General features: G+C 66.0%; 54 protein-coding genes, 1 tRNA gene and 1 pseudogene (2 of these 56 only partly in view). 15 read left to right on the forward strand and 41 right to left on the reverse strand.

Annotated features, from left to right (window positions below):
• From DB459_RS05315 to DB459_RS05345, 7 genes are all read right to left on the reverse strand, one after another.
• Window positions 1–3,043, reverse strand: partial view of a hydantoinase B/oxoprolinase family protein gene (locus tag DB459_RS05315; protein ID WP_253711883.1) — the 5' portion only. Its footprint begins 593 nt before the window's first position; only the first 3,043 of its 3,636 coding nucleotides appear in the window; its start codon is at window positions 3,041–3,043; its stop codon lies beyond the left edge, outside the window.
• A gap of 113 nt (window positions 3,044–3,156) precedes the next feature.
• Window positions 3,157–3,864 carry an ABC transporter ATP-binding protein gene (locus tag DB459_RS05320; protein WP_371926868.1) on the reverse strand — a complete coding sequence of 236 codons (708 nt, stop codon included), beginning with the start codon at window positions 3,862–3,864 and terminating at the stop codon, window positions 3,157–3,159.
• Window positions 3,854–4,585, reverse strand: coding sequence for an ABC transporter ATP-binding protein (locus DB459_RS05325; RefSeq protein ID WP_253711884.1), 732 nt, complete (start codon window positions 4,583–4,585; stop codon window positions 3,854–3,856). The genes DB459_RS05320 and DB459_RS05325 overlap by 11 nt, the downstream gene beginning before the upstream one ends.
• Complete coding sequence (locus tag DB459_RS05330; protein ID WP_253711885.1) at window positions 4,585–5,571, reverse strand: branched-chain amino acid ABC transporter permease; 987 nt, start codon at window positions 5,569–5,571, stop codon at window positions 4,585–4,587. The genes DB459_RS05325 and DB459_RS05330 overlap by 1 nt, the downstream gene beginning before the upstream one ends.
• Window positions 5,571–6,452: a branched-chain amino acid ABC transporter permease gene (locus DB459_RS05335; RefSeq protein WP_253711886.1), complete on the reverse strand. Its 882-nt coding sequence runs from the start codon at window positions 6,450–6,452 to the stop codon at window positions 5,571–5,573. The genes DB459_RS05330 and DB459_RS05335 overlap by 1 nt, the downstream gene beginning before the upstream one ends.
• Before the next feature lie 164 nt (window positions 6,453–6,616).
• Complete coding sequence (locus tag DB459_RS05340; RefSeq protein WP_253711887.1) at window positions 6,617–7,858, reverse strand: ABC transporter substrate-binding protein; 1,242 nt, start codon at window positions 7,856–7,858, stop codon at window positions 6,617–6,619.
• Between the two features lie 53 nt (window positions 7,859–7,911).
• On the reverse strand, window positions 7,912–8,718 hold the full coding sequence (locus DB459_RS05345; RefSeq protein WP_253711888.1) for a putative hydro-lyase: 807 nt from the start codon (window positions 8,716–8,718) through the stop codon (window positions 7,912–7,914).
• A 135-nt stretch (window positions 8,719–8,853) separates the two neighbouring features.
• Here DB459_RS05345 and DB459_RS05350 point away from each other — a divergent pair, with 135 nt between their 5' ends.
• Window positions 8,854–9,753, forward strand: coding sequence for a LysR family transcriptional regulator (locus DB459_RS05350; RefSeq protein ID WP_253711889.1), 900 nt, complete (start codon window positions 8,854–8,856; stop codon window positions 9,751–9,753).
• A 17-nt stretch (window positions 9,754–9,770) separates the two neighbouring features.
• Here the strand turns inward: DB459_RS05350 and DB459_RS05355 are convergent, their stop codons facing one another.
• Window positions 9,771–10,244 carry a MarR family winged helix-turn-helix transcriptional regulator gene (locus DB459_RS05355; RefSeq protein ID WP_253711890.1) on the reverse strand — a complete coding sequence of 158 codons (474 nt, stop codon included), beginning with the start codon at window positions 10,242–10,244 and terminating at the stop codon, window positions 9,771–9,773.
• A gap of 114 nt (window positions 10,245–10,358) precedes the next feature.
• Between DB459_RS05355 and DB459_RS05360 the strand changes: the two genes are divergently transcribed.
• From DB459_RS05360 to DB459_RS05380, 5 genes are all read left to right on the forward strand, one after another.
• Entirely contained in the window at window positions 10,359–10,784 is a 426-nt protein-coding gene (locus DB459_RS05360) for an organic hydroperoxide resistance protein (RefSeq protein WP_253711891.1), read from the forward strand.
• 125 nt (window positions 10,785–10,909) lie between these two features.
• Window positions 10,910–11,911: an NADP-dependent oxidoreductase gene (locus DB459_RS05365; RefSeq protein ID WP_253711892.1), complete on the forward strand. Its 1,002-nt coding sequence runs from the start codon at window positions 10,910–10,912 to the stop codon at window positions 11,909–11,911.
• 199 nt (window positions 11,912–12,110) lie between these two features.
• The gene (locus DB459_RS05370) at window positions 12,111–13,301 is read left to right on the forward strand and encodes a GGDEF domain-containing protein (protein ID WP_253711893.1); all 1,191 of its coding nucleotides are present in this window, start codon (window positions 12,111–12,113) and stop codon (window positions 13,299–13,301) included.
• A 61-nt stretch (window positions 13,302–13,362) separates the two neighbouring features.
• Entirely contained in the window at window positions 13,363–13,638 is a 276-nt protein-coding gene (locus tag DB459_RS05375; protein ID WP_253711894.1) for a metal/formaldehyde-sensitive transcriptional repressor, read from the forward strand.
• 5 nt (window positions 13,639–13,643) lie between these two features.
• Window positions 13,644–14,759, forward strand: a complete 1,116-nt coding sequence (locus DB459_RS05380) for a nickel/cobalt efflux transporter (protein WP_253711895.1) — start codon at window positions 13,644–13,646, stop codon at window positions 14,757–14,759.
• Between the two features lie 6 nt (window positions 14,760–14,765).
• Here the strand turns inward: DB459_RS05380 and DB459_RS05385 are convergent, their stop codons facing one another.
• From DB459_RS05385 to phnG, 9 genes are all read right to left on the reverse strand, one after another.
• Window positions 14,766–15,377, reverse strand: a complete 612-nt coding sequence (locus tag DB459_RS05385) for a pyridoxamine 5'-phosphate oxidase family protein (RefSeq protein WP_253711896.1) — start codon at window positions 15,375–15,377, stop codon at window positions 14,766–14,768.
• Between the two features lie 89 nt (window positions 15,378–15,466).
• On the reverse strand, window positions 15,467–16,042 hold the full coding sequence (gene phnN, locus DB459_RS05390; protein WP_253711897.1) for a phosphonate metabolism protein/1,5-bisphosphokinase (PRPP-forming) PhnN: 576 nt from the start codon (window positions 16,040–16,042) through the stop codon (window positions 15,467–15,469).
• A complete protein-coding gene (locus DB459_RS05395) occupies window positions 16,039–17,202 on the reverse strand; it encodes an alpha-D-ribose 1-methylphosphonate 5-triphosphate diphosphatase (protein ID WP_253711898.1) in 1,164 nt (387 codons plus the stop codon). The genes phnN and DB459_RS05395 overlap by 4 nt, the downstream gene beginning before the upstream one ends.
• Window positions 17,203–17,216: 14 nt before the next feature.
• The gene (phnL, locus tag DB459_RS05400; RefSeq protein ID WP_253711899.1) at window positions 17,217–17,918 is read right to left on the reverse strand and encodes a phosphonate C-P lyase system protein PhnL; all 702 of its coding nucleotides are present in this window, start codon (window positions 17,916–17,918) and stop codon (window positions 17,217–17,219) included.
• Window positions 17,919–17,925: 7 nt separating this feature from the next.
• Window positions 17,926–18,714, reverse strand: a complete 789-nt coding sequence (gene phnK / locus DB459_RS05405) for a phosphonate C-P lyase system protein PhnK (RefSeq protein ID WP_253711900.1) — start codon at window positions 18,712–18,714, stop codon at window positions 17,926–17,928.
• The gene (locus DB459_RS05410; protein WP_253711901.1) at window positions 18,707–19,585 is read right to left on the reverse strand and encodes an alpha-D-ribose 1-methylphosphonate 5-phosphate C-P-lyase PhnJ; all 879 of its coding nucleotides are present in this window, start codon (window positions 19,583–19,585) and stop codon (window positions 18,707–18,709) included. The genes phnK and DB459_RS05410 overlap by 8 nt, the downstream gene beginning before the upstream one ends.
• Window positions 19,582–20,682: a carbon-phosphorus lyase complex subunit PhnI gene (locus DB459_RS05415; RefSeq protein WP_253711902.1), complete on the reverse strand. Its 1,101-nt coding sequence runs from the start codon at window positions 20,680–20,682 to the stop codon at window positions 19,582–19,584. Before DB459_RS05415 ends, DB459_RS05410 begins: the two co-directional genes overlap by 4 nt.
• 2 nt (window positions 20,683–20,684) lie before the next feature.
• Entirely contained in the window at window positions 20,685–21,302 is a 618-nt protein-coding gene (phnH, locus tag DB459_RS05420) for a phosphonate C-P lyase system protein PhnH (protein WP_253711903.1), read from the reverse strand.
• 2 nt (window positions 21,303–21,304) lie between these two features.
• On the reverse strand, window positions 21,305–21,715 hold the full coding sequence (phnG, locus tag DB459_RS05425; RefSeq protein WP_253713431.1) for a phosphonate C-P lyase system protein PhnG: 411 nt from the start codon (window positions 21,713–21,715) through the stop codon (window positions 21,305–21,307).
• Between the two features lie 214 nt (window positions 21,716–21,929).
• On the opposite strand from phnG, the gene phnF reads away from it, so the two are divergent.
• Window positions 21,930–22,658, forward strand: a complete 729-nt coding sequence (gene phnF / locus DB459_RS05430) for a phosphonate metabolism transcriptional regulator PhnF (RefSeq protein WP_253711904.1) — start codon at window positions 21,930–21,932, stop codon at window positions 22,656–22,658.
• Between the two features lie 107 nt (window positions 22,659–22,765).
• Here phnF and phnE (DB459_RS05435) read toward each other — a convergent pair whose 3' ends face one another.
• The 4 genes from phnE (DB459_RS05435) to phnC form a co-directional block, all read right to left on the reverse strand.
• Window positions 22,766–23,632: a phosphonate ABC transporter, permease protein PhnE gene (gene phnE / locus DB459_RS05435; protein WP_253711905.1), complete on the reverse strand. Its 867-nt coding sequence runs from the start codon at window positions 23,630–23,632 to the stop codon at window positions 22,766–22,768.
• A complete protein-coding gene (phnE, locus tag DB459_RS05440) occupies window positions 23,632–24,513 on the reverse strand; it encodes a phosphonate ABC transporter, permease protein PhnE (protein ID WP_253711906.1) in 882 nt (293 codons plus the stop codon). Before phnE (DB459_RS05440) ends, phnE (DB459_RS05435) begins: the two co-directional genes overlap by 1 nt.
• A 61-nt stretch (window positions 24,514–24,574) precedes the next feature.
• Entirely contained in the window at window positions 24,575–25,513 is a 939-nt protein-coding gene (gene phnD, locus DB459_RS05445; protein WP_253711907.1) for a phosphonate ABC transporter substrate-binding protein, read from the reverse strand.
• A 71-nt stretch (window positions 25,514–25,584) separates the two neighbouring features.
• Window positions 25,585–26,388 (reverse strand): phosphonate ABC transporter ATP-binding protein, encoded by an 804-nt coding sequence (gene phnC / locus DB459_RS05450; RefSeq protein WP_253711908.1) that lies wholly within the window; start codon window positions 26,386–26,388, stop codon window positions 25,585–25,587.
• 197 nt (window positions 26,389–26,585) lie between these two features.
• On the opposite strand from phnC, the gene DB459_RS05455 reads away from it, so the two are divergent.
• From DB459_RS05455 to DB459_RS05465, 3 genes are all read left to right on the forward strand, one after another.
• Window positions 26,586–27,218 carry a chloramphenicol acetyltransferase gene (locus tag DB459_RS05455; protein ID WP_253711909.1) on the forward strand — a complete coding sequence of 211 codons (633 nt, stop codon included), beginning with the start codon at window positions 26,586–26,588 and terminating at the stop codon, window positions 27,216–27,218.
• 67 nt (window positions 27,219–27,285) lie between these two features.
• Complete coding sequence (locus DB459_RS05460) at window positions 27,286–28,470, forward strand: alpha-D-ribose 1-methylphosphonate 5-triphosphate diphosphatase (RefSeq protein WP_253711910.1); 1,185 nt, start codon at window positions 27,286–27,288, stop codon at window positions 28,468–28,470.
• Window positions 28,471–28,479: 9 nt separating this feature from the next.
• Window positions 28,480–29,187: a DUF1045 domain-containing protein gene (locus tag DB459_RS05465; RefSeq protein ID WP_253711911.1), complete on the forward strand. Its 708-nt coding sequence runs from the start codon at window positions 28,480–28,482 to the stop codon at window positions 29,185–29,187.
• A gap of 21 nt (window positions 29,188–29,208) precedes the next feature.
• Here DB459_RS05465 and DB459_RS05470 read toward each other — a convergent pair whose 3' ends face one another.
• The 7 genes from DB459_RS05470 to DB459_RS05500 form a co-directional block, all read right to left on the reverse strand.
• Window positions 29,209–29,553, reverse strand: a complete 345-nt coding sequence (locus DB459_RS05470) for a cytochrome c (RefSeq protein WP_253711912.1) — start codon at window positions 29,551–29,553, stop codon at window positions 29,209–29,211.
• A 143-nt stretch (window positions 29,554–29,696) separates the two neighbouring features.
• Complete coding sequence (locus DB459_RS05475; protein WP_253711913.1) at window positions 29,697–31,133, reverse strand: bifunctional serine/threonine-protein kinase/universal stress protein; 1,437 nt, start codon at window positions 31,131–31,133, stop codon at window positions 29,697–29,699.
• A gap of 36 nt (window positions 31,134–31,169) precedes the next feature.
• Window positions 31,170–31,910: a metallophosphoesterase gene (locus DB459_RS05480; protein WP_253711914.1), complete on the reverse strand. Its 741-nt coding sequence runs from the start codon at window positions 31,908–31,910 to the stop codon at window positions 31,170–31,172.
• Window positions 31,911–32,170: 260 nt separating this feature from the next.
• Window positions 32,171–33,115, reverse strand: a complete 945-nt coding sequence (locus DB459_RS05485; protein WP_253711915.1) for an arginase — start codon at window positions 33,113–33,115, stop codon at window positions 32,171–32,173.
• A 16-nt stretch (window positions 33,116–33,131) separates the two neighbouring features.
• Window positions 33,132–34,682, reverse strand: coding sequence for a SpoVR family protein (locus tag DB459_RS05490; protein WP_253711916.1), 1,551 nt, complete (start codon window positions 34,680–34,682; stop codon window positions 33,132–33,134).
• A complete protein-coding gene (locus DB459_RS05495) occupies window positions 34,679–35,947 on the reverse strand; it encodes a YeaH/YhbH family protein (RefSeq protein ID WP_253711917.1) in 1,269 nt (422 codons plus the stop codon). The genes DB459_RS05490 and DB459_RS05495 overlap by 4 nt, the downstream gene beginning before the upstream one ends.
• Window positions 35,948–35,967: 20 nt before the next feature.
• Complete coding sequence (locus tag DB459_RS05500) at window positions 35,968–37,911, reverse strand: PrkA family serine protein kinase (RefSeq protein ID WP_253711918.1); 1,944 nt, start codon at window positions 37,909–37,911, stop codon at window positions 35,968–35,970.
• A gap of 539 nt (window positions 37,912–38,450) precedes the next feature.
• Between DB459_RS05500 and DB459_RS05505 the strand changes: the two genes are divergently transcribed.
• The gene (locus DB459_RS05505) at window positions 38,451–39,332 is read left to right on the forward strand and encodes an MBL fold metallo-hydrolase (RefSeq protein WP_253711919.1); all 882 of its coding nucleotides are present in this window, start codon (window positions 38,451–38,453) and stop codon (window positions 39,330–39,332) included.
• A gap of 36 nt (window positions 39,333–39,368) precedes the next feature.
• Here DB459_RS05505 and DB459_RS05510 read toward each other — a convergent pair whose 3' ends face one another.
• The 7 genes from DB459_RS05510 to DB459_RS05540 all read right to left on the reverse strand — a co-directional run bounded on the left by DB459_RS05510 (window position 39,369) and on the right by DB459_RS05540 (window position 46,937).
• Complete coding sequence (locus DB459_RS05510) at window positions 39,369–40,679, reverse strand: AAA-associated domain-containing protein (RefSeq protein WP_253711920.1); 1,311 nt, start codon at window positions 40,677–40,679, stop codon at window positions 39,369–39,371.
• Between the two features lie 14 nt (window positions 40,680–40,693).
• Window positions 40,694–42,427, reverse strand: coding sequence for an ABC transporter permease subunit (locus tag DB459_RS05515; protein WP_253711921.1), 1,734 nt, complete (start codon window positions 42,425–42,427; stop codon window positions 40,694–40,696).
• Window positions 42,428–42,602: 175 nt separating this feature from the next.
• Window positions 42,603–43,184 carry a TetR/AcrR family transcriptional regulator gene (locus DB459_RS05520; RefSeq protein ID WP_256519387.1) on the reverse strand — a complete coding sequence of 194 codons (582 nt, stop codon included), beginning with the start codon at window positions 43,182–43,184 and terminating at the stop codon, window positions 42,603–42,605.
• Window positions 43,185–43,355: 171 nt separating this feature from the next.
• Entirely contained in the window at window positions 43,356–43,685 is a 330-nt protein-coding gene (locus DB459_RS05525) for a hypothetical protein (RefSeq protein WP_253711923.1), read from the reverse strand.
• A 103-nt stretch (window positions 43,686–43,788) separates the two neighbouring features.
• On the reverse strand, window positions 43,789–44,097 hold the full coding sequence (locus DB459_RS05530; RefSeq protein WP_253711924.1) for a hypothetical protein: 309 nt from the start codon (window positions 44,095–44,097) through the stop codon (window positions 43,789–43,791).
• Window positions 44,098–44,286: 189 nt separating this feature from the next.
• Window positions 44,287–46,113 carry a long-chain fatty acid--CoA ligase gene (locus tag DB459_RS05535; RefSeq protein WP_253713432.1) on the reverse strand — a complete coding sequence of 609 codons (1,827 nt, stop codon included), beginning with the start codon at window positions 46,111–46,113 and terminating at the stop codon, window positions 44,287–44,289.
• Window positions 46,114–46,334: 221 nt separating this feature from the next.
• Window positions 46,335–46,937 carry a hypothetical protein gene (locus DB459_RS05540; protein ID WP_253711925.1) on the reverse strand — a complete coding sequence of 201 codons (603 nt, stop codon included), beginning with the start codon at window positions 46,935–46,937 and terminating at the stop codon, window positions 46,335–46,337.
• Here DB459_RS05540 and DB459_RS05545 point away from each other — a divergent pair.
• The 3 genes and pseudogenes from DB459_RS05545 to DB459_RS05555 all read left to right on the forward strand — a co-directional run.
• Window positions 46,924–47,214 carry a hypothetical protein gene (locus DB459_RS05545; protein ID WP_253711926.1) on the forward strand — a complete coding sequence of 97 codons (291 nt, stop codon included), beginning with the start codon at window positions 46,924–46,926 and terminating at the stop codon, window positions 47,212–47,214. The genes DB459_RS05540 and DB459_RS05545 overlap by 14 nt on opposite strands.
• 15 nt (window positions 47,215–47,229) lie before the next feature.
• Window positions 47,230–47,394, forward strand: coding sequence for an antitoxin MazE family protein (locus DB459_RS05550; protein WP_253713433.1), 165 nt, complete (start codon window positions 47,230–47,232; stop codon window positions 47,392–47,394).
• A pseudogene (locus DB459_RS05555) lies at window positions 47,391–47,653 on the forward strand (type II toxin-antitoxin system PemK/MazF family toxin); the annotation flags it as partial. The gene DB459_RS05550 and the pseudogene DB459_RS05555, both read left to right, overlap by 4 nt.
• A 645-nt stretch (window positions 47,654–48,298) precedes the next feature.
• Here the strand turns inward: DB459_RS05555 and DB459_RS05560 are convergent.
• Window positions 48,299–48,388, reverse strand: a tRNA-Ser gene (locus DB459_RS05560).
• Window positions 48,389–48,606: 218 nt separating this feature from the next.
• Between DB459_RS05560 and DB459_RS05565 the strand changes: the two genes are divergently transcribed.
• Window positions 48,607–48,846, forward strand: a complete 240-nt coding sequence (locus DB459_RS05565; RefSeq protein ID WP_253711927.1) for a sulfurtransferase TusA family protein — start codon at window positions 48,607–48,609, stop codon at window positions 48,844–48,846.
• A 132-nt stretch (window positions 48,847–48,978) separates the two neighbouring features.
• On the opposite strand, the gene DB459_RS05570 is transcribed toward DB459_RS05565, so the two are convergent.
• The 5 genes from DB459_RS05570 to DB459_RS05590 form a co-directional block, all read right to left on the reverse strand.
• Window positions 48,979–50,430 (reverse strand): trehalose-6-phosphate synthase, encoded by a 1,452-nt coding sequence (locus tag DB459_RS05570; RefSeq protein ID WP_253713434.1) that lies wholly within the window; start codon window positions 50,428–50,430, stop codon window positions 48,979–48,981.
• 364 nt (window positions 50,431–50,794) lie between these two features.
• A complete protein-coding gene (gene otsB / locus DB459_RS05575; protein ID WP_371926957.1) occupies window positions 50,795–51,601 on the reverse strand; it encodes a trehalose-phosphatase in 807 nt (268 codons plus the stop codon).
• 27 nt (window positions 51,602–51,628) lie between these two features.
• Entirely contained in the window at window positions 51,629–53,104 is a 1,476-nt protein-coding gene (locus DB459_RS05580; RefSeq protein ID WP_253711928.1) for an MFS transporter, read from the reverse strand.
• Window positions 53,105–53,595: 491 nt separating this feature from the next.
• Window positions 53,596–55,650 carry a methyl-accepting chemotaxis protein gene (locus DB459_RS05585; RefSeq protein WP_253711929.1) on the reverse strand — a complete coding sequence of 685 codons (2,055 nt, stop codon included), beginning with the start codon at window positions 55,648–55,650 and terminating at the stop codon, window positions 53,596–53,598.
• Window positions 55,651–55,847: 197 nt separating this feature from the next.
• Window positions 55,848–56,307: the 3' portion of a 3-oxoacid CoA-transferase subunit B gene (locus DB459_RS05590; RefSeq protein ID WP_253711930.1), read on the reverse strand. Its footprint extends 245 nt past the window's final position; the window shows 460 of its 705 coding nt (coding positions 246–705); the start codon falls outside the window, past its right edge; the stop codon is at window positions 55,848–55,850.

The raw sequence follows: 56,307 nt of genomic DNA on the forward strand, positions 1-56,307 counted from the left end.
TCGATCCGTCCGGCACCACGAGCCGGATCGGCCGCAAGCAGCCGGCATTCATCGGAATGTCGTCGTCGACCATGACACGGAAGACGTAGAGCACGGCCGCGCGCGTCACCGGGGCCGGAGCGTTGAAGTTGTCCGGCTGCTGAGCACTGGTGCCGGTGAAGTCCACCGTCGCCTCGCGCCTCGCCTTGTCCACCGTGATCCGCACCACGATCTTCGAGCCCTGGTCGAACTCGTAGGTAAAGCTGCCGTCGGCGAGGCGATCGAGCACCCGCCGCACGCTCTCCTCGGCATTGTCCTGGACGTGGCCCATATAGGCCTTGACGACGCCGAGACCGAAATGGCCAATCATCTTTCTCAGCTCGGCGGCGCCCTTCTCGTTGGCGGCGATCTGCGCTTTCAGGTCGTTGACGTTCTGCACCGGATTGCGCACCGGAAAGCGGCCGCCGGTGAGCAGCGCGTTCAACTCCGCCTCGCGGAACGCGCCGCGGTCGACCAGCTTGAAATTGTCGATATAGACGCCTTCCTCCTCGATGGTGGTCGCGAGCGGCGACATCGAGCCCGGCGCAACGCCACCGACATCGGCGTGATGGCCACGACTCGCAATCCAGAACAGGATGGCTTCGCCGTCGTCGTCGAACACCGGGGTGCAGACCGTGATATCGGGCAGGTGCGTACCGCCGCTGTAAGGCGCGTTGATGGCATAGACGTCGCCCGGCCGGATGTTGGCATTGCGCGTCAGGATCGATTCCACCGACTTGTCCATGGAGCCGAGATGCACCGGCATGTGCGGCGCATTGGCGACCAGCGCCCCGGTCGCGTCGAAAATGGCGCAGGAGAAGTCGAGCCGCTCCTTGATGTTCACCGAATAGGCGGTGTTCTGCAGCGTCACACCCATCTGCTCGGCGATGGACATGAAGAGATTGTTGAAGATCTCGAGCATCACCGGATCGGCTTTGGTGCCGACCGCGGCGCGTGGCGCCAAGGCCTTCACCCGGAGCAGGACCAGGTGATCGTGACGGGTCAGCCGCGCCTCCCAGCCGTCCTCGACCACGATGGTCTGGTTCGGCTCGATGATGACCGCGGGCCCGGGCACCACGTGCCCCGGCGCGAGATTGTCGCGACGATGGATCGCGGCGTCATGCCATGTGCCGCCGCTGAAGAAGCGGCCGCGGGCCGCGGCGTTCGGCACGCCGCGGGCGGTCGCATCGAGTTCCGGCTCGCGGAACGGCGCGGCGCCGCCGACGGCCTCGACGCTGACCGCCTCCACCACCAGCGGCTTTTCGTTGTCGACGAAGCCGAAGCGGCTGCGATGGGCGCGCAGGAAATTCTCGCGCAGCTCGGCGCGACGATCCTCGACGATCTCGCCGCGCTTGAGGCTGAAGGCCGGAATTTCCAGCGCCGTATCGGTGCCGGCGTAACGGATATGAGCGCGGACATTGACGGTGATGTCGCTGCGCGCCACGCCCTGGCCGGTGAGCTCGCCGATGCACACGTCGCCGAGTTCGCGCCCTTCGATGCCGAGCGGCCCGGCGGCGGCTTCCTGCGCCACATCGAGCGCCCGCACGCGGGTGGCGCGGACGTCGGCCAGCCCCATGCCGTAGGCCGAGAGCAGGCCGGACAGCGGATGGATCAGCACCGTGGTCATGCCGAGTGCGTCGGCGACGAGACAGGCATGCTGGCCGCCGGCGCCGCCGAAGCAGTTCAGCGCGTAGCCGGTGACATCATAGCCGCGCTGCACCGAGATTTTCTTGATCGCCTCCGCCATGTTGGCGACGGCGATCCGGATGAAGCCGTCGGCAACCTGTTCGGGGCTCTGGCCAGTGCCGACCTCGGCCGCCAGCGCCGTGAATTTCTCGCGCACCACCGCGACGTCGAGCGGCTGGTCCTGCCCGGGCCCGAAAATGGCCGGGAAGAATTCCGGCATCAGCTTGCCCGTCATGACATTGGCGTCGGTGACGGCGAGCGGCCCGCCGCGACGATAGCAGGCCGGGCCGGGATTGGCGCCGGCGGACCGCGGCCCGACCCGGAAACGGGAGCCGTCGAACTGCAGCAGCGAACCGCCGCCGGCCGCGACCGTATGGATCAGCATCATCGGCGCGCGCAGGCGTACCCCCGCGACCTCGGTCTCGAAAGCGCGCTCGTATTCACCATCGAAATGCGCGACGTCGGTCGACGTCCCTCCCATGTCGAAACCGATCACGCGGTCGAAACCCGCCGCATCGCCGGTGCGCGCCAGGCCGACGACACCGCCCGCAGGACCGGAGAGAATGGCGTCGCGGCCCTGGAACAGGTCCGCGGCGGTGAGCCCGCCCGAGGACATCATGAACATCAGCCGGATGCCGGTCCGCCCGACATCGAGCTCCTCGGAAACCTGCGCCACGTACCGCCGCAGGATCGGCGACAGATAGGCGTCGACCACGGTGGTGTCGCCGCGCCCCACCAGCTTGATCAGCGGCGACACCTCGTGGCTCGCCGACACCTGCGTGAAGCCGATGCGCGTGGCCGCAACCGCGAGGGCGTGCTCATGGGCTGGATAGCGGTAACCATGGATCAAGGCGATGGCGACGGCGCGGATGCCGGTTTCATACGCCGCCTTCATCGCCTCGATGGCCGCCGGCAAGTCGATCGGCCGCTCGATGCGGCCGTCCGCCAGCACCCGCTCATCGACCTCGACGACGCGCTCATAGAGCTGATCCGGTTTGACGATCTGGCGCGCGAAGATGTTGCGGCGGTCCTGATAGCCGAGCTCGAGCACGTCGCGGAAACCGCGGGTGGTGACGAACAGCGTACGGTCGCCCTTGCGCTCCAGCAGCGCGTTGGTGGCGACCGTGGTGCCCATCCGCACCTCATCGATCACCCCGGCGGGAATCGGTGCGCCCGGCGTAAGCCCGAGCAGCGCGCGGATACCGGCGACGGCCGCATCGCGATAGGCGCCGGGGTTTTCCGACAGCATCTTGCGGGCATGCAGCGCGCCGTTCGGGTCGCGTCCGATCACGTCGGTAAAGGTGCCGCCGCGGTCGATCCAGAAGTTCCAGCGTGACATTTTCGGCTCTCCGTCAGAAAGGACAATAGCTGGCCACGGGCGTGCGGGGCAGCCGCACGCCATGCTGGCCGAACGCGAAAGTTTCGTGTGTTTCGTCGCGACGGTCCGCCCGGCTACATGCCGAGATAGATCCGCCTCACCTCCGGGTTGTCGCGAATCTCGGCCGCCTTGCCGCTCATGACGATGCTGCCGGTCTGCAGCACATAGGCACGGTCGGAAATCTCCAGGCTCTCGGACAGGCGCTGCTCGACCAGCAGCACGGTGACGCCGGTATCGCGGATCTTCTGCACGGCAATGAAGATCTCGTCGACCAGCTTGGGCATGATGCCCTGGGAGGGTTCGTCGAGCATCAACAGCCGCGGCCGGGTCATCAGCGCCCGCGCGATCGCCAGCATCTGCTGTTCGCCGCCCGACAGCGTGCCGGCGCGCTGGGCGAGGCGCTCCTTCAGCCGAGGGAACAGGTTGAAGACGAAGTCGAGCGGCGCGTCGCGGTCGCTCTGGCCGCGGAACAGGTAGCTGCCGAGGCGCAGGTTGTCGGCGACCGAAAGGCGCGGAAACAGCCGCTTGTTCTCCGGCACGTAAGCGAGGCCGCGAGCCGTGATCTGATGGGCGGCAACCGCTTCGATACGCTGGCCGGAGAAGGTCACGGTGCCAGCGCGCGGCTTCTCCATCCCCGCGATGGATTTGAGCAGCGTCGATTTGCCGGCGCCGTTGGCGCCGGCGACGGTGACGATCTCGTTGGCGGCGACACCGAGCGAGACGTCGGAAATGGCGACCAGGCCGCGATAGGCAGTGGTGAGACCAAAAACCTCAAGCAGCACGGTGGCGGTCTCCGAGATAGGCGGCGATGACGTCCTCGTTGCGCACCACCTCGCGCGGATGGCCTTCGGCCAGCACCTTGCCGAGATTGAGCACGACGGCGCGGTCGACCAGCGGCATCACCACCTCCATCACATGCTCGACCATCACCACCGTAATGCCGCTGTCGCGGATGCGGCGGACGAGCTCGGCGCCGGCGCGGGATTCGCTCGGCGTCAGGCCAGTGAGAACTTCGTCGAGGAGCAGAAGCTTCGGCCCGGTGGCGAGGGCTCGGGCAACCTCGAGCCGGCGCTTTTGCGGCGGCGTCAGGTCGCCGGCGGAAACATTGGCGACGTCGATCAGGCCGACGTAGTCGAGCACCTCGATGGCGCGGGCGCGGGCCTCGGCGGCGCGGGGGAAACGCACGAAGGCACCGACGATGACGTTCTCCACCACGCTCATGGAGTCGAAGGAGCGCGGCACCTGGTAGGTCCGCGCGATGCCGAGCTTGCAACGTTCGGCCGCCGGCAGCGCGGTGATGTCGCGGCCCTCGAAGCCGATGGTGCCAGCCGACGGCGGGAAGGCGCCGGCGATCAGGTTGAACAGCGTCGACTTGCCGGCGCCGTTCGGCCCGATCAGGCCGAGAATCTCGCCGCGTCCGATGGTCATGTCGATGGCGTCGTTGGCGACGAGACCGCCGAAGTGGCGGGTGACGCCGCGACAGGCGACCAGACTCTCGCTCATCACGCCGCCCTCCGCTTGGCTTCGAACACGCTGAGGATGCCTTCGGGACGGGTCAGCGACACCACCATGATGAGCAGGCCATAGACCGCGAGATCGAGGCCTGAGCCGGTGCCGCCCATATAGGAGCGCGTCAGCTCGGCCAGCGGGATCAGGATCAGCGCGCCGACCGCGGGGCCCCACAGCGAATTGATGCCGCCGAGCACGGCCGGAAGCGCCATCAGCAGGGAGAAGCGGAACTGCATCACGCTTTCCGGATCGATATAGGAGACGAATGCCGCATAGAAGCCGCCACCGATGGCGGTGAAGAAGGCCGAAACGCCGGCCGCCGCCATCTTGGAATGGAAGACCGTGACACCGAGGCTCTCGGCGGCCTCGGGGTTGTCCTTGACCGCCCGCCACCAATAGCCCCAGCGCGATTCGACGATCAGGTAGGTGACGATCCAGACCACCGCGGCAAGGCCGAGCACGAAATAGAAGTACGGCGCCTTGTCGCGGGCGAATTGCAGCGTCCACCAGCTGTCGCGGCCGAATGGCCACTGGATGCCCAGCGCGGCGCCGGCATAATCCCAGTTGTGGACCAGCAACAGCCCGATTTCAGCGATGACGATGGTGGCGATGGAGAAGTAATGCCCCTTGAGGCGGAAACAGGGATAGCCGAGCGCCAGCGCGACGAGCGCCGCCAACAGGCCGCCGCCGGCGAGGCCGATCCAGGGCATGATACCGAATTTGACGAACAGGATGCTGGTGGCATAGGCGCCGATGCCGAAATAGAGCGCGTGGCCGAGCGAGACCTGGCCGCAATAGCCCCCGAGAATATTCCAGCTCTGCGACAGCGCGGCAAACAGCACCGTCAGGATCAGGACGTTCATCATATAGACGTCGGAAATCAGCTTCGGCAGCGCCGCCAGCACGACGAAAACCACGGCGGCGACGATGAGCTGGCGGCGACGGGCGGCGAGATGACCGGCGACGGGAGAGGATTTCATCACAGTCTCCCGAACAGGCCGCTCGGCCGGACGAACAGGACGCCGAGATAGAGCGCGTAGATGCCCACGGACTTGAGCGCCGGCGGCAGGATCAACGTGGTCAGCGCCTCGACCAGGCCGACGATGACGCCCGCGGCGAGCGCGCCGAAGATGCTGCCGAAGCCGCCGAGCGCCACGGTGACATAGGCGATCATCGCGAAGGGGCCGCCGACATTGGGATGGACATAATAGAAGATCGCGAGTACGGCGCCGGCGAGCCCGACCAGCGCCGCACCGAGACCCCAGCCGAGGGCGAAGACGCGATTGCGGTCGATACCGACGAGAGCGACCGCCCCCTGGTCCTCGCGCGTCGCCTCCAGCGCCTTGCCGAAATCGGTGCGGGTGATCAGGAGGAAGAGGCCGCCGAAGGTCAGCAGCGAGATGACGCCGCCGAAGATCTGCGGCCAGGGCAGGAAGACGCCGCCGAGGTCGAGCGTCCTGCCGCCGAGCCAGGAGTGCGAGATGCTGCGGAAATCCGGGGTGAAGATATATTGCGCCACGCCCTGGATCAGGATGGCGAGACCGAAGGTGGCGAAGATCTGCACCATGCCCTGGTTGGTCCTGGCCCGCATGGCGTAGCGCACCACCCCGGCATAGGCGGACACCCCCACCGCGAACATGATGGCGACCACCAGCGGCGCCATCAGGATCGGATCGAGCGTCGTCGCCGTCACGAGGCCGAAGGTGGCGTACATGGCGAGCATCAGGAATTCGCCATGAGCAAAATTGACGACGTCCATCAGTCCGAAGATCAGCGACAGGCCGACCGCGATCAGGGCGTAGAGCAGCCCCATCAACAGTCCGCTCGCCAGAACCTGCAGCAAGGCCTGCGTACTGGGCATATGCAACATCCATCGGGCCGGCGCCGCGCGCCGGCAATCGGAAACACAACAATGGTCCGGCGGGCGCCGGCGGTACCCGCTAGTGTGGCGTCTCGCAATTGCCTACGACAGACTGGCCGCAAAGGCGGTAGGCAATTGCGAGACGCCGCACTAGATTGCGGGGATCAGGCGTTCATCGGCCAGAGCGGCTCGGACACCGCCACCGCGGCGGGATAGACCGTGACGAACTTGCCGCCGATGTACTGGATCAGCACCGGATCGGCGTCGGCGTTCTGGCCATCGGGGCCGAACTTGACGCGCTTCCACGGCATGATGGTGCGCTCGCCGGGGATGTCGGTCTCGGCGAGGGCAGCACGGACCTTTTCGCCGTCGGTCGACTTGGCCCGGTCGATCGCGTCGGCCAGCACCAGGATCGACATCAGCTGGCGCGAGGTGTTGTCATTGAGATCGCGGCCGGCTCTCGCCTTGAACATCTCGTTGACCTTGAGGATCGAGGGCCGCTTCTGCGCCATGTCGAGGGAGAAGCTGGCGCGCGACAACAGCCCGATCGACTTGTCGCCGACCGCATCGAAATAGGCCTTGTCGGCGAAGCCGGCGGCCTGGGCCACGATATTCTTCGGCTTGTAGCCGAGTTCGTCCATGGTCTTGACGAGCAGGATCGCGTCGGTGGTGTAGCTCGACGGCAGCAGCACGTCGGGATTGGCGCTCTTGAGCTGCTGAACCTCGGCGGTCAGCGACGGCGAGTTCGACTTGTATTTGATGTCGGCGACCACCTTGTAGCCGCGCTCGCCGGCGAGCTTGCGCTGGATATTGGAGGAATCCGTGCCGAAGATGGTGTCCTCGAAGAACAGGCCGACGCTTTCGATCTTCTTGCCGGCCTTGCGCTGGGCGTCGAGGAAATCGAACATCGCCACCGAGAACATCTCGTCGTGGGCCGCCGGGCGGAAGAAGAATTTCAGGCCGCGGGTATGCAGCGTCGGCGATGAGGAATCGGCGGCGACATAGGGAACACCATAGCGCTCACAGGCGACACTGGCAGTGCTCGACACCGAGGAATGGAAGGCGCCGGCGATCGCCACCACCTTGTCCTGGGTGATCAGTCGTTCGGCTTCGGCACGACCCTTCTGCGGATCGCCCTGGTGATCGGCAAAGATCAGCTTGATCCTGGCATTGCCGAGCCCGGCGATACCGGCGTTCTTCGCCGCGATCAGATCGAGGTCATGGGCGTTGTTGACGATGTCGACCGCGGTTTCCAGCGCATGCTTTGCATCGGCGCCGACCTGGGCGCTGGCGCCGGTGAAGGGCCACAATGCACCGATCGCAATCTCGCCGCCCGACTGGGCGAAGGCCCTGGTCCCGAGCAGGGACAAGGCGGCACCGGACAACAGCACTTCGCGACGGTTCATCGAGGTAGCTCCCAAGGTTTGACGGCGCCGCGGCGCGGCGGCCGTCGGCGGCTTCATTGAATGGCGAGTTCGCTGTTGCGCCGGTCGGTGACGAGCATCGCGCCCGGCGCGTGGGTGATGGCGAATTCGGGTTTCGATTCGAGAATGACCGACTGAGGGGTGACTCCGCACGCCCAAAATACCGGCACTTCGCCCGGCGCGATGCTCACCGCGTCGCCATAGTCGGGCCTGGCGATGTCGGCGATGCCGATCTGCGACGGATCGCCGAAATGCACCGGCGCGCCATGCACCGAAGGAAAACGCGTGGTGATCTGGATGGCGCGAATGGCGCCCGCCGGCGTGAAGGGACGCATCGATACCACCATCGGACCGGCGAAGGGGCCGGCCGGCACGCAGGCTCTGTTGGTGCGATACATCGGCACGTTGCGGCCCTCCTCGATGTGACGGATGCCGAGCCCGTCGGCCATCAGCGCCTCCTCGAAGGAGAAGGAGCAGCCGATCACGAAGGCGACGAGATCGTCGCGCCAGTGCGCCATGATGTCGGTCCGCTCCTCGACGAGTTCGCCGTGACGCCAGACCCGATAGCGCGGCAGATCGGTGCGGATATCGAGGTCGAGACCGAGAGAGGCAATGCGCGGATCGCCGACCTCGGACATGCCGATGACCGGGCACGGCTTGGGATTGAGCTGGCAGAAGCGATGGAAGGCGGCGGCAAGCCGCTCAGGCAGGATGGCCAGATTCCCCTGGACATAGCCGTTGGCGATGTTGGCGGTGGGACCGGTGATCTGCCCGGCGCGGCAGGCGAGCCGGGCCTCCCGGCTCGGCAGCGGCTCGGATCGGGACGACGCGCTCGCGGTCATCGGCACCCCTGTTCTCTGAATGGCCGGCTTTGGAGCATTGATTTCTGTCGACAGTGCACCACCGCGGAATGATAATGTCTAATCGTCTTTTTGGATCAATCTTGATAACCCATACTTATCGCCACCCGGCCGGCCATGATCGACTTCCGGAATATCGAGACCTTCGTCTGGGTGGTGACACTGGGCAGCTTCCGGGGCGCCGCACTGAAGCTGAACACCACCCAGCCGGCGATTTCCCAGCGCATTGCCCAGCTGGAAGTCGACATGGGGGTGAAGCTGCTGCAGCGGGACAGCCGCTCGGTGCTGCCGACCCCGGGCGGGCGGCAGATGTTGGCCTATGCGGAAAAGCTGCTCGGCCTGCGCGCCGAAATGCTGGCCGCCGTGCGCGATCGCTCGGCCATGCGCGGCGTGTTGCGGCTCGGCGTCGCGGAAACCATCGTCCACACCTGGCTGTCTCGCCTCGTCAAGCAGGTGAACACCGCCTACCCCAATCTGTCGCTGGAAATCGAGGTCGACATCACGCCCAACCTGCGCTCGCGCCTGCTCGCCCACGAGATCGACCTCGCCCTCCTGCTCGGCCCGATCACCGCGCCTTCGGTGCGCAACCGCGTGCTGTGCGACTATCCCAATGCCTTTGTCGCCAGCCCTTCGCTGCAGCTCGGCGACCGCACGCTGACGGCCCAGGATCTCGCGCAGTTCGCAATCATCACCTTTCCGCGCAAGACCCAGCCTTATGAGCTGATCCGTTCGCTGTTCAACCGCCCCGACCTGCCCTCGGTGCGGTTGCATGCCAGCGCGTCGCTGGCCACCGTCATCCACATGGCGATCGAGGGACTCGGCATCGCCGTGATCCCGAGCGCGATTGTCGCAAACGAGATCGCCGACGGCCGGCTGCAACTGCTCGACACTGAACTCGCCATCCCGGCGCTGACCTTCGCGGCAAGCTGGCTCGCTTCACCGGACGCCCTCGCGGTCGAGCTCGTGGCGCAGATGGCGGTCGAGCTGGCGCAGCAGGAGACCCAGCCGGGCCGCTGAGGGCTTTGGACGAGGCTTCAGGCCTCGCCAGCCTTGGCCGCCTCACGCAAATTCGCGGCGACGCGCTTGAGGCGGCCGCGCAGCGCGGCCACGGCGGCCACATCGAGCCCGCCGGCGCACATCAGCGCCGCCGGGATCCGCCGCGCCTCCTTCTGAAAGGCCCGGCCCTTTTCGGTCAGCGTGACGCGGACCGCGCGCTCGTCCTGTACATCGCGCCGCCGGACGATCCAGCCCGCCGCCTCCATGCGCTTGAGCATCGGCGTCAAAGTGCCGCTGTCGAGAAACAGCGGCTCGCCGAGCTGCTTCACGGTGCGGCCATCCACCTCCCACAATTCCAGCAGGACGAGATATTGCGGGTAGGTCAGGCCGACGGGATCGAGAAACGGCTTGTAGGCCTGGGCGAAGCTGTGGGCAGCGGCATAGACCGCGAAGCAGAGCTGGTTGTCGAGACGCAACTGCGGCGGAGTCGGCGTGCTGGCTTTGCGGGTCATGGGCATTCTTCCTCTCAACCGCGGCATCATCAGCCGGAACGGCTGGCTTGACAAGAAATAGACAGCAATTAGATTGCGCACAATCTAATTGCCGCAAACCTGAAAGGATCAGCCATGTCGCTCCAGAAAGTCGTCTATCGGGCCCATGCCACCGTTACCGGCGGCCGCGACGGACGCGCCGTATCGTCCGACAACGTGCTGGATCTCAAGCTCACGACGCCGAAGGAAATGGGCGGCGCCGGCGGCGTCGGCACCAACCCGGAGCAGCTGTTCGCGGCCGGCTATTCGGCCTGTTTTCTCGGCGCGCTGAAGTTCGTCGCCGGCCGCGCCAAGGTGGCGATCCCCGATACCACCACGGTCGAGGGCACCGTCGGCTTCGGACCGACGACAAGCGGTTTCGGCATCGAAGCCGAGTTGAAAGTCACCATCCCCGGGCTACCGCGCGAGCAGGCCGAAGCCCTGGTGAGCAAGGCCCACGAAGTCTGCCCCTATTCCAACGCGACCCGCAACAACATCGACGTCAGGCTTGTGATCGCCTGAGCGTCTCGGGTGGCGCCGGGCCTTGTGCAGGCCGGCGCCGCTCTGTAGTGGTCCGATGCTTGCGGCCCAAACTTTCCAACGACGCGACCGGCGATGGCTCGCGCGGATGTTCAGGAGGAACGCCCATGACCGAGACATTGAACCGACAGATCCTGCTCGTCGAAAAGCCGGCCGGCAAGCTCGGGCCGGAGCATTTCCGCCTGACGCAGACGGCGATCCCGCAACCAGCGGACGGCGAGGTTCTGCTGCGGGTGCGCTGCATCTCTTTGGACGCCGCCAATCGCGCCTGGATGCACGGCGCCACCTACCGCTCCGCGATCGAAACCAACAGTGTGATGGCCGGCGGCGCCCTCGCCGAGGTTGTCGAATCGAGAGCACCCGGCCTCGAGCCGGGAGACCTCGTGTTCGGCGACACCGGCTGGCAGGACTACGCCGCCGTGCCGGCAAAGCACCTCGTCAAGCTGCCACGGATCGAGCCGCTGACCTATCTGCTGAGCGTCTATGGGATCGCCGGACTGACCGCCTATTTCGGCCTGCTCAAGATCGGACGCCCCAAGGCGGGCGAGACCGTGGTGGTTTCCGCCGCGGCGGGTTCGGTCGGCTCGATCGTCGGCCAGATCGCCAAGATCAAGGATTGCCGCGTCGTCGGCATCGCCGGCGGCACGGACAAATGCCATTGGCTGACCAGCGAACTCGGCTTCGACGCAGCCGTCGATTACAAGGCCGGCCCGGTGTTCAAGCCGCTCAAGGCCGCGGCGCCGAACGGCATCGACGTCTATTTTGACAATGTCGGCGGCGACATTCTCGAAGCCTGCCTCGCCCAGATGAACCTGTTCGGGCGCATCGCCTGCTGCGGCGCGATTTCCCAGTATGACGGCGCGCCCGCCGCCCACGGTCCGCGCGGCGTGCCGGGGCTGATCGTGGTCAAGCGCCTCACCATGCAGGGCTTCATCGTCATGGATTTCGACGACCAGCGCGCCGAGGCACTTGCCGATCTGCAGACCTGGGTGGCCTCCGGCCGCCTCAAGGTGCAGGAGGATATCGTGAACGGACTGGAAAACACCCCGCAGGCCCTGGTCGGCCTGCTCGCCGGCGAAAATCGCGGCAAGCGCATGGTGCAGCTCTGAGCCAGGCGTCGCGCCTACCGCCCTGCACCGATGACGCCGACAATCCGCGCCTTCGCCTTCATCAATAAGAAACCACGCCGGCCTTGGCCCTGGAACAGGTGAGGGATTCTTAAGCGCAGATCGCCAGATTTGCCGACGTCAATGGGGTGCACGCGTCCTTCCGGCAACAGCCGCGAGCGCGGCGTCAGGACGGCAGCGGATGAATTTGAGCGTTTCCACCATCCACATCGTGGTCTGGGCGAATTTCGTTTCGTTGCTGGTGGTGTGGAGCTATATCGCGCAGAGCTATCCCTCGTTCCAATCGGCCCGCTCCTGGCAGATTGGCACGCTGATCACCGCCATGGCCTGCAGCCTCGGCATGCTCCGCGGAGTCATACCTCCGTTCTTTCCTGTCGTCATCGGCAACGGCCTGATGATCATGGGCGTCTGCTTTCTTTGGGCCGGCGTACGTCAGTTCTACGGACGGCCGGCGCCGGTCAAGGCCAGCATCGTCCTTACCGCGGCAACGGCCAGCGTCCTCGCTCTCGATCTTTTCTTCCATGACAGCATCCCGCTGCGTCTGACCGTGTTCTCGATGGCCGAATCCTATGTGCTGATCGAGATCATCCGTGACCTGCGCAACCGCCCATCGCCACAGCGCAGCCCGGGCGCCAATCTCGTCGCGATCACGTGCGGCATTGTCACCGCGGTGCACGTGGCGCGTTCGGTGTTTGCCCTTCTGGATTTGGGCGGCCCGATCGAGCTCGTCCAATTCAATGCGCTGCAGGCGGTCGCCTTCCTGATGCTGGTGTTCGCCGGTTTGATGGCCAATTTCGGCCTCGTGCTGATGGCGATCGATCGCCTTCGCGGCGAAGTCGCGGCGCTGGCCCTGGCCGACGACCTCACCGGTATCGCCAACCGCCGCCAGTTCCTGGGCCGGCTCTCCGAAGCCTGCGCCCTTGCCGCGCGCACACCGGTGGCCTTCTCGCTGCTGGTGATCGACATCGACGATTTCAAGATCATCAACGACACCTACGGCCACGCTGCCGGCGACGAATGCCTGCGCGTCTTCACGCGCACGATCGCCGAACGGCTGCGTTCAACGGATCTCCTCGCCCGCTCCGGCGGCGACGAGTTCTGCGTGATCCTGCCGGCGACCCGCCTGACCGAGGCGGCGCTGCTGGCGCGCAATCTGGTCAAGGCTTGCCGCAAGGCGCAGGTCGAGTGGAAGGGGCAGCGAATTCCGATCACCACCAGCATCGGCATCGCCGAATGGTGTCCACGGATCGGCCGGGACATGGACCGGCTGATCAGCGAAGCCGACCAGGCGCTCTACGTCGCCAAGAAGCAGGGCCGCGACCGCCTCGCCGTGCACGAGTACGTCGTCGAGCGGCTACGCCAAACGGCGTAGCGCCCGCTCCAGCCGCCGCCGCTTGCTTGCTATATAGGGTACCCCCCTATATGATTGATTCATGCATACCATCAAGCAGAAGTCGCGCCTGCTGGCGCGGGTGCGCCGGATCCGCGGTCAGCTTGAAGCGGTGGAGCGCGGCCTCGAAGCCGAACTCGGCTGCGCCGATGTCCTGATGCTGGTCGCCTCGGTCCGCGGCGCCGTCAATGGCCTGACCGCCGAGCTCATCGAGGACCATATCCGCCATCATGTGGTCGATCCCGCCCGAGACAGCGATCGCGCCCGCGCCGAGGGCGCCGCCGAGCTGATCGAGGTGGTGCGGACCTATCTGAAATAGGCGCCATGACCGAATTGACCGCACTGCTGCAGCAGGGAGCAGCCCATGCCTGGTTGTTCGCGCCGACTGCGGTGCTGCTCGGCGCATTGCATGGGCTCGAGCCCGGCCATTCCAAGACCATGATGGCGGCCTTCATCATCGCCATCCGCGGCACCATCGCCCAGGCCGTGCTGCTCGGCCTCTCGGCTGCGCTCTCCCATACCGCGGTGGTGTGGACGATGGCGCTGGGCGGGCTCGCTTTCGGCCAGCATTGGGGCGGCGAGGCCGCCGAGCCGTATTTCCAGCTCGGCTCTGCGGTCGTCATTCTGGGCATCGCCGGCTGGATGACGTGGCGGACCTGGCGCGAACAGCACGAGGCGCACCACCATCACCATGACGACGTGAGGCCAATCTCCGCCACGGCGGGCCTGCTGACCCTGGCGATCATCGAGGACGGCGTGCCGCCGCGCTGGCGCCTGTGCGGCGAGACAGGCGTGCTACCGGCGGCCTCATCCGTGACTATCGAAACCCGGCGCGCCGACGGGGCGCGACAGACCTTCGCCATGGCCGCGCGCGGCGATCATCTGGAGAGCCTCGACATCATTCCCGAGCCGCACGCCTTCACCGCCCGGCTGCGCATCGACCGCGGCAGCACCACCGCCGAGAGCCACGACCTCGATTTCGCCGAGCACGATCCTTCAGCCCTCGATCTCGGCGAGGAGGACGACGCGCATGCCCGCGCCCATGCCGCCGAAATCCGCCGCCGCTTCGCCGGAGGGTCGATCACCACCGCGCAAATCATGCTGTTCGGCCTCACCGGTGGCCTCATCCCCTGCCCGGCCGCCATCACCGTACTGCTGCTCTGCATTCAGCTTCGCCAGCTCAGCCTCGGCTTCGCCCTGGTCATCTGCTTCGGTCTCGGCCTTGCCTTGACCATGGTCTCGGCCGGCGTGCTGGCGGCGCTCAGCCTCAAACATATCGCGGGCCGCTGGTCGGGATTTACGACTTTTGCCCGCCGGGCGCCCTACGTTTCGGCCGCGGTGATCGTGCTGGTCGGGCTCTATACCGGCTGGCTCGGCTGGCAGGGCCTCTCCCGCGCCGAAGCCCAGACCCTCGCCGCACCGCCGATCATGACCCGCTGAGCGGACCTACCACAGCGTCTGGCGCGCCCGCTCCGGCCAGGCGCGGTCGTAGTCGTCGCCACCGACGCGACTGCCGCTCATTTCGGCAAGGATCTGACCCGGCGTCGGCAGGCCGGATGGATCGACATGACGGGCCTTACTCCACAGCTCCGAACGAACGATGGCGCGTGCGCACTGGAAATAGAGTTCGGCGATGGTGAAAACGAGCACGCTGCGCGGCGACTTGCCTTCGACCGCGAAGCGCGCGAGCAGCTCCTGGTCGATCGAGAGATGAGCGTGGCCATTGGCGCGCAAGGTGGTGCCGGAGCCGGGGATCAGGAACAACAGCGCGCAACGTGGATCGCGGACGATGTTGCGCAGCGAATCGATCCGGTTGTTGCCGCGGCGATCCGGCAGCATCAGCGTCCTGTCGTCGTGGATATGAACGACGCCGCCCCTGTCGCCGCGCGGCGAGCAATCGAGGCCGTCGGGCCCGGCTGTGGCCAGCGCAACGAAAGGCGACGCCTCGATCAGGCGGCGATAGGACGGAGTGACGCGGCCGGCGACCTTGGCGGTCGAGGTCTCGCCGGTTTCGCCATAGATGGCTTCGAGCTGCTCGATCGAACTGATGACGGACAACGGACCGGCCTCCTCACACTCACTGAAACGAATGGGACGGAAACGAGCCGGGCTGAAGCCAACGGCTCACCTGCCGGATCGAGATCACATCAAGGATGGTAACAACTCCTGATCGCAGCAAGAAGTTCGCCGGTGTGGTGGTCCGCGGAACCGGTATTCTCGATGGTCACGTCGGGCACGATGGCACCGACGTCGCGACGCAGGCGATGGTCGATACTGCCGTCGCTGACGCGGCCTCGGGCCGCAAGCCTCGCCGCCAGCAGATCCGGTGGCGCGGTGACCAGCACGACCATGACGGCGATGCCCACCGTCCGGTAGCGCCGCCGCGCCTGCTCGACGATCCGCCGCGAGACATTGACGACGACGGTCCTCCCGGCGGCGAGATCATGGTCGATGGTCCGCGGCAGCGCGTAGCTCAAGCCGTGAGCCTGCCAGTCCAGCGCGTAGTCGCCACGCGCGCGCGCGGCGACGAATTCGGTCTCGCTGACCGTGTGGTTGGTTTCGTGAATGCTCGGCTCGCGGGTGACAATCCGTCGCGGGAAGACGATGCCCGGGTCGCTGCTGCATGCCACCGCGGCACGCGCGATCAGCGTATCCTTGCCGGCGCCGCTGGGACCGACGACGAGGACGAGGCGCCCGCCCGTGGTCACCGGCCGATCCGTCATGCTACCCGCGTCCCCTCGCGCCAGACCCCGCGCACCGCCGGCACGTCATGCGCCACATGGACGCGGATCAGATCGGCGCGCAGTCCGGGCGCGATTTCACCGCGATCGTCGAGCCCCACCGCCTGCGCCGGCCGACGCGTCACGGTCCGCACTGCGGCGGCGAGATCAATCCCGGGTACGTGGCGGGGTAACTGCAATGCGCCCATCAGCAGGCTCGAAGGGACATAATCCGACGACAGGATATCCAGCAGTCCGTCGCGGGCAAGGTCGACCGCGGCGATATTGCCGGAATGAGAACCGCCGCGCACCACGTTGGGCGCGCCCATCAGGATGGCGATGCCGGCATCGCGCAAGGCGCGCGCTGCCTCCAGGGTGGTGGGAAACTCCGCCACTGCGACGCCGTCGCGCAGCGCATCCTGCACGTTCTCCGCCGTGGTGTCGTCGTGGCTAGCCAGCGGCACGCCCCGGGCATGAGCAAGTGCGACGATCGCCCGCAGATTGGGTTCGGCATAGGCCTGCTGATAGGCCACGCGGCGGGCGAACATCACATCGAGTTCAGCGTCGGTCAGGCCACCGCTCTTGCCGCGGTAGTAGTCGCGCAGCTTGAGCTCGTCCCGGAACTGGCGCTGGCCGGGGGTATGGTCCATCAGCGACATCAGCCGGACATCCGGGCGATCGACCAGTTCCCTCGCTTCGTCGACCACGCTCGGCATCGGCACCTCGCAGCGCAGATGGAGATAGTGATCGGCGCGCAACAGCCCGGCCTCGCGGGCGGTGCTGATCGCGCTCGCGAGCACGCCTGCCTGCCCATCCGCATCGGGCGCTCCCTCCTCGCGCCAGACCCGCAGCGAATCCAGCACCGTGGTGATGCCCGAGGTGGCGAGCTGACCGTCGTAGGACACCACCGCGGCCACCGGATTCCAGAGCACCTTGGGTCGCGGCAGGTAATGCGACTCGAGATGATCGGTGTGCAGTTCGACGAGGCCCGGCATCACCAGGTCGCCGGCCATGTCCTCGCTGCCCGCCGGCGCCGCCCCTTCGCCGACCTCGACAATGCGGCCCTGCGCGATCGCCACCCAGCCGCGCGCGATCACGCGGTCCGCCAGCACCACCGTGGCATTGCCGATCACGGCTTCGGTCTTGTCTCGTCCGGCAGTCATCTTCAACGAACCTTTCAGGCCGCCATGGCGGCGAATGAGGTGACATCGACGAGGCGGTCGGCGATGCGCGCGCGCATCTCGTCATCATGGACGATGGCCACCATGGCGACGCCTGCACGCTTCTTCTCGTCGACCAGTTGCGCAACCACCTCGCGGTTGGCGGCATCGAGAGATGCGGTCGGCTCGTCGAGCAGCAGGATCGGCAGGTCGGAGACGAAGCCGCGCGCGATATTGACGCGCTGCTGTTCGCCGCCGGAGAAGGTCGACGGTGGCAACAGCCACAGCCGCTCGGGAATGTTGAGGCGGCTCAGCAGGGCTCCGGCTCGCTGGCGCGCGGCATCGCGTGGCGTGCCGGTGGCGACGAGCGGCTCGGCGACGACGTCGAGGGCGGCGACCCGTGGCACCGCCCGCAGAAACTGACTGACATAGCCGATGGTCCGCCGCCGCAATCCGAGCACTTGGCGCGGCTCGGCGCCGGCGATATCGATCGTCGTCCCGCCATGGCGAATGAGGATGGAGCCGACGTCGCAACGGTAGTTGCCGAAGATCATCTTCAGGATCGAGGACTTGCCCGCCCCGGACGGTCCGGACAGCACGACGCATTCGCCGCCCGCGACCTCGAAGGCGACATTGCGCACCACCGGCAGGACGATGCCGCCCTGCAGATGCATGGTGAAGCTCTTCCCGGCATCCCGGATGTCGATCATGACGCTCATCGATGTCTCACGCAGGCAGAATGGAGGAAACCAGGAGCTGAGTATAGGGCTCGTGCGGATCATCGAGCACCTGGTCCGTCAGCCCTGTTTCGATCACCTCGCCGCTCTTCATCACCATCACCCGATGCGACAGCAGCCGCGCCACCGCGAGATCATGGGTGACGACGATGGCGGCGAGACCGAGATCGGCGACGAGGCCACGCAGGAGGTCGAGCAGACGGGCCTGGACCGACACGTCGAGGCCGCCGGTCGGCTCGTCCATGAAGACGAGACGCGGCTCGGTAACGAGGTTGCGGGCGATCTGCAGACGCTGGCGCATGCCGCCCGAATAGGTCTTCGGCGTATCGTCGATGCGTCCGGGAGCGATCTCGACCCGCTCGAGCCAGGAGGTCGCAGCCTCCCGGATCCGGCCATAGTGGGCCCAGCCCACCGCCATCAGCCGTTCGCCGACATTGGCGCCGGCCGACACGCCCATGCGCAGGCCCTGCGCCGCATCCTGATGGACATAGCCCCAGTCGGTGCGGAACAGGAAACGGCGTTCGGCCTCGCCGAGCTCGGCGAGATCGCGCGTCGCGCCGTCCCGCATGCGGTAGAACACCCGGCCGCGGCTCGCAGAAAGCTGCGCCGACAGCATCTGCAGCAGCGTCGACTTGCCCGAGCCGCTCTCGCCGACGATCGCCAGCACCTCGCCCGGATAGAGCGAGAAGGAGACATCGCGGCAGGCCTGCAGCCGGCCGTAGTTCTTGCTCAACCCCTCGGCGATCAGCAGCGGCGCATCGGCCATCGTATCAATCATGGACGTGCTCCGTCGGCGCATTGGCACTGCCGTAATGACCTTCGGCCCGGCGGCTCTCGCAATAATCGGTATCCGAGCAGACGAACATCCGCCCGCCGGCATCGTCGACGACGATTTCGTCGAGATAGGAATCTTCCGCCCCGCACAGCGCGCAAGGCGCGTTGTGGCGATAGGCCTCGAACGGATGGTCATCGAAGTCGAGCGAAACCACCGTGGTGTAGGGCGGGATGGCGTAGATCCGCTTCTCGCGGCCGGCGCCGAACAGTTGCAATGCCGGACAGTTGTCCATCTTCGGATTGTCGAATTTCGGCGTCGGCGACGGATCCATCACATAGCGGTCGTCGACCTTGACCGGATAGGCATAGGCGGTGGCGATATGGCCGAAGCGAGCGATATCCTCATAGAGCTTGACGTGCATCAGCCCGTATTCGGCGAGGGCATGCATGCGCCGCGTCTCCGTCTCCCGCGGCTCCAGGAAGCGCAGCGGCTCGGGGATCGGCACCTGGTAGACCAGCACCTGATCATCGCGGAGGGGCACTTCCGGGATGCGGTGGCGGGTCTGGATCACGCTCGCCTCCACCGTGCGGGTGGTGGTGGCGACGCCTGCCGTCCTGGCGAAGAACTTGCGGATCGAGATCGCATTGGTGGTGTCGTCGGAGCCCTGGTCGATCACTTTCAGCACGTCATCGGGGCCGAGCACCGCCGCCGTGACCTGGACGCCGCCGGTGCCCCAGCCATAGGGCATCGGCATCTCGCGGCTGGCGAAGGGCACCTGATAGCCGGGAATGGCGATCGCCTTGAGGATGGCGCGGCGGATCATCCGCTTGGTCTGCTCGTCGAGATACGCGAAGTTGTAAGTCGGCGCGTTCATTCCGCGGCCTCCCGCATCAGATCTGCCGACCCCGCCGCAAACTCCTCACGCAGCTTGCGGATGAGGCCAAGCTCCGACTGGAAATCGACGTAGTGGGGCAGCTTGAGGTGCTCGACGAAGCCGGTCGCCTGCACGTTGTCCGAATGCGACAGCACGAATTCCTCGTCCTGGGCCGGCGCCGTCGCCTCCTCGCCGAGCTCCCGCGCCCGCAGCGCACGATCGACCAGCGCCATCGCCATGACCTTGCGCTCAGCCTGGCCGAAGGCGAGGCCATAGCCGCGCGTGAAGCTCGGCGGCTCGGTGGCACTGCCCGTGAACTGGTTGACCATCTGGCATTCGCTCAGTTCGATGGTACCGAGCGGCACGGCGAAGCCGACCTCCTCGGCGAAGAACTGCACCTCGACGTCGCCGAAGCGGATCTCGCCGGCGAACGGATGGTTGCGGGCATAGCCGCGCTGGGTCGAATAGCCCAGCGCCAGGAGGAAACCTTCGTCGCCGCGCGCCAGATTTTGCAGCCGCAAGTCCCGCCCGGCGGGAAAGGCCAGGGGCTCGCGGGTGAGATCGGCGACCGCGGCGCCGGGCTCGGCCTGGGGTGACGGCTCGATCAGGCCGTCGCGACCGAGAATATCCGTTGCGCGCGGCATCGGCGCCGGCTCCGCCTCGCTTTCCGCCGCCGGCTCCGGCTCTGCGCCGTCGGCGAGTTCGGGATCGAGCAGCCGGTGGGTATAGTCGAAGGTTGGCCCCAGCACCTGACCGCCGGGCATGTCCTTGAAGGTCGACGAGATGCGTCGCCGCACCTCCATGCCGGAGGTGTCCACCGGCTCGGTCGAACCGAAGCGCGGCAAGGTCGCGCGAAAGGCACGCAGCAGGAAGATCGCCTCGATCAGGTCGCCACGCGCCTGCTTGATGGCAAGGGCCGCCAGCTCACGATCGTGAAGCGATCCCTCACTCATCACCCGGTCGACAGCGAGACCAAGCTGGCCGGCGATCTGGTCGAGCGACAGTTCTGGCACCGAGGGATCGCCACGACGCGCCTGCGCCAGCAGCTTGTGGGCATTGTCGATGGCGCGCTCGCCGCCCTTGACTGCGACATACACGATCAGTCCTCCTTCGCTGTCACGCGCGTGGTGCGCGGCAGGCCGACAAGGCTGTCGTCCGCCACCAGCATGAGATCGACACCACGGGGAAACAGCCCGCGATTGGCCGCGAGCCTGGCCGGCAGGTCGGCCGGCAAGCGCGCGGTGAGCGAGGCGATACCGTCGATGCCGGGACCGCGCAGCGACAGTGCGGGCCCGTCCGCAAGGCTCGCCACCTGGATGATCAATGTCGTCGAACGATCCGGATAATCGCTGCTGCCGAGCGCGAAGCACTCGAACGGCGGCATCGCATCGGGCTCGGCGATCAGGGCGAAGGCTGCATTCGCCGGACTGGCGACGATGGCAGCACCGGTCTGGAAGCGCAGCCAGTCGGCGACCTCGCAGTTCGCCGCCATGGCGCCATCGAGCCAGATCGGAGTATCGCTGTCGAACAGCGCCCGCGCCAGCACCGCGGCGCCCCGCGTCATCGGCGCCGGCACCGCGGTTGCGGCCTCGGCGGCGAGTGCGATGGACTGCAGCCGCCCTGGCCGGGCCAGCGCCTCCATGGCAGCGCGAAATGTCGCCTGGGCATGAAGGACCTCCGGCGGATAGGCCATGGCGGCCCCTGTCGTCGGCGCCATGATCAGCCCTCCCCGCGCACCAGAGTGAAGAAATCGACCCGGGTTGCCGCGGTCTGCGCCGCGGTGCGGCGCCGACCCACGGCGATGATCGCCGCCAGCGGCGCAATCACTTCGCGCTCGATGGTTGCCGCCCGCTCGGTCTGGATCATGGCGTCGCAGAGCGCGATCAATTCGGCCTTGGCGGTGTCGCGCCCCAGCGCGTAGCCGAAACCGACGGCGCCGCCTTCGAGCCGCAACGCCACCCGGGCGACGGTCGCCTCGCCAAGGTTGAAGGGCGTGCCGTCGCCGCCGATCCGGCCGCGCACCATGACGAGACCTCGTTCGCCGGCGCGCAACCGCTGGAACGGCGGCAACTCGACGGCGGCAATGCGCTCGGCGATCGCCGCCGTGGCGGATCGTGCCAGCACGGCCATCGCCGCCTGCCGCCGCCTGGTGATGTCGTCGTCGCGTGTTTCGCCCGGTGTTGCCCTGCTTGACGTTGCCCTGCTTGACATGGGCCCTTCCAAAGTTGTCTATGTCTATAGACAACTTGATAGCGCGCATCCATGACCGTTTGGTGACACCGGGGATGATTTCACGAACAGTCGCATCCGAAAGTTGTGCCGTGCCGCCCGGCGCGAGCGCCGCATGAGCGTCCAGGACGAAACCGCCGGCGTGGCGCTGTGGCGGCGCGTCGCCGATTCCATCGAGCGCGACATCGGCGCGGGGACCTATGCCGCCGGCGAAAAGCTGCCCGGCGAGGTCGAGATCGCGGAGGCCTTCGGTGTCAATCGCCATACCGTCCGCCGCGCCCTGGCGGCGCTGGCCGAGCGCGGGCTGGTCCGCGCCGAGCGCGGCAGCGGCACCTACGTCGAGGCGCCCCGCCTCGCCTATCCGCTGCGGGCGCGCACCCGCTTCTCCGAAATCGTCGGCGCCGGCGGCCGCGAACCGCGCGGCCAGCTGATCGGCGCGACCATCGAACCGGCGGGCCGCGACCTTGCACGACGGCTCGGCGTCAAACCCGGGACGCCGCTGGCACGCATCGATTCGGTCCGCCTCGCCGACCGCACACCGATCTGCGTCAGCACCAACTGGCTCGTCGCGGAGTGCTTTCCCGACGCCGGCGCGGTCTACGAGCGATCCCGCTCGGTGACGCGGCTGCTCAGTCACTACGGCATCCGTGACTATCGCCGCTCCGCCACGAGGATCACCGCCGCCATCGCCGAGGCATCTGACGCGGTACGGCTCGAACTCGCGCTGGGGCGGCCGGTGCTAATCGTCGAGTCCGTCGATGTCGCGCCCGACGGCACGCCGCTCCTCGCGACCCGCGCCCGCTTCGCCGCCGACCGCGTCGATTTCGTGGTCGAGACCGGGTGATCACGTGACCGGGCTTGTGCCGCTCACACTGAAATCATCCAGCTCCTTACGAGCCGCCCCGGAAGAAACGTGGGGAGCATGGCGATCCGGCTCTCAGAGTTAGACTCTCACGCCACAGCACGGCGGCCGATGATGGCGAAGCGCAGCCGGCTGGAGATCCAGTCGATGACCGCGACCGCCGCCAGGATCATCAGGATCAGGAAGGACACCTTCTGCCATTCCAGCACGCGGATCTGCTCCGCGAGCTGCAGGCCGATGCCGCCGGCGCCGACGATGCCGATGATGGTTGCAGAACGGGTGTTGGATTCGATGAAGTAGAGCACCTGGCCGGCGATTACCGGAATCACCTGCGGCAGCAGGCCGAAGCGGATTTCATGCAGCGCTGTGCCGCCGCTGGCGCGGATGCCTTCGACCGGCTTGCGATCGGCAGATTCGATCGCCTCGGAAAACAGCTTGCCGAAGGCGCCGAAATCCGAAATCGCAATCGCCAGAACGCCGGCGAAAGGACCGAGGCCGACGACATTGATCCACACCAGGGCCCAGACCAGGGTGTCGATGCCGCGGATCGCATCGAAGCCGCGGCGCACCGGAAAGCGCAGGATCCAGGATGGAATGACATTGCGCGCTGCAAGCAGGCTGACCGGCAGTGCGGCGATTGCCGCCAGCGTCGTGCCGAGAATGGCGATGGAGAGCGTTTCGCCCATGGCGGCGAGATAGGTCGGAAAGGAGCTCCCCGGATTGGGCGGGATCATCAGCAGGGTGAACCAGCCGAGCTGGTGCAGGCCGGCCAGCATGCGCGCGGGCGAGAAGTCGAGATCGATAAGGCCATAGACGAACAGGATGGCCGCCGCCGCGCCCAGCGCCGGCACCGAAACCCGCGCGGCCAGCGGCCGCTCGAACACATCCGGATAACGCGCCCGCATCTCCTCGACCGATGTTCGGCCTGGCGTCGGCTGGGTTTCCGGCATGTTCATCAATGACGCTCCCCGCCGAGAAAGCGTCCGCGGACCAGCCCGGTGCCGATATCAAGGATGAAGACCGCGGCGATGATCAGGAGCAGAATGGCGCTGACGTCGGAATAGTAGAATTTGCGGATGGCGACGATCAACTCCTGACCGATGCCGCCGGCGCCGACGAAGCCCATGACCGAGGCGCCGCGGACATTGATCTCGAAACGCAGCAGCGTGTAGCTGGCGAAGCCCGCTACGACCTGGGGCAGCACTGCAAATCGCATGCAGGCGATCCAGCTCGCGCCGGTCGAGCGAATGCCTTCCAGCGGCTTGGGATCGATATTCTCGACCACGTCGGCGAACAGCTTGCCGAGCGCGCCGGCGGAATGGATCGCAATCGCCAGCACGCCGGCCATGGGCCCGAGACCGAAGGCTATGACGAAGATCAGGGCGAAGACGATGTCGGGAACGGTCCTGCAGAACTCGAGGAAGCGCCGTACGGCGAAGCGGAGCCAGCCGATCGGCGCGGTGTTGCCGGCCGCGAGGAAGTTCAGCGCCAGCGCCGCCAGCGCGCCAGCCATGGTGCCGACATAGCTGATCAGCACCGTCTCGCCGAGCAGGGCCAGCCATTTGCGCAAGCCCCAGAACCATTCCCCGAAGTCGGTCCAGGCCCGCGCGCCGCTGTCGAGGCGCAGAATGCGGTCGAAATAGCTGGTAAAGTTGCCGATCTTGGCGAGGAAAGTCGCGACATCGACGTCGGCGCCGCGGGCCGCAAGCACCAGCACGGCTAGCCCCGCCACAGCGGCCAGCGCCGCGCGACGGCGGCGCTGCGCCACGGCGCGGCGATACGCCTCGCGCAACGGCGCAAGCTGCGGTTCGGGCAAGATCGAAACGGCGGAGGTCATGGATCGAGCGGTGGGCTGGGGCGCCGGCGGCCTGGCCGTGGCGCCCCGCCGCGTGAGCGGATCAGGACGCCTTCTTCTTGCGCAGGCGGTCGACGAACTTGATCAGTTCGACGGTAGCGTCCCAATCCTTGGTGGTGGCGGGATGGAAGCCCTTCTTCTGGCCGTCCGACAAACGATCGAATGCCGCCTTATCCTTGGCCGGCGCCTCGAAGAACGCCTTGGCGATCGCCGCCTTCAGAGCTTCCGGCAGATCCGAGGAATAGGCATACGGCCCGTTGATGATCTGGGCCGACTTGTGGATGACGCGGAAATCGTCCCTCTTCATCGCCGAACCGTCGGCATTCTTCAGCATGCCCTTGGTGAGCATCTGGGCCAGGGTCGAATCGTCATCGCTGGTCCACTGGTTGGCGGCGACATCGACGGTGCCCTGACTGAGCGCCAGCAGCGCGTTCTCGTGGCTGCCGGCGAAGACGACCTTGCCGAAATAGGCGTCCGGATCGGAGATCCCCATCTTGTCGAGTTCGAAGCGCGGCACGTTGTTGCCCGAGGTCGAGTTCGGATCGACGAGGCCGAGATTCTTGCCCTTGAGCTGATCGACATTCTTGTAGGGGCTGGCCGCCTTGACGAAGAGCACCGAATAGTAGCCGGTCGAGCCGTCGGCATTGATGTCGTTGGCAAAGGCGTCGGTGTTGACGCCAGTGAGACGGGCACGGGCGAAGGACGCCGAGCCGTAGCTGGCAAGCTGGATGTTGCCGGAGCGCTGGCCTTCGATCACCGCCGCATAGTCGTTGGCGATGCGGAGGTTGACCTTGATGCCGAGCTCCTTCGACAGATAGTTGGCGAAGGGGGTCCAGCGCTCGGTCACGCCGGAGGCGTTCTCCGCCGGCACCACGGCGAAGTTGATCTCGGAGTATTTGGCTTTCCAGTCCTGCGCCGCGGCCGGCGAGGCGAGCACGGCGAGAACAGCGACACCGGCGAGAAGATGACGACGGTCGATCATGTAAAGTCTCCTGGACTGGGGTAGCAGTGAAAAATCGAGATCAAGGCCGCCCTTCGGCCGCCGTGCGGCCCTTACGCGGCGACGGTGCCGAGTTCGGGCACGGGCGCGGCGGCGGGAGCCGGGACGTCCATGACGTCGCCCGCCTCCAGATCATAGAGTTCGCGCGCGATGCGGTCGGTGAGGTCGGCCGGCATGCCATCGAACACGACGCGGCCCAGCGCCATGCCGATCAGGCGGTCGCAGTAACTGCGCGCCAGATCCAGCGAATGCAAATTGCACAGCACCGTGATGCCGAAATGCTTGTTGATGCGCAGCAGGGCATCCATGACGATCCTCGTGTTGCGGGGGTCGAGGGAAGCGATCGGCTCGTCGGCGAGTATCAAGGTGGGCTGCTGAACCAGGGCGCGGGCAATGGCGACGCGCTGCTGCTGGCCACCCGAAAGCTGATCCGCGCGCTGCGGCGCCAGGGCCGCGATGTCGAATTGCTCGAGCGCCGACAGCGCGATCGCCTTGTCGTCCTCGGGCCATAGTTGAAACAGCGAACGCCAGGACGGCACGTCGGCGAGGCGACCCATCAGCACATTGGTCAGCACGTCGAGGCGGCCCGAGAGATTGAACTGCTGGAAGATCATGGCCGAGCGGGCCCGCCAGCGCCGCAGTTCCCGGCCCTTCAGGGCGGTGACATCCGTGCCCTCGAACAAAATGCGCCCTTCGGACGGCTCGGCCAGGCGATTGATCATGCGCAGCAAGGTCGACTTGCCGGCGCCGGAGCGGCCGATCACCCCGACGAAGCTGCCGCGTTCGACCGCGAACGATGCCCCATCGACGGCGACCTTCTCGCCGTAACAACAGGTCAGCTTGTCCACGATCAGCATGCGCAACTCCGAGCCATCAAGGTCGCTCCATGGCTAACGCGGAGTTCCAACAGTTCTATGACAGTTTGGCCCGATCGGTCGAAGTGACGCAGTGAAACCGGGGACACGGACGCTTGTCACCGAACCGTCATCACGTCGTCACCGCGGCATCGGAGACAGCGGCAAGCGCAGATGCGACTTGAAGCAGGAAGGCCCGCATGACCGCCAAGATGCTGTCCGTCGTTCCCGCCGTCGACCCGTCTGCCCAGCTCACGGATGCGCGGCTTGGCGCCTATTGCGAGGTCGGTGCCCGCACCGTTCTTCATGACGTGACGATAGGCGATTACTCCTATGTGGTGAATGACAGCCAGATCACCTACACCACCATCGGCAAGTTCTGCTCGATTGCCGCGATGACGCGGATCAACCCCGGCAACCATCCCATGCACCGGGCGACCCAGGCTCATTTTACCTATCGCGCCAGTACATACTTTCCCGGCGAAGAGGATGATGCCGCATTCTTCGACTGGCGCCGCAGCCATGCGGTCACCATCGGTCACGACGTCTGGATCGGTCACGGCGCCGTGGTGCTGCCGGGGCGCCAGATCGGCACCGGAGCGGTGATCGCCGCTGCCTCCATCGTCACCAAGGACGTCCCCGCCTACACCATCGTCGCCGGCAACCCGGCGCGGATCATCCGCCGCCGCTTCAGCGAGCCGATCGCCGAGCGCCTGACTGCACTCGCCTGGTGGGACTGGAATCACGATCGCCTCCGCCGCGCCTTGCCGGACTTCCGGCAACTTGCAATCGAGGATTTCCTCGCCGTGCACGAAGCCGCGGCTCTGGCGTAACGGCCGGGCGCATGATCTAAATTGCCAATCTGCGTTGCGTATTTCGGCGCAAACCACGGGACTGACAATGAACAAGGGACTTGTCATCGAACGCGGCCGGGCGCTGATCGGCGACGAATTCGCCGAGACCACGCTCTGCACCGATCGCGCGCTGATTGCGACGGTCGGCGGCGGCACCGCCGCCGCACGGCTCGACGCCAGCGATCTTCTGGTCCTGCCGGGCATCGTCGACATCCATGGCGATGCCTTCGAACGTCAGATGATGCCGCGGCCCGGAGTCGATTTTCCGCTCGATGTCGCCCTGGCCGACAGCGATCGGCAGGCGATCGCCAACGGCATCACCACAGTGTTTCACGCCACGACCTGGTCGTGGGAGCCGGGCCTGCGCAGCGGTGAGAACGCCGCGCGGCTGCTGGAAACGATCGAGCGCCAGCGGCCGCTGTTCGCGGCGGACACCCGCTTTCATCTGCGCCACGAGACCTACGATCTCGATGCCGAGCCGACCTTGCTGCGCTGGCTTGCCGAGCGGCGGATCGACCTGCTCGCCTTCAACGATCACATGGATTCGACGGTCGCCGCCCTCGACAAGCCCAACAAGCGAAACCGGATGGTCGAGCGCACGGGGCTGAGCGGCGAGGCTTTCGACGCGCTCGTCGCGACGGTCGCCGCGCGTGCGGGGGACGTTCCGGCCTCCGTCAACCGCCTTGCCGCCGCAGCGCGCGAGGCGAATGTGCGCATGCTGTCGCACGACGACGACACCCCGGCGATGCGCCAGGCCTATCGCGCCGAAGGGATTCGCATCGCCGAATTCCCGGTCAATGTCGCAACCGCGCGCGATGCCGCCGCGGCCGGCGACTTCATCGTCTTCGGCGCGCCCAATGTGGTGCGCGGTGCCAGCCATACCGGCTGGACACGTGCCGCCGACATGATCGCCCAGGGGCTCTGCTCGGTGCTGGCGTCCGACTACTACTACCCGGCGCCGCTGCTGGCGCCGTTCCGTCTCGCCGCCGACGGCGTGCGGCCACTCGCGCAGTCCTGGAAGCTGGTGTCGGAAGGGCCGGCCACCGCCGCCGGCCTCACCGACCGCGGCGTGCTTGCCGCGGGCCTCCGCGCCGATATCCTGCTGGTCGACGCGCGCGAGGCACTGCGCCCAAGAATTGTCGCCGTGATTGCCGGCGGGCGCCTCGTGCACATCACCGAGGCGGCGCGGCTGTCATCTGCGGCCGGTGCCCGGCACAGCGTCGCCGCCTGATCGAAGATCATGTCCGACTCATCCCGCCCCCGCTACGCGATCTACTTCGTCCCCGACGCCGACAGCCCGCTCTACCGGTTCGGCGCCGGCCTGCTCGGTTACGACGCCTATCGAGGGACCTCGCTGACGCTGCCCGAGACGATGACACGCGCGACGGCCGACTGGGCCGCCGTCACCGAGGAGCCGCGCAAATACGGCTTCCACGCCACGCTCAAGGCGCCGATCGCCCTGGCCGATGGCACATCGGAGGCCGGCCTGATTACTGCCTGCGAGGATTTCACCGCCGCCCGCCGTATCATTCCGACGTTCCCGGCGGTCGTACGCGCCATCGGCGATTTCATCGCGCTTGTGCCCGAGCAGCAGCCGCCCGCCCTTGCGGACCTCGCGCAGCACTGCGTCGCCGCCTTCGACCGCTTCCGCGCCGCACTGACCGACACCGACCGGGCGCGGCGCAATCCGGCACAGCTCAGTCCGCGTCAGCGCGATCATCTCGAGCGCTGGGGCTATCCTTATGTGGGCGAGGACTTCCGCTTCCACATGACCCTGACCGGCCGCCTCGAGCCCGAGCGGCAGGGGCACATCCTGGACTTGCTTCGCGACGCCTTCGCCCAGACCGGCGTCGCCGCCATCCGCGTCGACCGCATCGCCTTGTGCCGGCAGGACGCGCCCGCGGCGCCCTTCCGCGTCCAGCGCGCGTTTCCACTGGCCGCGATCTGAGCCTCACGACCCGCGCACCGACTACTTGCGCTTGAGACTGAGAATATAGGCGACGAGGTCTTCGGTATCCGTCGACGTCAGAATGATGTTGGGCATGGTGGGATGGCTGGAGGCGAGAAACACCTTCAACGACAGTTCCGTGCTCGACGGCATATTGGCGATGGCGACGAAATCGGGCGCCTTCTTGCCGGGGTTGAGTGCGCCGGGCTCGACCGCATGGCACTCCCGGCACCAGGCGGTGGCGAGGCGGTGCCCCGCTTCGACCGGCGCGACTTCGCCGGCGGCGAGGCGGACGCGGATCAGGAACACCGCGACGATGATCAGCACCACCGCCAGAACGACGTGATACGGCTTGACGCGTGACATCCGGCGGCCCTCCTGTCCGATCCTGTCCTGATTAGGATCTGGGTTGGTGCGGGCGTTGATGTGGATCAACGAGGGTGACGGCAAACGGCCGCGATCAAATTCCGCCATGACGATCCAAAATGAACTGCCCGGCCGTCCGAGCTCTACGGCAGCGCCAGCTCGATGTCGGCATCTTCCGACGTTTCGTCGCCGGCGCGCGAGGGACGGACCACGGTGACCGCACAGCCCGCCTCGGCGGCGACACGCGCCGAGACGCTGCCGAGCAGCTTGCGCATCATGCTGTTCTGCCGTGCGCCGAGCAGCACGTGGTTGACGTGGTTGGCCCTGGCGAATTCCAGGATGGCGCCGGCGGGATCCACCGCCTCGATGACATGAACCGTGAGCCGGCTGGCCTCGAGCTTGAGAGGTTCGGCCCAGTGCCGCAGCGCCACCAGACGATCGATATGCTTGTTGTGACCTGCGGCGTCGAGAGTGGTGTCGAGCGCGATGCGGTTGAGCTTCATCACGTTGATGCAAGCGAGCCGCGCCGCCGGCAATGTCGCCATGATCCGGCCCGCCATCACCCGCAGTTCATCGTTGAGCACTGCCGTGCCGGACAGATCGACCGCCACGGCAATGATCGGGGCGGCGTCGAGCTGGCTCGATACCGAGCTGCGACGCGGCCGCTTGAGGTCGTTGTTGAAGCGCCGGCGCAGCACCGCCGACCACGAATCGCGCTTGAGCCGCTCCGAGCGCGTGGTCAGCTTGACCTCGGTCGGGTGGGTGAGATCGAACGCGAGTTGGGCGGCGGTCGGATGGCGCCAGGCCGGCTCGACTTCGAGGCAGCGCAGCACGATCTCCTGCAGCCATGGCGGATAATCGGCGCGCAACGCCCGCGGCGGCTGCGGATCACGCCACAGCCGCCGGCGCATGCCGCGCAGCGTCTCGGCCTCGCCGAACGGCCGCGCCCCGGTGGTGAAGAAATAGAGCAGCACTCCGAGCGAAAACAGGTCGCTGCGCGGATCGTTGCGCACCCCGAGCAGCCGCTCCGGTGCCATATAGGGCGCCGTGCCGAAGGGCAGGCGAAATTCCTCCTGCATCAGGTCGGGAAGCTGATCGTGGCAAGCCAGGCCGAAGTCGAGCAGCACCGCCTCACCGGTCGGGCGGAACATGATGTTGCTCGGCTTGATGTCGTGATGAATGACATGCTGACGGTGCAAGTCCTGCACCGCAACCGCGATCCTGGCGCCGATGTCGACCGCCTCGCCGTAGGACAGCGGCAGGTCGGGCAGGCGCGACAGCAGCGTCTTGCCCGGGATCTGCTCGATCACCACGAAGGGCCGGGCCGAAAGATCGCCGGAAGCGATGTAGGCCGGGACATGCACGCCCGTCAGCCGGGGCAGGATCATCTGCTCCATCTCGAAGCTGACGATCGCCGCCGGATCCTCGCCCTCGCCGAATTTCGGGATCTTCATCAGCATGGACAGCGACAGGTCGGGTCGCGTCACCCGCCACAGCGAGGCCATGCCGCCGCGGTGCAGCCGCTCCTCGAGGCGGAAGCCGTCGATCACGCTGCCTGGTTCGAAGACGGGTTTCACCACGAGCATGCCCCCTGCTTCATGTCGTCGCCTCTGCAATCACCTGCCGACGAACAACCGGTCGGCGAGGCGCTCCGGCAGGCCGCGCTCCAGGATGCGCGCCGCGGCCGCCGCCACGTCGTAGGGCACGCGCCGGAATGTGATTTCGTTCGTAGCGGTATCGAGAACGGCGTAAGCCGCGGCGGGGTTGCCGTCCCGGGGCTGGCCGACGGAGCCCAGCACGGCCAGCCACTGCCGTCCCGGCGTCAGGCGGATCGGCACGTCGGCCACCGGGGTGAAAGAGGTCATCTTGCCGGTCACCGACATGGAATACAGCGCCGGCTTGTGGATATGGCCGCAGAAACTCAGTGGAACGGACGTCGCCTGCAGGCTGTGCGCGGCGACGGCGCCGTCGCTGACATAGGTCCACTGCCCCGGCCGGCTCGCCTCGGAATGAACATAGAGCCGTCCATCATCTTCATGGGTGAGCGGCAGCGCGGCGAGGAACTGGCGCTGCGCCGCGCCGAGTTCGCCCCGCGTCCACTCGATCGCCGCCGCCGCTTCGGCGTTCATCTGGACCCGCGGATTGCCGACCGCGCTATCGTGATTGCCGAGCACCGCCGGCGCGCCCCGAGCAACCAGATCCATGACGGTCTCGACGACCCATTCGGGGTCGCCGCCATAGCCGACATAATCGCCGAGCAGTACGATGCGATCGATCGCCTGGTCGCGCAGCTGGGCTAGGCAGGCCGAAAATGCCTGACGGTTTGCGTGAATGTCGGCAAGAAACGCGATACGCATGGCCTCGCCCCCGAGCCTCCCTGATCCCTTGGCGCCTTCCCGTGGCGCGGTCTCTCGGCGCACGGTCTCCTGACAGCCTTGCCGGCGCTGTGTCGCCGTGTTCCGGAGCGATCACAGCCTGTGCCGGCGACAAACGCCACCCCGGCGAAAGTCGCACCGTTGCGCCGTCCTGGCCTGGAATTGTCCGCGCCGCGATGGGCCCTTGCTATCTCTGGCGCGGCACGGTCGGCAAGAGGTTGACGAATATCAAAGGCTGCCGGTCACGAAACTGCCAGCAGGCCTTCGGCCGCGAGCACATCGGCCGCGAGCACATCGGTCGCGGCGGCGCCGAGCAGGCCTGCGATCAGATCGACCGTGAGGCGGACGGTCCGCCCCTCATCATCGAGCGGCGGGTTCAATTCGACGACATCGACGGCGCGCACCAGCCCGGAGACGCGCAGCCGTTCGAGAATCAGCAGGACAGTCGAAAGATCGATGCCGCCGGGCTCGGCGGTGCCGACCGCCGGCGCCAGGGACGGATCGAGCACATCGACGTCAAAAGAGACATGAAGAACGCCGCCGCAGGCATCGACGCGCGCCAGCAGGCTCTCCAGCGCCGCCATGGCGCCGCCTGCGGCGATGTCGGCCATGGAAGTGACCGTTATCGGCCGCGCCTCGACCAGGAGACGCTCCAGCGAATCCACCGAGCGCAGGCCAAACAACGTCAGGCGATCGGGCGCGATCGAGGCCCGGGGACCACCGGCGAGGAGATCGTCGAGCCCCGCCTCGCCGCAGAGAAAGGCGGCCGCCATGCCGTGCAGATTGCCGGTCGGGGTGATCGCCGGGGTGTTGTAATCGGCATGGGCATCGATCCACAGGACGAACAGCGGCCGGTCCATCTCGCGCCAGTAACGCGCCACGCCGTTGATCGTCCCCATCGACAGGCTGTGATCGCCGCCCAGAAACACCGGCACCGCGCCGCTGCGCGCGAGTTCGTAGGCATGCGTACTGATCGCGCAGGTCCAGGCCCTGAGCGCCGCGTAGTTGTTGACGTTCGGCGGCCTGCCTGCTCCGCAGGCCAGCGACGGCAGCACCTGGACGTCGCCGTAGTCGGCAACCTTGCAGCCGGCGGCGGCGAGGCGCTCCTTCAGGCCGGCCGCGCGCAGCGCGGCAGGGCCGAACACACAGCCGGGATGGGGAGCGCCGCTGCCGAGCGGAACTCCCAATAGCGCGATCCGACCCTCAGGCCGCGACGGCGATCTTGCGCGGACTTGCGCCATGCTCCTTCAGCACCGTCTCGGTGGTGTCGACCTCCTGGAGCGAAACGTCGTAGCTCCAGAGGTCGGCGAGATGCTGCAGCACCAGCCGCGCGTCCGATTCATTGAGCAGCCCCCCATTTACAACGCGATGTCGCAGGAGAAGGCGGCGGTCGCCGGCGAGATCGACGTCCACCACCTCGATATTGGCTTCGGTGAGCCCGATATCATACTGCCGGGCCAACTCGCGGCGGATCCGGCGATAGCCGCGCTCGTCGTGGATCGCGGCGACGCGAATGCCGTCGCTGTCGGCCGGATCATCATGAAGATGGAACAGCCGCAGCTGCCGGATCAGCCGCGGGCTGAGGAACTGGCTGATAAAGCTCTCGTCGCGATAATTGGCCCAGATGTCGCGCAGCACGCCCATGGCGTCGCCCCTGCCCGCGATCTCCGGGAACCAGTCGCGATCCTCCTGCTCCGGCTCGGTGACGATGCGCTCGATGTCGCGCATCATGCCGAAACCCAGCGCATAGGGATTGAAACCGGAAAAGCGCGGATCGTCAAAGCCCGGCTGGAACACCACATTGGTGTGGGACTGCAGGAACTCCAGGAAATTGCCGTCGGTCAGCCGGCCCTGCTCGTGCAGCCGGTTCATGATCCGGTAATGCACATAGGTCGCGGTCCCCTCGTTCATGACCTTGGTCATGCCCTGGGGATAGAAATACTGGGCGATATGGCGCACGATGCGCAGCAATTCGCGCTGCCAGGCCTGCAGCCGCGGCGCCGACTTCTCCAGAAAATACAGGATGTTTTCCTGCGGCAGGCCGAGCATCGCCCGTCGCCGGTCGATGCTGAGCTCGGACGCCGTCTTGCCGGGGCCGGTGGGCACGGTGCGCCAGATCAGTTCGTTGAAGGCACGCTCCTGGTGGGTGCGCCGCTCCTGCTCCTTCTTTTCCTCGGCGCGCAGGTCCGGGGTCTTCTTGCCGGGATAGCGGAAGACGCCGTGGGACATCAGTGCATGGGCGGCGTCGAGCGTACGCTCGACCGCCAGCTGACCGTGATGCTCCTCGCATTGCGCGATGTAGCTCTTGGCGAAGTTCAGGTAGTCGAGGATGCCCTCCGCGTCGGTCCACTGCCGGAACAGGTAATTGTTCTTGAAGAAATGGTTGTGGCCGAAGGCTGCGTGGGCGATCACCAGCGTCTGCATCGTCGCCGTGTTCTCCTCCATCAGATAGGAGATGCAGGGCGAGGAGTTGATGACGATCTCGTAGGCGAGGCCCATCAGGCCCTTGCGGTAGAACGCCTCCTGGTGGGCGAAGTGCTTGCCGAAGGACCAGTGCTTGTAGAACAGCGGCATGCCGACCGACGAATAGGCGTCGAGCATCTGTTCGGCGGTGATCACCTCGATCTGGTTGGGATAGACATCGAGACCGAGCTCCTTGAGAGCGATCTGCTCGCAAGCCTCGTGGATGCGCTGCAGGTCGGGGAAATCCCAGTCGGCGCCGACGAACAGGGGACCGGACGCAAGGTGACTCACGGGGCGGCCTTCTCGTTGTTGCGACGACGCTGGAACAGATCGTGGAAGACCGGGAAGATCTCGCTGCGTTCGCTGACCTTGCGCATGGAGAGCGGAGCGCCATCGGACTGAAGGCGCTGATACAGCGTCCACAGCGACGAATCCGGCATATTGACGAAGCCGCCGGGCTCGGAGACCTCGAGATAGGCGAAGTACTGGGTGACCGGCAGGATAAAGTCGCGCAGGATGCGCCCGGTCGTCTCGCCGTCGGAATAGGAATTATCTCCGTCGGAGCTCTGCGCCGCGTAGATATTCCAGTCCGACGGACGATAGCGCGTACGGAGGATGTCGTGCATCGCCTGCAGCGCGCTCGACACCAGCGTGCCGCCCGAGGCCGGACCGCGAAAGAAGGTCTCCTCGTCCACCTCCTCGGCTCGGTCGGTGTGACGGATGAAGACGATCTCGACATGGCGATAGCGCCGCGTGAGAAAGATGTAGAGCAGCATGTAGAAGCGCTTGGCGAGGTCCTTCATGTGCTCGGACATCGAGCCCGACACGTCCATCAGGCAGAACATCACCGCCTGGGCGATCGGCTTCGGCACCGTCTCGAATCGACGATAGCGGATGTCGATCGGATCGATGAAGGGGATGCGCTTGACCTTGGCCTTCATCGATTCGATCTGGGCCAGCAGCTGCGCTCGCTCGCCCTCGTCGCAGGTCTCGAGCCTCGCCTCGAGCTCTTCGATATCCTCCGGCCGAGGGCGCCTGAGGGCAACGCGTCGCGCCAGCGCCAGGCGGACCGTGCGACTGACTGAAAGATTGGCAGGCGAGCCGCTCACGGCATAGCCGGCACGGCGCAACCCCTCGTGCTCGGCCTCCGCGAGGCTGCGCTTGGCGAGGTCGGGTAATTCGAGATCGTCGAGGAAGAGATCGAGGAATTCCTCGCGGGTCAGCACGAAGCGGAAGGCGTCCTCGCTGTCGCCTTCGCCGGGCTCCTGCGGCCTGCCGCCGGATTCGCCGGAGCGTGGCAGCACGTCGCCCTCGATGAATTCCTTGTTGCCGGGCAGGATGAGATCGCGCTTGCCGGAACCACGCCGCAGCCGGGGCTCGTGGGTGCCGTCGAGGGGGATCGAAACCTCCCCGCCCTCCATGACGTCACGGATGCCGCGACTCTGCGAGGTATCCTTGACCGCGCGCTGGACCAATGCCTTGGCGCGACGCAGGAAACGCTGCCGGTTTTCCAGACTCTTGCTGCTCGGATTCAGCCGACGATCAACGATGTACATTGCGGCCTTCCGCAGTCGCCTTAACCGGCCTGTTTCACCCGCATATACCACTCCACCAACCGGCGGACCTGGCGCTCGGTATAGCCGCGCGCCACCATGCGCGCGACGAACTCACCGTGCTTCTTCTCGGTCTCGCCGTCCTTCTTCGAGCCGAAGGAGATGACCGGCAGCAGATCCTCGACCTGGGAGAAGATGCGCTTCTCGATCACCTCGCGGATCTTCTCGTAGCTCGTCCAGGCCGGATTCTTGCCGCCGTTCTGGGCTCGCGAACGCAGCGAGAATTTGACGATCTCGTTGCGGAAGTCCTTGGGGTTGGCGATGCCGGCCGGCTTCTCGATCTTGGTCAGTTCCTGATTGATGAGTTCGCGGTTGAGCAGCTGCCCGGTGTCGGGGTCCTTGAAGTCCTGATCCTCGATCCAGGCGTCGGCATAGTCGACATAGCGGTCGAACAGGTTCTGGCCGTATTCGGAATACGATTCCAGATACGCCTTCTGGATTTCATGGCCGATGAATTCGGCATAGCGCGGCACCAGCTCCGCCTTGATGAATTCGAGATAACGTTTCTCGGTCTCCTCGGCGAGCTGCTCGCGCCGGATCGCCTGCTCCAGCGTATACATCAGATGGACCGGATCGGCGGCGATCTCGGCGGTGTCGTGATTGAAGGTTGCCGACAGCACCTTGAAGGCGAAACGGGTGGAAGCCCCGTCCATGCCCTCGTCGACGCCGGCCGCATCCTTGTATTCCTGGACGCTGCGCGCCTTGGGATCGGATTCCTTCAGGCTTTCGCCGTCATAAACCCTCATCTTGGCGAACAGCGTCGAATTCTCGTGCCTGCGCAGCCGCGACGTCACCGTGAATCGGGCCAGGGTTTCCAGCGTCGACGGCGCGCAAGGCGCGCTGGCGAGCTCCGAGTTCTGGATCAGCTTTTCGTAGATCTTCTGCTCCTCGGTGACCCGCAGGCAGTACGGCACCTTGATGACGCAGATCCGATCGATAAAGGCCTCGTTGTTCTTGTTGGCCTTGAAGCTCTGCCATTCGGCCTCGTTGGAATGCGCGAGAATGATGCCGCTGAAGGGGATCGCGCCGATGTTTTCCGTGCCGATATAGTTGCCCTCCTGTGTCGCCGTCAGCAGCGGATGCAGCATCTTGATCGGCGCCTTGAACATCTCGACGAATTCCAGGATGCCCTGGTTGGCACGATTGAGACCGCCGGAATAGCTATAGGCGTCAGGATCGTTCTGGGCATAGGTCTCGAGCTTGCGGATGTCCACCTTGCCGACCAGCGAGGAGATGTCCTGGTTGTTCTCGTCGCCCGGCTCGGTCTTCGCGATCGCGATCTGGCGCAGGCGCGACGGCTGGATCTTGGCGACGCGGAAGCGGGAGATGTCACCGCCGAAGGATTCGAGCCGCTTGTAGCACCACGGGCTCATCAGCCCGGAAAGACGGCGCCGCGGAACATTGTAGCGCTCCTCCAGCATCGAGCCGAAGGTCTCGGGATCGAACAGATTGAGCGGGCTTTCGAAAACCGGGCTGAGATCATCGCCGGCCTTGAGCACATAGATCGGATGCTCCTCCATCAGCGACTTCAATCGCTCGGCGAGTGAAGACTTGCCGCCGCCGACCGGCCCCAGCAGGTAGAGAATCTGCTTGCGCTCTTCGAGGCCCTGCGCCGCATGCCGGAAGAACGAGACGATCCGCTCGATCGTCTCTTCCATGCCATGGAAGCCGGTGAAGGCCGGATAGACGCGAATGGTACGATTTAAAAAAATTCGGCCAAGGCGGGGGTCCTTGGCCGTGTCGATCATCTGAGGCTCACCGATCGCCGCTAGCAGTCGCTCCGCGGCGTTGGCATATCGCATGGGATCGTCGCGGCACGCCTCGAGATAGTCCGACATGGACATGTCCACTTCGCTGCGCGCTTCGTAGGATCGCGCAAACGCATTGAACAGGGAATCGTTGTACATCAGCCTTCTCCCTCACCCCGCGCCGGTGGCCGGTGCGGGTCGTCCGCGTAGCGGTCGAAGGGGCCGCACACGCTTGATGGCGAATCAGCAGCTCTCGGCTCAGTTCACACCCGCTCCTCGCGACTGCGCAACACCTGGATTGTGCAACCGCCTGAAAGAATATGCGGCAGTTGCAAAAAAGTTCAGCGCTTTGGACAGGAAGTCACACCGATGTGACCGGCCTAGCCTGATACCTCGAAATAAGCATTTGGAGGTTCGAAGGTTTCATCATCTGCCACAAAGGCGATTGGAAAGAACGGCGCACGCCGTTCATCTATGTTAAAAATGCGGGCGGACGGTCGCGGAAAGGTGAATGTTCCGCGCGACTCGCGCACAGCGCTGGGCGTCTTTAGCTCATTCCAACGTGAACGTGAACTGCCGCGGATCCGCGCGCCCCTCCGCCCTCTCGCAGGCGCGAAACGGCAACAGGGTTTGCTTTTCCGCTTTAGCGCTTTCTAATAGAAGGATTGCAGCGCACTGAACGATCGCGGGAGCACATCATGGCCGGCCGGGCAATCGTCGAAGGGTTCTTCGATCCCGCCACCAACACCATCAGCTATCTCGTCGCCTGTCCGGCGACGAAGCAGGCGGCGGTGATCGACCCCGTGCTCGACTACGATCCGAAATCGGGCGAGGTCGACGGCAGTTCGGTCGACGCCGTTCTCGCCGCCGCGGGCCGCCACGGCTATGAGATCGTCTGGGCGCTGGAGACCCATGCTCATGCCGACCATCTCTCCGGCGCCCCCTTGATCAAGGCCCGGACCGGGGCGCGGATCGGCATCGGCGAGCACATCAAGGATGTGCAACGCATCTTCCGGCCGATCTTCAACATGACCGACCTCAAGACCGACGGCAGCGACTTCGACCAGTTGTTCGCCGATGGCGAGCGCTTCGCCGTCGGCGATCTCGACGTCGAGGTCATGTATACGCCGGGTCATACGCCGGCCGATATCAGCTACCGGATCGGCGACACGGTCTTCGTCGGCGACACCCTGTTCATGCCCGATTACGGCACCGCCCGCACCGACTTCCCCGGCGGCGACGCACGCCAGCTCTACCGCTCGATCCAGCGCCTGCTGGCGCTGCCGCCGGAAACGCGGCTGTTCATGTGCCACGACTACAAGGCTCCGGGCCGCGACGCCTACGCCTGGGAGACGACCGTCGCGGCCGAGCGCGCCGGCAATGTCCATGTCGGCGCCGGCAAGAGCGAGGACGAATTCGTCGCCATGCGCAAGGAGCGCGATGCCACGCTGGCCGCGCCGCTGCTGCTGCTGCCTTCCATCCAGGTCAATATCCGCGCCGGCGCCTTTCCGCCGGCCGAGGACAACGGCGTTCGCTACCTGCGCATTCCTGTACGCTTCAAGGCCAACGCGGCGGCCTGACGGACCGGCCAGGCTGTGGGAACGCCGCGACATTTATCAGTTCGGATTTTCCAGGCTGAACGTTTCCGACTGCTCGTCATAGGCGAACAGCTCGGCGTAGCGGCCCCAGGAGACGATCGTCCTGAGCGTCTCGTCGGCATAGCTTTCGGACATGTAGTCCTCGAGCTCGTTGCGGAAGCGCGCCGCCGGCGCCGTATGCGAGGGCCGCTCGTCGAGCACGCGGCGGATCAGCCCGGTCAGCGGGACGTAGGCCGACAGGTGCTCGGCAAAGAGCTTCTTGCGGGCATCGGTATCGAGGGCGGCGAAGCGCCGGCCAGCTTCGGTGAGGGTGAGGTCACCTTCGCTCAACGTGGCGAAGCGCAGGAGTTGCAGGGCTTCGCCGAAATGAAACAGCTCGTCCGCCTCGAGGTGAAGCTGGCCGGCGAGAACCGGCAGGTCGGCGCGGCCACTATAGGGCGCCGCCGCCAGCGCCTCGATCAATCCGGACAGCACGTTGGACGAGACGTGATTGAGGATCACGCTGACGCCGGTGTTGAGATGGGCTTCGAGCGACGTCGATTTCGGCTCGGGGCGCTGTGTCATCCGCGCATAGATGCTGTCGACCAGTTGCCGGAAATTCGGATCGAGGCGGTTGCGCGGATGCGGCAGCTCGACCTTGATTTCCGCCGCGACGCGGCCCGGATTGGACGAGAACACCAGGATGCGGTCGCACATCAGCACTGCTTCCTCGATGTTATGGGTCACCATCAGGACCGACTTGATCGGCAGGCGACGCTCCATCCACAGATCGATCAGGTCGGTGCGCAGGGTCTCCGCAGTCAGGACGTCGAGCGCGGAAAACGGCTCGTCCATCAGCAGCAGGTCCGGATGAACCACCAGCGCCCGCGCGAAGCCGACACGCTGGCGCATGCCGCCGGACAGTTCCTTGGGATAGGCCGACTCGTAACCGTCGAGACCGATCAGGTCGATGGCGGCGATGGCGCGCTGGCGACGCTCGGCGCGGTCGATCCCCTGGGCGTCGAGCCCGAATTCGACATTCTCCAGCACCGTCAGCCAGGGAAACAGCGCGAAGGACTGGAACACCATGGCGACGCCCTGGGGCGGCCCATTGATAGGGCGGCCGCGGCAGGTCGCCGAGCCTTCTGAAGGATCGAGCAGGCCGGCGATGACGCGCAGCAGAGTCGACTTGCCCGAACCGGATCGGCCGAGCAAGCCGACGATCTCGCCGGACTTGATGGTGAGGTCGACGTTGTCGAGCACGAGCAGGTCCTCGCCGCTGCCCTTGGGAAAACGGCGGCAGACCTGGCGCACCTCGATCAGAGCTTCATTGGCGATGGTGGTCGGCATGCTCGTGGCTCCTGTCAGCCCAGGCGGAAGCGGCGCTCGCCGTAAGTGTAGAGCGGGCGCCAGACGAGGCGGTTGAACAGCGTGACGAAGATGCACATGATCGATACGCCAAGCACGACGCGGGGGAAGTCGCCGGCTTCGGTCGCCCTCGCGATATAGGAGCCGATGCCGGCGGCGCTGAGCCGCGTATCGCCCCAGGTGGCGACCTCGGCCACGATGCTGGCGTTCCATGAGCCGCCGGACGCAGTGATCGCGCCGGTGACGTAATAGGGAAAGATGCCGGGCAGCATTACGTCGCGCCACCACCGCCAGCCGCGGACGTGGAAGCTGCGCGCCGCCTCCTTGAGATCGCCCGGGAAGACGCTGGCGCCGGCGATGACGTTGAACAGGATGTACCATTGGGTGCCGAGGATCATCAGCGGCGACAGCCAGACGTCGGCATCCAGGCCATAATGGACGATGATGAAGACGAAGGCGGGAAAGGCGATGTTGGCGGGAAACGCGGCGAGGAATTGTGCCAGCGGCTGCACCAATTCGGCGAGGCGCGGCCGCAGGCCGACCCACACCCCGACCGGCACCCAGATCAGCGTCGCCAGCGCCATCAGGACGATAACGCGCAGCAGCGTCAGCACGGCGTCGCGCGCCGCCTCGCGGACATCGGCCAAGGTCAGCGTCGCGCCGACATAGTCCGCCGTCTTCCACACAGCAAAGAGGGCGCCGGCGACGACGAGGAGCAGCCAGATGGCGTCGATCAGGCGCGCCGTGCCCCTGCCCTCGAACGACAGTTCGAGCGCCGGCAGCCTCGGCAGCCGGATATCCAGCAGCGCGGTCAGGGCTCGGCGGATCGCCGCGGTCAATTCGCGCAACAGCCGGGTACGGCGGAACAGATCGAGCACCCAAGATCGCGGCGCGATCTCCGAGGCCGTCTGCTCGAAGCGAAACTTGTCGGCCCAGGCGACGATGGGACGAAACAGCAGCTGGTCATAGAGCAGGATGACGAACAGCATGGTGGCGAGCGCGTAGCCGACCGCCGCCAGATCGCGCTGCTGGATGGCGAGCGCGACATAGCCGCCGACGCCGGGCAGCGTGACCGTGGTGTTGCCGACGGTGATCGCCTCGGAGGCGACAACGAAGAACCAGCCGCCCGACATGGACATCATCATGTTCCAGATCAGGCCCGGCATGGCGAAGGGCACATCGAGGCGCCAGAAGCGCTGCCATGCCGACAGATGGAAACTGAGGGTGGCCTCTTCCAGGTCCTTGGGCACGCTGCGCAGGGACTGGTAGAAGCTGAACGTCATGTTCCAGGCCTGGCTGGTGAAGATCACGAAGATCGCCGCGAGCTCGGCGCCAAGGATGCGACCGGGAAACAGTCCCATGAAATAGACGACCGTGAAGGTGAGGAAGCCGAGGATCGGGACCGACTGCAGAATGTCCAGAACCGGAATCAGCACCATCTCAGCCCGGCGGCTTTTGGCCGCCAGGGTCGCATAGATCATGGTGAAGGCGAGCGAGCAGACGATGGCCGCCAGCATGCGCAGCACCGTGCGCAGCGCGTACAGCGGCAGATCGCGCGGATCGAGGCTGACCGGCGTGAGGTCGAGGGTCGTCAGCGGCAGAGTCGTCTGCTCGGCGCCATAGGCCAGCAAGGCAAGGGCGCCGATGATCAGAATCAGGGCCGCGATATCCCAGACATTCGGGGTCCAGCCGCGGCCGAGCGCCAGCGGCGAAATGGTCGGATGAGGCATGCAGGAACGTCCGGGGAATCCGCGGCGGGGACGGGAGAGGCCAGCCTCTGGCTACCCGATGCGATCGGGGTGTCAACCCTTCTTGCCGAGCCGCACCGCATGAAAACCACACCGGCGTGTTCGCGCTCCGTTTTATGACTATCAGATGACAATCGCGGTCCGAGAGTGACTACCGTCAGCGCGCCCTGACGCCATCGAGGAAGAGCTTGACGGCCGCCTGCCGCTGACCTTCCACGATCTTCGGATCCGCGGCGAGGCCGTGTAGCGCCATTCGCCATGTTTCCCCGACGACGAGATCGAGAAACATCGCCGCGGCCAGTTCCGGATCCTGGATATTGATCTTGCCCTGCTTGCTGAACTGCCGGAGCAGGGCAGCGATCGCATGCACCGCGCGCAGCCAGCCTTCCTCACGGGCCAGTTTAGCCAATTCGGGAAACTGCAGGGCCTGGGCCGCGACGATGCGGTTGAGGGCGGCACATTCGGGCAGCGCCGCGCTGCAAAGCATGTCGCGGCTGACCTGATGGAGGGTCGCCTCGACGTCCGAGTCCGGCACCAGTGCCTGCTGTTCAGCCGCCGCCGAAATTGGCGCCAGGCTACGGTGAACCATGTCTCTCAGCACCGCGCCGAAAAGCTCGCGCTTGTCGCGGTAACGCGCATAGAGAGTCGGTTTGCTGACGCCGGCCATTTCAGCGACGGCGTCCATGGTGGTCGCTTCGAATCCTCTGTCGATGAACAACCGCTTGGCGACTTCGAACAGCCGCGCATCGCGCCTGACCGCCTCTTCCCGGGTCGGCCGACCACCGCCGCGGCGCGATCGCGTCGACGTCTCCGGGAGATCAAGGTGCGGTCTGGTCACGTCGCTCGGCTCATCAGGACTAGCCTCATCGGAAGCGGCTCACGCCGCGGCTGCCCGCAACGCAGGTGGCAATCAATTTCCTCCCAGGATGCTCCTGTACTCGTCGAGCACACTCTGGACCCTGTAGCATTCGGATTCGTCCGCAGTGCTGTCGATCCAGCCGCGCTCCGGGATGAAGACCTTCGATGTCTTCAGGCCCTTGTCAAATCCGTCCTTCAGCCACCTTTTATTCCTGGCCGACAGGTACTTGTCCAGATCGGTCATGATCGTCGCGATCTGGCCCTGGCCGATCAGGTCGTGGCGCTCACAGGCCAGTCCCGCCGCGAAGAACGAGCCGGCGCTCAAAGACACCGGCCGCGTCATCTCCGCGGAGGATTCACCCAGCGACAACAGCAACACCACGATCGCCGTTCCGAGCAGGAGCAAGCCGGATCCGAACGCCGTTCGGGTTGCCGAACTCCGGGAGGAGCACGGCGAGTCAGACGCAGTTGGCATCATCGATCCTTCACCTGTCCGCTCCCTCCGGCCGCGACGGCGACAGGGCTGATCTGGCAAAGACCGGGCGCTCCGGCCGCGTTGCCGATCGCGCCGGCACATCGATTTTCTCCAGATAATTCCGATGCAGGGCCTGGATGGACTTTCGTTCGTCGAACTTCACGCGCAGGCTGCTCGGCAGCGCGCCGCGCGCCACCACCACCCCCTGCCGGTCACCGTATTTGGGATGCCGCGCGAGCCCCTGCGGGCTCATTCGCACCCGGTCCCCCGGACCGATTTCGTTGTCGGAGGCCCGGTCGCCGTCAGATTCATATCTCATCTGTCCCATCCCAGATCCGTCACGATGCGCAAGGCACAGCGCCGAATGGCACGGCAGCCAGCTTGCAGAAAATACATAAACTATACGGTTTAGTATTGTTATGCCAGCCAATTGCATAACTGATATGCAATAGAGTACTGGCGGCTGGCGAACGCCGAGGGGGGGGGGGGGGCGAGCCAGAGCCGAGGCTCAGCCCTGCGCTTGCGCCGCCGATCCCGCAGCCGTCACTGCCCCTTGCGGCCGCTTGGCGTAGAGGGCCGCGATCTCATCGGCGAAGCGACGCTCCAGAGCCCCCCGCTTGTTCTTCAGGGTTGGCGTCAGCAATCCCGCTTCGATGGTCCACGGCTCGGTCGACCACCACACCGCGCGGGGCGTCGCGTAGGCGGGGTACATCTTCACGGCGCCGGCGATCCGCTCGATCAGAAAAGCCGACTGCGCGGCGGATGGATCGCCGGCCATCACGGCGGCGGCCAGCCGGCTTCGTTCCGTTTCCCAGGCGCGCGGATTGAGCACGGCCAGCACCGCGAGAAACGGGCGGTCGTCGCCGACGACCATGGCCTGCTCGAACAGCGGATCGGCAAGGATCGCGGTCTCGAGATCGACCGGCCCGATCTTTTCGCCGGTCGACGTCACCAGAATGTCCTTGATCCTTCCGGTAATGAAGATCCGGCCATTCTCGAAGCGCGCCTGATCGCCACTGTGCAGCCAGCCATCGCCTCCTTTCACCCGCAGCGTCTCCTCGGGCTTGCCCCAGTAACCCATCATCACCGTGGCCCCCCAGATCAGGAGTTCCTGATCGTCGCTGAGTTTCACCTCAACGCCCTCCAGCGCCCGACCGACCGATCGCGGATCGTTGTCGTCCGGAAGATTGACACAGACCACCGGCGAGGTTTCGGTCATGCCGTAGCCCTGCAGCAGGTCGAGCCCCAGCGCGAGGAACAGGCGGATCACCGGTTCGGCGATCGGCGCACCGCCGCTGACGGCAAGACGCAGCCGTCCGCCGAACTCGCCCAGCACCTTGTCGGCGACCAGCGCTTTCAGCAGCGGCCAGGCGAGACGGTCGAACATCGATACGCGCGTTCGCTGCTGCCGCGCCTCAAAGCGGCGGCTTCCGACCGACAGCGTCAGGTCCAGCAGCGTGCGATCGAGGCGCCCCGCCCTCGCCCGATGCTCCATCACCTTGGCGTAGACCCGCTCGTAGATTCGCGGCACGGATACCAGCACCGTCGGCCGCACCTCCTTCAGATCCTCGGGAAGCAGGCGAACCGATCGCGCATAGGCGACGCAGCCGCCGGCAGCGATGGCGCCGTAATATCCGACGGTCCGCTCGAAGGTGTGCGACAGCGGCAGGAAAGAGAGCAGAACGTCATGCTCGCCGGTCAGCATGCGCCGGGCGCAGGCCTTGACGTCGGAGAGAATGTTGTCGTGGGAAAGCATCACGCCCTTCGGCCTGCCGGTGGTGCCGGAGGTGTAGACGATCGCTGCGAGATCATCGGGTCGAACCGCGACCTCTCTCGGCCTTGCGCCGGCTCCGGACTGCAGCCAGCTGTCGAGCGCCACGATGCGGCGGTCGTTCCCGGCGAGATCCGCAACGCCGTTGGTGGCGCAGACCACCCGCTTGAGCTGATCGCCGGGATCACCCGCCGCCAGAATAGACTGCCACCGCTCGACGGAATCGACCAGCAGCAGCGATGCGCCGCAGTCGCGCAGGATGTAGACGACGCTGTCGGGATTATCGACCGCATGCAGCGGCACCGGAACGTGACCGCGCGACAGCGCGGCCTGGTCCATGGCGATGTGCTCGATGCCGTTGGGCATCAGGATCGCGATCCGTGCGCCTCTCTCGAAGCCTTCCGCAGCGAGGGCATTTCGCCACGGCTCGCAATGTTCGTCGAACCCCTGCCAGGAAAACCGCGTCCACCGTCCGGCAGCCGGATCGAAGCGCCGATAGGCTTCCGCACGCGGCGTCTGCACCACGCGCCAATGCAGCAGTGCCGGCAAGGTCTCCACCTCCATCAGACCGGCGGGAAGCACCGCGTCTGGGGCGTGGGGCGAAGTCGACGGATCACTCAAGACGAAGTCCCTGTGGCCGTACCGGACGCAAGCCCGCCGCAGTCTCGCGCCGCTCGGCCGAACACCCGTCGCCGCCGGCACGGGCGGCGAGACGGCACAGCTATCCTGCGCGAGGGCGCCGATCAAGCCGCGGAGATCACGGCCGGACGCAGCGCGCCTCGTCCTCAGGCGCCCGGACGGGTGCGCTTGAGCGCATCCCACGCCGCCTGATTGGCGCGATCGAAGGCCGCACGGGATTCCGTCAGAGCGGCGTTGAGCGCCGCCCAGGATTCGGTCCCCGCCTGCTTCAGCTTCTGGAAATTGGCCTCCGCCTCGGATGCCTCGGCCTTCATCTGCGCAACGGTGGTGTCGAGATCGGCCCGGCGGTCGGCCGCGAAATCCGCCGCGGCGGCATTGAACTTGTCGGCCGCCTCGCGCCAAGCCTTCAGCTGGGCGGCCGCGACGTCCTGAAAAGTCGCCTGCTGCTGCTTGAGCTGCTGGCCGACGACGTCGACATAACGTTTGACCTCGGTCTGAAAGCCGTTCCACTCGGCTTCGAGCTGGGTCTTACCGCGCTCCCACGCGGCTTCGCCCGCCTGGGTCTGCTGCTTCAGGGTTTCGTCGAACTCGGCGCGCTTCTTGCGCAGATCGGCCATGAGCTGATCGGCAGCGGCGCGGGACTCGGCCTTGACCTCATTCGCCCTGCTTTCCAGCGACGCCAGCAGGGCGTCCATCTCGTCGATCCGCTCCTTGGCCCAGTTGAGATAGACATGCATGCTGCTGGCCATGATCGCCTCCGGTGTGACAAGGGAGGAATTCATTGGCACGGTCACACGTTCCGGGTTTGACGTGAATCAAGCAGAAGAACGCCGGCCCGCCCCCATGAACAATCATGGTGTCTCCCGCGCCGATCGCTGCCGTGGCATGGCCTTCTGTCTCGCCCTCGTCCCAGAACTGAATCGCTCCCTTGCCGAGTGGTTTCACGACAGGTTACATGTAACCTGTCCGAAGGACCGAGTCATGACATCGGCGAGAGGCGTCAAGCCCACCAAGGTGAAGGTTTAGGAACACCGCGCCCGACTGCGCGCCCAGGGCCTGCGGCCGATCCAGATCTGGGTGCCTGACGTGCGCGCCTCGTCCTTCCGGGCGGAGGCGCACAGGCAATCGCTGGCGGTGGCGGCGAGCGTCCATGCGGCCGAGGATCAGGCGTTCATCGACGCGGTCTCCGACCGGGATGATGAATGAGACGGGGGGAGATCCGGACCGTCTCCGGCGGCAAGGACGATGCGCGCAAGCCGCGCCCTGTCGTCATCGTGCAGGACGACTCCTTCGATGCGACCGACTCGATCATGATCTGCGCCTTCACCACCAATCCGACCGAAGCGCCCCTGTTCCGGCTGCTGGTAGAGCCGAACGAGCGCGACGGCTGCGCTCTCCCTCCCGGCGGATGGTGGACAAGATCACCACCGTCCCGAAGTCCAAGGTCGGCGAGAGGATCGGGCGGCTGGACGACGAGGACGTGGTCCGGCTCAACCAGGCCGTGATGGTGTTCGTCGGCCTGGCGGTGTCGCCGAGAACGGACCGGAAAGAGGAATGATGGGAAGCCCCGCGACCAAGGTGAATTCTGGCGCGGCGAAAACATGGGCTATTCTGCCCGTCCGGCGCCCGCGCGATACTGCGGAGATGCCCCGGCCGTCCTCGACCGAAGGCAGGAGCGATCCGAGCGCCAGCGCCAGCACATTGTCGAACTGAACAGGCGTGCGGCGGCTCCGAAGCGCGCCTTAAGCGCCTCGACGCCGCCATCGAGGCGGGCGTCGCCGATCTGGACGACCCGGCGCTCAAGGACAGGATCGACGGCCTCAAGGCCATCTGCGATCAGGCGAAGGCTGACGCCGAGCGAGCGCAGGCAATGCTTCAGAACTCAGGGAGCCGGGCGGTTACGCCGGAGATGCTCAGCAAGTTCGCCCGCGCCGCGCGCCAGCGTATCCGCCTTGAAGGTGGTGGCTATCGCCGCGACTATCCGCGCGCCCTCGCGCAGCGGGTCGAGGTCGATACCGGCGAGGTCAAGATTATGGGATCGAAGTCCCGGCTGCTTCAGGCGCTGGTGGCAGGCTCTGGCGTAAACGCGGTGCCCGCTTGGGGACTGAAATGGCGGAGAGAGCGGGATTCGAACCCGCGATACGGTTTCCCGTATACACACTTTCCAGGCGTGCGCCTTCAACCACTCGGCCACCTCTCCGTGCGCCCTGTCTAGGCGGGGTCTGGCGGGTTTTGCAAGAGACCACGGCAACCCGGCCCGATATTTCCACAACCCCATGATAAACAAGATTAATTTTCGTCCGCCCGACGAGGAGCCGCCGCGAGCTTGATTTTGCCGGCTATCCCGGCGACACCTGCAGCCAGTCCGCTCCGCCAACTTCCGCTCCGCCGAGCCCCGTCATCCGCCGCCGGTCAACGATGCCCTCCTCCGCCGCGCCCGAGATCGTGCTCGCCCTCCAGGGGCTGAAGTGCCCCCTGCCGGTCCTGCGCACCCGCAAGGCCCTCGGCCGGGTTCGCCGCGGCGCGGTCGTCATCGTCGAGTGCACCGATCCGCTGGCGGCCGTCGACATCCCGGCCCTGGTGCAGGAGACCGGCGATATCCTGGAAACCGCCGACCGCTCCGGCGAGGTGCTGAGCTTCCGCATCCGCAAGCGCTGAACGGGCCCGGCAACGGCCCGACCACAATGGTCACGTGTTCGTCGCTCAGGAATGCGGGATGGTGCCGCCGGAAGATCGCGACGCCTCGAACAGGTGCTGTGCGCCCTGCGCGGTGCGAATCAATCCGGTCGGTTACGGCATCCTGCCGGCGCCCATCGAATAGAGCGGCCGGACGGCGGGGATGTGGTAGTCGACGCGCTGGTTGCGGGCGCTGTGCGCCTCCTCCAGCGCGGCAACGAAATCGGTCGACCATTTCTGGATCGTGCCGCCGCGCAGTTTCTTCATCATGGCGTTCCAGCGCAGCGACCGCTCCGGCAGCGGCATGGCGACCGCGGTAGCGATCGCGCGTGCGACGGCGTCGATATCGTGCGGGTTGACCAGCAGCGCGGCATCGAGCTCGTTGGCAGCGCCGGCGAATTTGGACAGCACCAGCACGCCAGGGTCAGACGGATTCTGTGCGGCAACATATTCCTTGGCGACCAGATTCATGCCGTCGTGCAGCGGCGTGACGACGCCGACCTGGGCGACGCGATAGAAGCCGGCGAGCATGGTCTGACTGAAGCCCTTGCTGAGATAGCGGATCGGCGTCCAATCGACCTCGCCATGGCGGCCGTTGACGTCGGTGACCATCCGCGCCAGCTGGTTCTGCAACCTGCCATAGGCCTCGATGGTGCCGCGTGATGGCGTCGCGATCTGCAGCAGCGAAATGCACCGCTTGAGCTCGGGCCGGCGGGTGAAGAGATGGTCGAAGGCATCAATGCGGTTGACGAGACCCTTGGAGTAGTCGATGCGGTCGACGCCGATGGCGAGCTTGGCGCCATGCAGGCTCTGGCGCAGGCGCGTCACGTCGGGATGGGCCGCGGCGCGGGCGGCATGCTGGGTGAACCCCTCGACGTCGATCCCGATCGGGAAGACCGCGAGGCGCGACGCGCCGTAGCGCGAGACCACCACACCGTTCTGCACCGGCAGACGCATCTCGGTCTCGAGATAGGCGATGAAGTTGTCGCAATCCTCCTCGGTCTGAAAGCCGATGAGATCGTAGGCCAGCATGGCGCCGATCAGGTCGCGGTGGTTGGGCACTCCCAGCACGACCCCACGTTCCGGCCACGGCGTATGCAGAAAGAAACCGATCGGCTCGCGCACGCCGAGCTCGCGCAGCTCGGCGCCGAGCGCGAGGAAGTGGTAATCCTGGATCCAGAAGGCGCTGTCCGGCTTGCGGAAGCGCAACAGCGCCCGCGCCATGAAGGCATTCACCGAACGATACGAGGAATAATCCTCGGCGGCGACGCGGATCAGGTCGGGCCGCGAATGCAGCGCCGGCCACAGTGCCGAGTTGGCGAAACCTTCGTAGTAGCCGCCGTAGCAATCCGCCGGCAGATCGACCATGGCCAGTGCACCGTTACCGAGCGCCTCAATACGCGGAAACGGTTCCTTCTGCGCGCCGTCGCGAACGCGGCCGCTCGAACCGACCCAGATGGCGCCCGACTTCTCCACGACAGGAAGCAGCGCAGCTGCGAGCCCACCAGTCATCGGTTCGTTCGGTTTGATGCGCGCGACGCGGTTCGACACCACCACCAGATTCACAGGCCGCTCTCCGGATTTGTTCGCCAGATAAACCGCCATTCATCAATATGGTTCCTGAGCGGCACGGTGTTTCCTCCGGTGCATCGCCGTGACGAATTGATATCACGTGCGAAATTCACTCCCCCGGCGATCGGGCGCGCGGCTTCTACAAAGTAAAATTCACAAAGCCAGTGAAAGTCAGGCGTCGATGTGGCGACGCTGCGGCAACAGGAACCGGTGAATGATTGAGAAAAACTCCGGCCGTACCTGCGCGAAAATGCGCACCGGCTTTCCGATAAGATCACGCGGCATGAAAAGTTGGAGCGCGATTGCGTCGTGATTTGACGCTGTCGCGTCTGACGACGAGCGCGCAGCCGCGCGAGCCTCAGCTGGCACCCGTCGCCAATTGCTGCAGCCAGTTGCGCACGTGAGCCGGGCCCTCGAAATGCCCCGCGACTCCACGGGCAGGGCGTCCGACCGAAAAAGCAAAGCCGCGCAGATCCGGCATGATGTCGAACACAGTTTCGTCCGTGACATCGTCACCCAAGAATACTGGGGTACGCCCACGAAACGGCGACTGCGCCATCAGCGCCCGCACGCCGCTCGCCTTGTTGAATCCTGCCGGCTTGATCTCGCACACCGCCTTTCCAGGCAGCACCTCGATCGGCGCGTCGGGCAGGTCGGCGCGGAGCTGCGCCACCGCAGCGAAGATCGCATGCTCGGCATCCGGCGCCAGCCGGAAATGAAGCGCCAGCGAATAGCCCTTGTCCTCGAGCAGAATGCCGGGGCTGAGATCGGCGATCCTGGCGATGCGGCGCTTGAGATGAGCGTCGATCGGCGGCACCGGCGACGGCAGGCGATCGTCGCCTGCCGCGAGCCGCATCTCTGCGCCGTGGCCGCCGACGGCCGGATACTGCGCCGGCGCGAAAATCCGGTCGATATCGTCGATCGCACGCCCGCTCACCAGCGCCATCGCGCCGCCCGTGCGGGCCAACAGGCCCTGCATCGTCTCCGGCAAGTCATCGGGCACCACGACCTCGCTGGGCGTCGGCGCAAGCTCGAGCAGCGTACCGTCGATGTCGAGCAGCAGCGCGCAGTCGGCCAGCGGCGGAATCAGCGTGCTCATCACCGGCGCGGCGTCCCACGGCAACAATTGCGAGGTCGACAGCGCGGCGCCTCGTACGTCATCCATTCTCGATCTACTCCGTTCGCGAACCACTCAATCCGGTGTCGCAGCCAATGGCCGCGCCACATCTTCCAACGTACGACGCTCGGCGGCGATGGAGAAGCGCCACGCGATCAACGCGGCGGCGACCATCAGGGCCGCGCCGAAAAGATAGCCGGCGAACAGACTGGTGCGCGAGCCTGAATCGATCAAGGCGCCGAACAGCGCGGGACCGGCGACACCACCCAGCGTCGTGCCGATGGCATAGAACAGCGCGATGGCAAAGGCCCGCACCTCCAGCGGAAAATTCTCGCTGACGGTCAGATAGGCCGCGCTCGCCGCCGGCGAGGCGAAGAAGAAGATGATCGTCCAGGCGACGGTCTGGCCGGTTGCGCCGAGCGCGCCGATCGCGAACAGATAGCCGGACACCGCGAGCAGGATTCCGGACACGCCATAGGTGAACGTGATCATCATTCGCCGGCCGAGCGTGTCGAACAGGCGGCCGAGCAGCAGCGGCCCGAGGAAATTCCCGGCGGCAAAGGGCAGGATGTACCAGCCGACCTGGTCGGCGGCGATACCGAAGAAATCGGTCAGCACCAGGGCATAGGTGAAGAAGATGGCGTTGTAGAAGAAGGCCTGGGCCGCCATCAGCGTCAGGCCGACCAGCGCGCGCTGGCGATAGGTCCTGAGCAGCGTCAGGCCGACCTCGGCGAGCGGCGTCGCGCGTCGCATGGTGAGGCGGATGCGTGGCAATCGCGCGGCCTGCTCGGCCGCGATCGGCTGGGCGGATCCCGCCTCGATGTCGGCGACGATGACGCGTGCTTGTTCCGGGCGGCCATGGATCATCAGCCAGCGCGGGCTCTCCGGAATCCACAGCCGCATCACGAAGATGACGAGACCAAGCGACGCCCCGATGAAGAAGGCGAACCGCCAGCCCAATTCGGGATCGATCACCGCCGGATCGAGCAGTACGATCGCCGCCGCGGCGCCGATCGCCGCGCCGATCCAGAAGCTGCCGTTGATGACGAGGTCGGTCCAGCCGCGGTAGCGCGCCGGAACGAGTTCCTGGATCGTGGAGTTGATCGCGGTGTATTCGCCGCCGATACCGGCGCCGGTGAGGAATCGGAACAGGACGAAGCTCGTCATATTCCAGGAGAAGGCGGTCGCCGCGGTGGCGAGGAGGTAAAGCGCCAGCGTCACGAAGAACAGCTTGCGGCGGCCGATGCGGTCGGTCAGCCAGCCAAAGCCGATGGCGCCGAGCACCGCGCCGGCGAGATAGAAGCTGGAGGCGATGCCGACATCGAGATTGCTGAGGTGCAGAACCGGGCTCGCTTTCAGCGCCCCGGACACGGCGCCCGCCAGCGTCACCTCAAGCCCATCGAGGATCCAGGTGATGCCGAGCGCGATGACGACCAGGGTATGAAACCGGCTCCAGGTCAGTCGATCGAGCCGCGCCGGGATGTCGGTCTCCACGATCCGCGCCGGCGTTGCGACGCGCACGATGGCCAACCCATCGACATCCACGGCCATGTCCGCACCTTTCGTCTGGCGTTCCGCGGCCGTGCCAAACGTCAACCCCCGGAGCGAGCCCCGGGGGCAATGGGTGGATGCTGGTCAGTCCGCGTTGCGGCAGGATCAACGCCGGTGCAGCCGGCGAGTTCCGTCTGCCAAGCGAGTGCGCCGGTGCGAGCCGCCCTAGTGTCCCGTTTCCAACGTTCGTATTCCTTGCAGCAGGCGCTCACACGAACGTTGGAAACAATGGGACACTAGCAATGATCATGATCCTAGTGCGGTCTTGGATCTGACGCTCGTATGAAGAGCCCGCTGCAATGCTGAAACAAGCGTCAGATCCACCGCACTAGTGTGGCGTCTCGCAATTGCCTACCGCCTTTGCGGCCAGTCTCTCGTAGGCAATTGCGAGACATAAGCCACACTAGCTTTTTGATTTTGCTAGTGTCCCGATGTCTCCGAATTACCGTGCGAGGCTGAGACAAATGAAGCGGTAATTCGGAGACAGGACACTAGGCGGCCCTGATATTGGCCATGAAGCGGTCGAGTTCCTGACGCAGCCGCGTGCTCTCGACCGACAGCGTCTGCGCGGAGTTGAACACCTCGCCGGACGCCGAACCGGTCTCGCTGGCGCCACGGTTGACCTCGGTGATGCTGCCGGCGACTTCCTGGGTGCCCTGGGCGACGTTCTGCACGTTGCGGGCGATCTCCTGGGTCGCCGAGCTCTGCTGCTCCACCGCGCTGGCGATGGTGGCGGCGATGCGCGAGATCTGGTCGATGGTCTCGCTGATCTCCTTGATGGCGGCGACCGATTCCTGGGTTGCCTCCTGCATGCCGGAGATATGCGAGGAGATCTCGTCGGTCGCTTTTGCCGTCTGGCTGGCCAGCGACTTGACCTCGGTGGCGACCACGGCGAAGCCGCGGCCCGCCTCGCCGGCACGGGCCGCTTCGATGGTGGCGTTGAGCGCCAGGAGATTGGTCTGCTCGGCAATGGCGGTGATCAGCTTGACGACGTCGCCGATCTGCTGCGCGGCCCGTGACAGCTTGCCGATGCGCGCATCGGTGGCCTGCGCCTGCGCCACCGCGGCAGCGGCGATACGGCTCGATTCCTGGGCCTGACGGCCGATCTCATTGACCGAGGCCGAGAGCTCCTCGGTGGCCGAGGCCACCGACTGGACATTGGAGGAGGCCGCCTCCGAAGCACCGGCGACACGGCCGGACAACTCCTGGGTGGTCTCGACGGTACGGGTCAAGGTCGACGCGGCGCTCTCGAGCTGTCCCGCCGAGGAGGATACATTGGCGACGATGCCGCCCACCGCGGCTTCGAAGCTGTCGGCGAATTTGTGAAGCTCGGCGCGGCGGGCGTCATTGGCGGCGCGGTTGTGCGATTCCCGCTCCGAGGCGTCATGCTCCGCCTTGGTAATCGCCTGCAGCTTGAACTCCTCGACGGCACCGGCCATCAGGCCGATCTCGTCCTTGCGTCCGAGTCCCGGCAGTACCACGTCGAAATTGCCGCCGGCCAGTTCGCGCATGGCCTTGCACATGCCGACCATCGGGCGCGAAATGCCCTGGCCGAGCACGAAGGCGAGGATGGCGCCGAAGGCGAGCCCGCCCACACCGAGCAGCGTGACGAAGTTCCGGGTGTCGCGGGCGACGGCCATGGCCTGGTTCGACACCTGCTGCTGCTGCTCCAGCAGGGTCTCCTTGATGGCGCTGGCCTGCTTGGTGATCGCCTCGGCAGCGCCGGCCATCTTTGCCGTCAGTTCGTCGACCTTGGCGGCGTTCTGCACGAATTTGGCGAAGGCGCCCTGGTAGACGGCGAGCTGGTCGGTGATCTCCTTGATCTTGGCGGTGAGCTTCTCGTCGCTCGAGGTCAGTGAGGAAAAGCTGTTCTTGAGCAGATGAATGCGCGCGCTGGCGCTGTTGGCGACCGCCTGGTCCGGCCGGATGATGAAGTTGCCGACGCTGGCGCTGACTGCTGCCGACTGCATCGCCATCTCCTTCACGCTCGATTGGAACGCGGTCTGGCCGGCCAGCGCGGCGCTGTCGCCGAGATCCTCGAGGCGATAACGGAAGAAGTTGCCGAGCCGCAGCAGCTGATTGGAGGCGATGTTGGCGTTGTCGGATTTGATCTCGACCACCTGCGCGAACTGGCGGGTGAACTCGGCGAACTTCGCGGACAGCTCGGCGATCTTCTGCCGGTTGGCACCGGTGGTGACGCTTTCGGCATGCTTGATCGCCTTGCCGAGCGCTTCCTCGGCGCCGCGGGCCGCGGTCTCGTCGCTGGCAAAGCCGGTCAGCGCGTAATAGCGCACCAGCGTCTGGTAGGCGGCGAGTTCACGATCGATGTCGCGTGCCGCCTCGCTCTCGGTGATGATGTCGTGATAGGAGGCAACCCCAGCCGAAATCCGTTCGAAACCGAAATAGGCCACGCCCATGCTGATGGCCGACAGGCCGAGCACCACGACGAAGCCGATCAGGATCTTGGTGCGAAAGCGGATATTCTCCCATAGCCTCGGCTTCCTTGCCTTCGGCGTTTGACCCTTGGCGCCCGTGAACAAGCCCATCTGCAAGACCCCCACCCCCTCGCGAACGGCCATGCCAGGCCGAACGACAGACCCCGGCGCAAGGCCGGTCAACCCACGGTGGAGCGTAGGGGGAAACAATAAAAAGGGTGTAAATTACAGTTCCCCGACGGTGGCTTGGTAGGGGCGAACGCGCCGCAGTGCAGCAGAACCGGCTCGCGGCGGCAACGGCCCCCAAATCAGGCGACCGCTTCCGCCGGCGACGGCGCCGGACTGAGAGCGGGCGCGATCAGTTCGAGGCAGTCCGGCGCCAGCCGCAACGGCGGCTCTGTCAGGGTCTGCAGCCGCGCCAGATCGAGACCCGGCACCATCTCGCGGACCATGAGCCCCGCGGCGGTGACATCGATCACCGCAAGATTGGTGTAGATGCGCTTGACCACCCCCGGTGCGGTCAGCGGCAGCGAACAGCGGTTGAGGATGCGCGGCCCGCCCTTCTTGCTGGTGTGCTCCATCAGGACCCGGATCTCGCGGGCCCCGACCGCGAGATCCATGGCGCCGCCGACACCCGGCGGGAAGCTCGGATCCTCCGTGGTCCAGTTGGCGAGATCGCCCGAAACCGACACCTCGAACGCGCCGAGCAGGCTGACGTCGAGATGGCCGCCGCGGATCATAAGAAAGGCATCGGCGTGGTGCACATAA

The organism is Bradyrhizobium sp. WD16, from assembly GCF_024181725.1.
GTDB lineage: Bacteria > Pseudomonadota > Alphaproteobacteria > Rhizobiales > Xanthobacteraceae > Bradyrhizobium_A.

Bases quoted from the DNA above. Each gene is read 5' to 3' on its own strand.
- DB459_RS05325 (WP_253711884.1), bottom strand. From the start codon at position 4,585: ATGAGCGAGAGTCTGGTCGCCTGTCGCGGCGTCACCCGCCACTTCGGC.
- DB459_RS05330 (WP_253711885.1), bottom strand. From the start codon at position 5,571: ATGAAATCCTCTCCCGTCGCCGGTCATCTCGCCGCCCGTCGCCGCCAG.
- DB459_RS05335 (WP_253711886.1), bottom strand. From the start codon at position 6,452: ATGCCCAGTACGCAGGCCTTGCTGCAGGTTCTGGCGAGCGGACTGTTG.
- DB459_RS05340 (WP_253711887.1), bottom strand. From the start codon at position 7,858: ATGAACCGTCGCGAAGTGCTGTTGTCCGGTGCCGCCTTGTCCCTGCTC.
- DB459_RS05345 (WP_253711888.1), bottom strand. From the start codon at position 8,718: ATGACCGCGAGCGCGTCGTCCCGATCCGAGCCGCTGCCGAGCCGGGAG.
- DB459_RS05350 (WP_253711889.1), top strand. From the start codon at position 8,854: ATGATCGACTTCCGGAATATCGAGACCTTCGTCTGGGTGGTGACACTG.
- DB459_RS05355 (WP_253711890.1), bottom strand. From the start codon at position 10,244: ATGACCCGCAAAGCCAGCACGCCGACTCCGCCGCAGTTGCGTCTCGAC.
- DB459_RS05360 (WP_253711891.1), top strand. From the start codon at position 10,359: ATGTCGCTCCAGAAAGTCGTCTATCGGGCCCATGCCACCGTTACCGGC.
- DB459_RS05365 (WP_253711892.1), top strand. From the start codon at position 10,910: ATGACCGAGACATTGAACCGACAGATCCTGCTCGTCGAAAAGCCGGCC.
- DB459_RS05370 (WP_253711893.1), top strand. From the start codon at position 12,111: ATGAATTTGAGCGTTTCCACCATCCACATCGTGGTCTGGGCGAATTTC.
- DB459_RS05375 (WP_253711894.1), top strand. From the start codon at position 13,363: ATGCATACCATCAAGCAGAAGTCGCGCCTGCTGGCGCGGGTGCGCCGG.
- DB459_RS05380 (WP_253711895.1), top strand. From the start codon at position 13,644: ATGACCGAATTGACCGCACTGCTGCAGCAGGGAGCAGCCCATGCCTGG.
- phnN (WP_253711897.1), bottom strand. From the start codon at position 16,042: ATGACGGATCGGCCGGTGACCACGGGCGGGCGCCTCGTCCTCGTCGTC.
- DB459_RS05395 (WP_253711898.1), bottom strand. From the start codon at position 17,202: ATGACTGCCGGACGAGACAAGACCGAAGCCGTGATCGGCAATGCCACG.
- phnL (WP_253711899.1), bottom strand. From the start codon at position 17,918: ATGAGCGTCATGATCGACATCCGGGATGCCGGGAAGAGCTTCACCATG.
- phnK (WP_253711900.1), bottom strand. From the start codon at position 18,714: ATGATTGATACGATGGCCGATGCGCCGCTGCTGATCGCCGAGGGGTTG.
- DB459_RS05410 (WP_253711901.1), bottom strand. From the start codon at position 19,585: ATGAACGCGCCGACTTACAACTTCGCGTATCTCGACGAGCAGACCAAG.
- phnH (WP_253711903.1), bottom strand. From the start codon at position 21,302: ATGGCGCCGACGACAGGGGCCGCCATGGCCTATCCGCCGGAGGTCCTT.
- phnG (WP_253713431.1), bottom strand. From the start codon at position 21,715: ATGGCCGTGCTGGCACGATCCGCCACGGCGGCGATCGCCGAGCGCATT.
- phnF (WP_253711904.1), top strand. From the start codon at position 21,930: ATGAGCGTCCAGGACGAAACCGCCGGCGTGGCGCTGTGGCGGCGCGTC.
- phnE (WP_253711905.1), bottom strand. From the start codon at position 23,632: ATGAACATGCCGGAAACCCAGCCGACGCCAGGCCGAACATCGGTCGAG.
- phnE (WP_253711906.1), bottom strand. From the start codon at position 24,513: ATGACCTCCGCCGTTTCGATCTTGCCCGAACCGCAGCTTGCGCCGTTG.
- phnD (WP_253711907.1), bottom strand. From the start codon at position 25,513: ATGATCGACCGTCGTCATCTTCTCGCCGGTGTCGCTGTTCTCGCCGTG.
- phnC (WP_253711908.1), bottom strand. From the start codon at position 26,388: ATGCTGATCGTGGACAAGCTGACCTGTTGTTACGGCGAGAAGGTCGCC.
- DB459_RS05455 (WP_253711909.1), top strand. From the start codon at position 26,586: ATGACCGCCAAGATGCTGTCCGTCGTTCCCGCCGTCGACCCGTCTGCC.
- DB459_RS05460 (WP_253711910.1), top strand. From the start codon at position 27,286: ATGAACAAGGGACTTGTCATCGAACGCGGCCGGGCGCTGATCGGCGAC.
- DB459_RS05465 (WP_253711911.1), top strand. From the start codon at position 28,480: ATGTCCGACTCATCCCGCCCCCGCTACGCGATCTACTTCGTCCCCGAC.
- DB459_RS05470 (WP_253711912.1), bottom strand. From the start codon at position 29,553: ATGTCACGCGTCAAGCCGTATCACGTCGTTCTGGCGGTGGTGCTGATC.
- DB459_RS05480 (WP_253711914.1), bottom strand. From the start codon at position 31,910: ATGCGTATCGCGTTTCTTGCCGACATTCACGCAAACCGTCAGGCATTT.
- DB459_RS05495 (WP_253711917.1), bottom strand. From the start codon at position 35,947: ATGTACATCGTTGATCGTCGGCTGAATCCGAGCAGCAAGAGTCTGGAA.
- DB459_RS05500 (WP_253711918.1), bottom strand. From the start codon at position 37,911: ATGTACAACGATTCCCTGTTCAATGCGTTTGCGCGATCCTACGAAGCG.
- DB459_RS05505 (WP_253711919.1), top strand. From the start codon at position 38,451: ATGGCCGGCCGGGCAATCGTCGAAGGGTTCTTCGATCCCGCCACCAAC.
- DB459_RS05510 (WP_253711920.1), bottom strand. From the start codon at position 40,679: ATGCCGACCACCATCGCCAATGAAGCTCTGATCGAGGTGCGCCAGGTC.
- DB459_RS05515 (WP_253711921.1), bottom strand. From the start codon at position 42,427: ATGCCTCATCCGACCATTTCGCCGCTGGCGCTCGGCCGCGGCTGGACC.
- DB459_RS05530 (WP_253711924.1), bottom strand. From the start codon at position 44,097: ATGAGATATGAATCTGACGGCGACCGGGCCTCCGACAACGAAATCGGT.
- DB459_RS05535 (WP_253713432.1), bottom strand. From the start codon at position 46,113: ATGGAGGTGGAGACCTTGCCGGCACTGCTGCATTGGCGCGTGGTGCAG.
- DB459_RS05545 (WP_253711926.1), top strand. From the start codon at position 46,924: ATGCTGCTGGCCATGATCGCCTCCGGTGTGACAAGGGAGGAATTCATT.
- DB459_RS05540 (WP_253711925.1), bottom strand. From the start codon at position 46,937: ATGGCCAGCAGCATGCATGTCTATCTCAACTGGGCCAAGGAGCGGATC.
- DB459_RS05565 (WP_253711927.1), top strand. From the start codon at position 48,607: ATGCCCTCCTCCGCCGCGCCCGAGATCGTGCTCGCCCTCCAGGGGCTG.
- otsB (WP_371926957.1), bottom strand. From the start codon at position 51,601: ATGGATGACGTACGAGGCGCCGCGCTGTCGACCTCGCAATTGTTGCCG.
- DB459_RS05580 (WP_253711928.1), bottom strand. From the start codon at position 53,104: ATGGCCGTGGATGTCGATGGGTTGGCCATCGTGCGCGTCGCAACGCCG.
- DB459_RS05585 (WP_253711929.1), bottom strand. From the start codon at position 55,650: ATGGGCTTGTTCACGGGCGCCAAGGGTCAAACGCCGAAGGCAAGGAAG.